This is a genomic window from Nonomuraea sp. CA-218870, from assembly GCF_050936535.1.
Classification (GTDB): domain Bacteria; phylum Actinomycetota; class Actinomycetes; order Streptosporangiales; family Streptosporangiaceae; genus Nonomuraea; species Nonomuraea corallina.
In genome coordinates, this window is record NZ_JBNJMN010000001.1 from 1,383,678 (window position 1) to 1,439,994 (window position 56,317).

Here is a 56,317-nt window from a genome sequence, read left to right on the forward strand (position 1 = left end):
AGCGGCTCCTAGAGTGATCGCCGTGAGTACTCAAGTGATCTTTCTGAATGGTGGTTCCATCATCCGTAGTGGACACACGCGCACCGAGCCCTTGGCGTGCGCCCAGGCCATCGCCGCCCGGGTACGTCCCTAGTCACCGGCCGCGGTCGGCATCGAGCCTTGGGAACGCTATCCGGAGAGCCCGGCCAGACGGTGGGAGAGCCAGGCCAGCGCGAGCGGGTATCGGTACTCGATGGCCATGTGGCCGGCCTCGAACAGCTCGAAGTGCACCCGCTCGTCCGGCACCCCCGCCTCCGCGACCGCCTCGCGGAAGGCCGTCGCGCCCAGGTCGAGGTACCACTCGTCGCGGGTGCCGGCGTCGATCCAGACGGCCCGCATGGAGCGCAGCGCCTCGGCGTGCTCGGGGCGGCGGGCCATCCGGACCGGGTCCACGGCCAGCCAGCGCTCCCACACCTCGGGGACGAGCGCGCCGTTGGCGTCGAACGGGATGCGCACGGTGCCGTCGGCGTCGGCGGAGTAGGCGCTGGCGTACGCGTAGGTCTCCATGAGGGGGAGGTCGCTGTCGCGGGTGCCGGCGACCCGGCCGCGGAAGTCGGCGAGGAACCGGTCGTACGAGCCGTCGTACCGCTCGCGCAGCTCACGGGCGTTTCGCGGGAACCCGGGCTGGTAGCAGGTCTCGAACAGGGCGTCGCCCGCGTGGGTGGCGAGCGCGCCGAACACGTCGGGCCGCAGCATGGCGGTGACCATGGCGCCGTAGCCGCCGCTGGACTTGCCGGTGATGGCCCGCGCGTCGCGGTCGGGGACGGTGCGGTAGCGGGCGTCGACCCACGCGACCACGTCCTCGCACAGGTAGGTGTGGTAGCGGCCGGTGCCGGGGGAGTCCAGATACTGGCTGCCGCCGACGGACGTCCACGCGTCCACGTACACGACGATCGCCGGCGCCGCCTCGCCGCTGGCGAAGACGGCGTCGGCCAGTTCCGGGTACGGTCGGCGGAACGGTGTCCGGTTGGCCCACATCCCGAGGTGACCGGTGTAGCCCTGGATCACGTAGATGGACGGGTAACGCCGGGTGTCGTCCTCGTCGTACCCCGGAGGCAGATAGACCCAGATGGGCCGTTCGTGCGGGTCGCCGAGGGGGTTGCCGCGCAGCGCGGCGCTGTCGATGACGTCGTGGTCCATCCGGCCGGCGAAGTCGGCTGACCAGGGCAGCATGCGTCCTCCTGAGGGTTCGGCGGTGGTCCCGGCTCGCCGTCGTGAGTGCGAGGGCGGCCGGGGAGTAGTGGCAGGCGACGCGATCGAGCGTCACCCGCCTGGTCTCGATCTTGTCACCGATCAGGAATCGGCGGGCGGGCTCACGGCGCCGGGGCCGTGCTGGAGCGGGGGACGAGCGCGGTGGGCAGCTCGACGCTGCTGGGGGCGCCGCCGGGCAGCAGGGTCGCCAGCGCGGCGGCGCCCAGGTGGCGCAGGGGCTGGCGGACCGTGGTGAGCGCGGGGGTGACGCCGCCGGCCTCCGCGGCGTCGTCGAAGCCCACCACGCTGACGTCGCCGGGGACGCTCAGCCCGCGCTCGGCCAGCGCCTCGTAGACGCCGATCGCCATGGTGTCGGAGCAGGCGAAGACGGCTGTGGGCGGGGCGGGCAGCCGGTTGAGCAGGTCGAGTGCGGCCCGGCGGGCGAGGCCGGCCTGGAAGTAGCCGCAGGCCTGCCAGGCCGGGTCGGCGGGCAGCCCGGCCGCGGCCATCGCGTCGCGGTATCCGGCCAGGCGGTCGGCCCCGCAGGGCACGCCGGGGCGGCCGGTGATGACGGCGATCCGCTCGTGGCCGAGCCCGATCAGGTGGGTGACGGCGGCCCTGGCGCCCGCGCGGTTGGCCGAGGTGACGACGGGCGCCCCGGGCGGCGGCCTGCGGCGCGGGTCGACGAGCACGGCGGGGGTGCCGCGGCGGGTGAGCCACGCCCATTCGGCCGCGGTGGGTGCGGCGCGCACGAGCAGCACGCCGGCCGTGTCGTGGTCGCCGACGCGGTCGGGCCAGCCGTTGCCGGGCCGGCCGCCGGCGGCCGAGAGGACCAGGTCGACGCCGAGCCGCCAGGCGGCGTCCTCGATCCCGCAGAGGATCGCCAGCGTGTGCGGGGACACCGGGCCGCGCATGACCACGTCGACCAGGATGTTCTCGCGGGATCCGCGACGTCCGGCCAGGGCGGCGACGAGGCGCCGTGAGGGTTCGCCGGGGAGCGTCGTGACCGGTCGACCGGCGATCACCGGCTGGGACAGCGATGGCCGGGGCTGCTCGGGCGTCACCCTCTCACTTTCTCCCGACGGCGGCCGGGGAAACCAGCCGGGCCGGCGAGATTTTCGGACGCTGCTGCCGGGGGTCGGAACGGGGGGCGGGCGTCAGTGCGCGGGGCAAGCCATGAAAAGTCGGGAAATGTCCTCCTGGCCTGCGCTTTCTTTGGGAGCTCCAGGACGCGAACCCCGCTCGTGGGGCCCGGTGACGTGCCAGAATGTCGGCACTGTGATCCCCTCCCCGTCATTCCCCGTCCAGCTCGTCGGCCTCGCCAACGGCGACGTGCTGATGCTGCCCGCGGTCTGGCCCGTACGGCTCACCCCGGATCAGCGGCGTCAGCTCGTGGAGCGCCTGCAGGAGTCCGCCGACGACGACGGCGTCCCCCGTGTCGAGGCCTGACCGCGCCGGGCGCCCCCTGCTCCAGCTCCCCGGGAGGAATCACCGGGGAGCTGGAGCCCGTTCATGCGGCGGCTAGCCGTAATGTCCTTTTGACGCCCCTCATCCCATAAAGGTTCACGCCTCACAGAAGAATTCGCGTCACGCCGGTGAGCCCGGTGTGCCGGTCGGCCTCCAGCTGCGCCTGGAGGATCTGCTGCCGCTCGGCGGTGATCCGCCGGCAGATGACCATGTACGCGTTCAGGACCTGGCAGTAGGAGCGCCGGGCCTGGTCGAGCTGCGCGGCCAGTTCCGGCGCCCGCTCGGCGTCGCCCTCGCGCTCGGCCTCGGAGAGCAGGGCGCGCGCCTGGTCCACGATCTCCTCCGCCCGCTGCCGGGTGTGGCGGAGCAGCGCGGAGCACTCGTGGAGCTCTGCCAGCCGCGCCGAGGAGACGATGAATTCCGCTGTGTGCACGATCGACCCCTTGCCTGCCATCCGCCTGCGCAGATCCGATCCCATCCCCGCCACCTCCACGTCAGGAATGCCTCACTGTAGACGCGCGCTCGGGCCCTGCCGATCATCCGGGAGGACCTGGGGGTACGGCAGCGCTCCCCTGGGGGAAGTTCTCCCCTCCGGCGGGGGATAACTGCGTTCCTGAAGCCGATTCGGTGCGGGTTGAATGCCGTAATGAATGACTTTACCTGCACAATTCTCAAAAAGCGCAGGAATGAACGCACCCTTGCAAAAGGAGGGCATGAAAGACGGCCGATCCGCTCACCCGCGCCCCACCGGCGTCACATACTGAGACCGGACGCAAGCGCACGGTGATGGAGGGTGTCATGGGGGTCGGCGGAGATCCGGTCGACGTCAGCGTCGTGATCCCCGCCCGCGACTGCCGGCCCTATCTCGACCGGTGCCTGACGGCGGCGCTGGTGCAGCGGGTCGTCAAGGAGATCGTGGTCGTCGACGACGGCTCCACCGACGGCACCGCCGAACTGCTCGGTCTCTACGCCGCCCACCACCGGGGCACGGTGAAGGTGATCCGGGTGGAGGGCTCCGGCGGCGCCGGCCGGCCGCGCAACATCGGCCTGGCCCACGCGACCGGCCGCTACGTGTTCTTCTGCGACGCCGACGACTACCTCGGCCCCGAGGCGCTCGAACACCTGCTGGCCGCGGCCGACAGGAACGACGCCGACATCGTGCTCGGCAAGATCGTCGGGCACGGGCGGCGGGTGCCCGAGTCGATGTTCCACCGCAACGCCGAGCGGGCGGAGCTGGGCGAAAGCGCCGTCTACAACAGCCTGAGCTGCTTCAAGCTGTTCCGCCGCGAACTGCTGGAGCGGCACCGCATCCGGTTCCGCGAGGGCGTGCTCATCGGCGAGGACATCTACTTCACCGTGCACGCCTACTGCCATGCCAGGACCATCTCGGTGGTCGCCGACCGGGACTGCTACCACCTGGTCGCCAGGCCCGACGGCAGCAGCGTCATGCAACGGCCGGACAGCCGCGACCCGCTCGCCTGGCTGTCCATGATCCGCGAGCCGATCGGGCTCATGACCGGCCACGTCCCGCCCGGCCCGCTCCGCGACCACCTGCTGGCCCGTCACTTCAAGCTGGACATCCTGGCCCAGCTCGGCGCGCCCTTCCTGCGGTCCGGCGAGGTCAGGCGCAAGGAGGTCGCCGCGGCGGTGGCCGCGCTGTGCGACCGGTGGCTCACGCCGGGCGTCCGCGACCGGCTCGCCGACGTCGACCGGCGGCGGCTGGACGCGCTCGACGACGTGGACCTGCTGGCGCGGCTGGCCGTGATCGAGGCGGCGCCCGTGACGCGCAGGCTGACCGGGCTGTGCTGGGACGGGCGGACGCTGGTGGTGGCGGGCGAGGCCGCGCTGACGGGGTGCGACGAGCCCGACCGGGTCTCTGTGGTGCTGCGCACCCGTCACGAGCCCCGGCGGGAGCTGATCGTGCCGGCCGGCCGGTCCGGCGGCCGGTTCGTCGCCAGGATCGACCCCGCGCTGCTCACCTCCGGCGTGTGGGACCTGCGGGTGTCGGTCGAGGTCGCCGGGGTCGCCCGCTCGGCCAGGCTGGGCGCGGACCGCGACACCGCCCTGGCCCGCCCGCCGGCCCGGCTGGTCGGCGAGGTGGCCGTGCTGCCGTACTTCACCCGCGACAACGGCAACCTCAGCCTGGACGTCGGCGGGCACGCGATCGGCGTGCCGGGCAGCGCGCGTCTCGTCGGGGCGCGCTGGTCGGTCGGGCGGCGGCTGGTGCTCGACGGCGAGGTCGCGGTGGCCGGGGTCGCGCCGCCGCCGGCCGCGGTGCGGCGGCTGGTGTGGCGCGAGCGGGGCAGCGGGAGCGAGCAGGCCGAACGGGTGGTCGCGCGGGCCGGGGGCGGATTCGTGGCCAGTCCCGCCGTGGGGCGGTTCGGTCCCGGGGTCTGGGACGCCTATCTGGAGCTCGACCTGGGCGGGCCGCCCGCGCGGTTCAGGATCGAGGCCGGCGACGACCCGGTCGCCGGGTCGCGCCGCTGGCTGCTGGGGGCCGGGCCGTGCGTGGCGCGCCCGTACGCGACCTCGCACCGGGGGCGGCTCAGCGCGGTCGTGCGGCGGCTGTCCGCGCGGGCGTTTCTCCGAAAGATCATTCGCTAATGCGACCTATATGCAACTGCACAGCTCTGTCCTAGAGTGGGATGATTGCCGGTACCCCTTGGAGGCGCGTCGTGCACGTACCCGATGGCTTCTTCACCGCCGCGGTGTCCATCTCCGCCGGGGCCGTGGCCGCCGCCGGGGTGGCGGTCTGCCTGCGCGGCGCCCGCCGCGAGCTGGACGACCGGACGGCTCCGATGGCCGGGCTGGTCGCCGCCTTCGTCTTCGCCGTCCAGATGCTCAACTTCCCCGTCGCCGCCGGCACCAGCGGTCACCTGCTGGGCGGGGCGCTGGCGGCGATACTCGTCGGGCCCTATACGGGCGTGCTCGCCATAGCCGTGGTCCTGGTGGTTCAGGCGCTGTTCTTCGCCGACGGCGGGCTGACCGCGCTCGGCGTCAACATCGTGCTGATGGGCCTGGTGACGGTGCTGGTCGGCTGGGCCGTGTTCCGGCTGGTCATGCGGGTGGCGCCGGGCAGGGGCGGGGTGACCGCGGCGTCGTTCGCGGCCGCGCTGCTGTCGGTGCCCGCCTCCGCGCTGGCGTTCACGCTGCTGTTCTGGCTCGGCGGCACCGCGCCCGTCGAGATCGGGACCGTGGCCGCCGCCATGACCGGCGTGCACGTGCTGATCGGCATCGGCGAGGGCCTGATCACCGCGCTGACCGTCGGCGCGGTGCTCGCCGTCCGTCCCGACCTGGTCCACGGGGCGCGCGGGCTGGCCCGGCCGCTGGTGCTGCGCGCCGCCGACGGGACAGGCACGGTGGTCCAGGGGGCGCCCGAGCCCGCCAGGAGCGGCGCGGGGCGGCCTTTCGCGCTCGCCGCGCTCGGGCTGACGCTGCTGCTGGCCGGGGTGGTGTCGTTCTTCGCCTCGCCGGACCCGGACGGGCTGGAGTCCGTCGCCGAGGAGCAGGGCTTCCTGGGCCAGGCGACGGATCATCTGTTCGGCGGGTCGCCGCTGGGCGACTACGGCGAGGTCGGCGGCATCCCGGTGGGCGTCGCCGGGATCATCGGCGTCGCGCTGACCCTGCTGGTCGCCGCCGCCGTCGCCTACGCCGCGCGCAGGCGCGACCGGGCGAAGGTCTGAGCGCGGGCCGATGAGCGCGGGGGGCCCGCTCCACGTGCCCGGAGGCTCGCCGGTCCACCGGCTGCCGCCCCAGTGCAAGCTGCTCGCCGTGCTCGCGTTCGCGATCGTGGTGGTGGCCACGCCGCGCGAGTGGTTCTGGGCCTTCGGGCTGTACGCGGGCCTGCTCGCGGCCGTCGCGGCCGTAGCGCGGATCCGGCCGGGGCACATCCTGCGGCGCATGGTCATCGAGGTGCCGTTCGTGCTGTTCGCCTTCCTCATCCCGGTCGTCGGGACGGGGGAGCGGACCGTGGTGCTCGGGCTGTCGCTGAGCGTCCCCGGGCTCTGGGCGGCCTGGAACATCCTGGCCAAGGCGACGCTCGGCGTCACCGCGTCCATCGTGCTGGCGTCCACCACCGAGCCGCGCGACATACTGGTCGGAGCGCAGCGGCTGCGGGTGCCCGACCTGCTGGTGCAGATCGCCATGTTCATGCTCCGCTACCTGGACGTGATCATGGACGAGATGCGCCGGATGCGCGTCGCCAGGGAGTCGCGGGGGTTCCGGGCGCGCGACGTCCGGCACATCCCGGTGATCGCCCGTTCGGCCGGGGCGCTGTTCATCCGCTCGTACGAGCGCGGCGAACGCGTCCACCTGGCGATGCTCAGCCGCGGGTACGCGGGCCGGATGCCGATGACGCACGCCGGGCCGGCCACGGCGGGACAGTGGGGGACGGCGCTCGCCCTGCCGCTCGCGGCCCTGACCGTGTTCCTGTGGGGGCTGCTGCCCGGGTCTGTGCTGTGATGCGTCGCATGACGGAGAACTCGCTCGAAGTGAGCAGCCTCGCCTACGCCTACCCCGACGGGACGCAGGCGCTGTTCGGCGTCGACCTGACCATCCGGCGCGGCGAGCGGGTGGCGCTGCTCGGGCCCAACGGCGCGGGCAAGACCACGCTCGTCATGCACCTCAACGGCATCCTCACGGCCGGCCACGGCACCGTGACGGTGGCCGGCACCCCCGTGCGCCGCGACACGCTCAAGGAGATCAGGCAGCGCGTCGGCCTGGTGTTCCAGGACCCCGACGACCAGCTCTTCATGCCCACGGTCCGCGACGACGTGGCCTTCGGCCCGGCCAACGCGGGCCTGCGCGGCGAGGAGCTGCGGGCCGTGGTCGACGACGCGCTGGAACGGGTCGGCATGCTCGACGCCGCCGACCGCCCGCCGCACCACCTGTCGTTCGGCCAGCGCCGCCGGGTGGCCGTGGCGACCGTGCTGGCGATGGAGCCGGAGATCCTGGTGCTCGACGAGCCCTCGTCCAACCTGGACCCGGCGGCCCGCAGGGAGCTGGCCGAGATCCTGCGTTCCCTGGACGTGACCGTGCTCATGGTCACCCACGACCTGCCGTACGCGCTGGAGCTGTGCGAGCGCTCGCTGATCCTGTCGGACGGGGTGATCGCGGCCGACGGGCCGACCCGGGAGCTGCTGGCCGACACCGAGCTGCTCGCCCGCCACCGGCTGGAGCTGCCCTACGGGTTCGCTATTCCGGCTTCGCGACGTGGATGACCACCAGCGTGTCGCCCTCGCGCAGCTCGGCGGCGCGCGGGTCGGTGTAGGGGAACATGCGGCCGTCCCTGACGACCGCGACCGGGAGCTCCTCACCCTTGATCGGCGGGCCGCCCACCTCCTCGGGGCGGACCAGGCGCTCGTTCAGGTCGACGCCTCTGCCGTAGGTGAGCAGGTCCTGGATCAGCGCGCTGACGGCGGGGCTCTGCGTGGCCACGCCCATCATCCGCCCGGTCGTCTCGGCCGAGGTGATGACCACGTCGGCGCCGCTCTGGCGGACGAGCGGGTCGTTCTCCGCCTCGCGGACCGCCGCCACGATCGTGGCCTTGCGGTTGAGGCTGCGGGCGGTGAGCGTCACCAGGGCGGTGGTGTCGTCGCGCCGGGTGGCGATGATGATCTGGCCCGCGGTCCTGACGCGGGCCCGGCCCAGGACGTGACTGCGGCTGCCGTCCCCCAGGACGCCGGCGAACCCGTCGGCCGCGGCCTCCTCCACCACGGCCGGGTCCGGGTCCACGACCACGATGGACTCCTTGGCGGTGCCGTTCTCGAGCAGCGTGCGGGCGGCGGCCCGGCCCTTGGTGCCGTACCCGACGATCACGGTGTGGTCCTGCAACCTGCTCCTCCAGCGGTCGATCAGGATGGCGTCCCTGGTGCGCCGGGTGAGCACCTCCAGCGTGGTGCCCACGAGCACCACCAGGAAGGCGATGCGCAGCGGCGTCACGGCCACGATGTTGATGATCCTGGCCCCGGTGGTGACGGGCGTGATGTCGCCGTACCCGGTGGTGGAGATGGACACGGTGACGTAGTAGAGCGCGTCGAGCAGCGACACCTCGCCGTCGGCGTTGTCCCGGTAGCCGTCCAGGTCCAGGGCGACCAGCGCGAACATGGCCAGCAGCATCGCCAGCGCGATCGCCATCCGGCGCAGGACGGCGCGCAGGGGGCTCAGGCGGGCGGACGGCAGGCGGACGCCCAGCGCCGTCTCGTCCTCATTCATACGGCTGATCGTAGTTTGTGGATGCCCTCTATCCGGGCAAGTCGAAGTACAGTGGCTCATCGAGGAGGGCCCATGAAGCTGCGGCTGGCGCGACACTCCCTCGGTGACGCCGTGGTGGTGGCCGTTGCGGGAGAGCTCGACCTGTTCACCGCCCCGGTCCTCCGCGACGAGGTACGTGACGCGATCAAGCAGGACGGCGCCCGGCTCGTCCTCGACCTCCAGCAGCTGTCGTTCATGGATTCGAGCGGTCTGTCGGTGCTGATCGAGGCCTGGCGGCTGGCCACCGGCGAGGGCGGCGGGGTGTCGCTCGCGGCGCCCCAGGCCCCGGTGGCGCGCATCCTGCGGACCACCGGGCTCGACCGGCGGATCAAGGTCTACGCCGACGTCGACAGCGCCGTGGGCGGAATTTGACCCCCCTCCGAGTAGAACTTCATTCGGTAGGGGGTTAGGGTCCGTGCTATGGACGTGAACGGATCCGCAGTCATCATTTCCGGTGGCGCCAGTGGCCTCGGCGAGGCCACGGCCCGCGAGCTGGCCCGCGCCGGCGCCACCGTGGTCATCGCCGACCTCAACGAGGAGCGCGGCAAGGCCGTCGCCGACGAGCTCGGCGGCGTCTTCGCCAAGACGGACGTCTCCGACGACGGCCAGGTGCAGGCCGCCGTGGACACCGCCGTCGCCACCGGCAAGCCGCTCCGGGTGGTCGTCAACAGCGCCGGCATCGGCTGGGCCGAGCGCACCGTCAACCGCAACGGCGAGCCGCACAACCCGGCCACCTACCGCAAGGTCATCGAGGTCAACCTGGTCGGCACGTTCAACCTCATGCGCATCGGCGCGGCGGCCATCGCCAAGACCGACCCGGTCGACGACGACGGGCAGCGCGGCGTGGTGATCAACACCGCGTCCGTGGCCGCGCTGGAGGGCCAGACCGGGCAGCTCGCCTACAGCGCCTCCAAGGGCGGCATCGTCGGCATGACCATCCCGGCCGCCCGCGACCTGGCCGCCATCGGCGTACGGGTGAACACCATCTGCCCGGGCATCATCGACACCCCCATCTACGGCTTCTCGGCCAACGCCGACGAGTTCAAGGCCAAGCTGGTGGCGCCGGTGGTGTTCCCCAAGCGGATGGGCCGCGCCGACGAGTTCGCCCACCTGGTGCACTCGCTGGTCCAGAACGACTACATGAACGCCGAAGTCGTCCGCTTCGACGGCGGCATCCGCTTCCAGCCCAAGTAAGTGAGGTCCCGTGTCTGACGAAGTGCTCGTCGAGGAGTCCGACGGCGTCGCCGTGATCACCATCAACCGCCCCAAGGCCCGCAACGCGGTCAACGGGGCGGTGGCCAGGGGCATCGCCGAGGCGCTGGACGCGCTCGACGCCCGGCCCGAGGTCTCCGCCTACGTGCTGACCGGAGGCGGCGGCACGTTCTGCGCGGGCATGGACCTCAAGGGGTTCCTGTCCGGCGACTTCCCGGTGGTGGAGGGACGCGGGTTCGGCGGCATGACCGAGGCGCCGCCCAAGAAGCCGATCGTGGCCGCCGTCGAGGGGTACGCGCTCGCGGGCGGCTTCGAGCTGGCCCTGTCCTGCGACCTCATCGTGGCCTCGTCGGAGTCGAAGTTCGGGCTGCCCGAGCCCAAGCGGGGCCTGGTGGCCGGCGCGGGCGGGGTCATGCGGCTGCCGCGGCGCATCCCGTACCACGTGGCCATGGAGATCGCGCTCACCGGCGACCACTACCCGGCCGCGCGCCTGTACGAGCTGGGCCTGGTCAACCGGGTCACCGAGCCGGGGCAGGCGCTGGAGGGGGCGGTCGAGCTGGCCCGCAAGATCGCCGCCAACGCGCCGCTCGCGCTGGCCGCGACCAAGCGCGTGATCGTCGAGTCGCAGGACTGGTCGCTGGAGGAGATGTTCCGCAAGCAGGGGGAGATCGTCCAGCCGGTGTTCGGCTCCAAGGACGCCATGGAGGGCGCCGCGGCCTTCGCGGAGAAGCGCGCTCCCCGGTGGAAGGGCGAATAGCCTCGACTCCGTACCCCCTCCCGGACATCGGGAGGGGGTTCTTCATGCGCGTTTGCGGTATTTCATGCGTACGGTTGTAGGGGACGACGTCACCTGGGGAGGGGCATGAGCGACTACTCGCGGCCGCGTTACGAGTCAGCCAAGAGCGGGCTGGCCTCACTGCTCTCGGGCGCCCTGGCTTCGGCGCTGACGATGCTCATGATCCTGTCCGTCATGTGGGCGGTCGAGATCTTCGACTACCTGACACCGGGCACCCCCGACTACGCGTACGGCATCAGGGGCTGGCAGCCCGACGGGCTGGTCGGCATCTTCACCGCGCCGTTCCTGCACGGCGGCTTCGGGCACCTGATGGCCAACTCGCTGCCGCTGCTCGTGCTCGGGTTCCTGGCGGGGCTGCGCGGGATCGGCAGGTTCCTGGCCGCGAGCCTGCTGATCATCGTCATCGGCGGCGTCGGCACCTGGTTCACCAGCCCCGGGACCTACACGGTGGGGGCCAGCGGGCTGGTGTTCGGCTACTTCGGGTACGTGGTGGCGCGCGGCCTGTTCGACCGGCGGGCGCTCGACGTCGTCATCGGCATCGGCGTGGCCGTCGCGTACTGGTCGATCCTGGCCGGCGTGCTGCCGGGCGAGCCGGGCATCTCGTGGCAGGGCCACCTGTTCGGGCTCGTCGGCGGCGTGGTGGCGGCGTGGGTGCTGCGCCGGCCTGCCGGGGCCATCCGCTAGCGGACGGCCCCGGGGGGCGGAGGTCAGAGGCGCTCGACCACGTGGTCGACGCAGGCCGTCAGCGCCTCGACGTCGGCCGGGTCGACGGCCGGGAACATCGCGATGCGCAGCTGGTTGCGGCCCAGCTTGCGGTAGGGCTCGGTGTCGACGATGCCGTTGGCCCGCAGCACCTTGGCCACCGCCGCCGCGTCCACGTCGTCGGAGAAGTCGATCGTGCCGACCACCTGGGAGCGGAACTCCGGAGCGGCGAACGGGCTCGCGAACGACGACTTCTCCGCCCAGGTGTAGAGCCGCTGCGCCGAGTCGGCCGTGCGCGCGGTGGTCCAGGCCAGGCCGCCGTTGCCGTTCATCCAGTCGAGCTGGTCGGCCAGCAGGAACAGCGTCGCCACCGCCGGGGTGTTGTAGGTCTGGTCCTTGGCCGAGTTGTCGATCGCCACCGGCAGGCTGAAGAACTCCGGCACGAACCGGCCGCTCGCCGCGATCTCCTCGACGCGGGCCAGGGCGCGCGGCGACATCAGCGCGATCCACAGGCCGCCGTCGGAGGCGAAGCTCTTCTGCGGGGCGAAGTAGTAGACGTCGGTCTCGGACACGTCGACGGGCAGACCGCCCGCGCCGGACGTGGCGTCGACCAGGACCAGCGCGTCGTCGCCGCCGACCCGCTCGATCGGCATGGCGACGCCGGTCGAGGTCTCGTTGTGGGTGAGCGCGTAGACGTCGACGCCGTCCTCGGCGACCGCCTGAGGATGGGTGCCGACCTCCGACTTGATCACCGAAGGGTCGGAGAGCCACGGCGCCTTCTTGGCGACCGTCGCGAACTTCGAGGAGAACTCGCCGAACGACAGGTGCTGCGACCGGTCGCGGATGAGCCCGAAGGCGGCGATGTCCCAGAACGCGGTGGTGCCGCCGTTGCCGAGCACGACCTGGTAGCCCTCGGGCAGCGAGAACAGGTCGGCGAGGCCGGAGCGGACGCGGCCGACCAGGTTCTTGACCGGCTTCTGGCGGTGGGAGGTGCCCATGAGGCTCGCGCCGGAGGCGGCGAGCGCGGCCAGTTGCTCGGTGCGAACCTTCGAGGGCCCGCAGCCGAAACGGCCGTCGGCGGGCTTGATGTCTGCGGGAATCACGATGTCAGCCACCTCACCAGGTTACTGACGTGCGCCGACTGCCTGGTCCCCGGTCCGCGATCTGAGACGGCGCCCCGGGCCGGACAGGGCGCATCATGGTCACAACGGGACCGAACCCGGCCTGCGCGAGGACGACAACGGCCCGCCGGAGGCCGGCGGGCCGTACTCGTGAGGCCGGTGGATCAGATGGTGCCGACGACCTCGTCGGCGCCTGGGACGTCCGACAGCGGCCGGGACGCCGGGCCGATGTAGTTCGCGCTCGGGCGGACCAGCCTGCCGGTGCGCTTCTGCTCCAGGATGTGGGCGGCCCAGCCGGCCGTGCGGGCGCAGGTGAACATCGAGGTGAACATGTGGGACGGCACCTCGGCGAAGTCCAGCACCACCGCGGCCCAGTACTCGACGTTGGTGGCGAGCACCCGGTCGGGCTTGCGGGCGTGCAGCTCCTCCAGGGCGGCCTTCTCCAGGGCCGCCGCGACCTCGTAGCGGGGCGCGTCCAGCTCCTTGGCCGTGCGGCGCAGCACCCGGGCGCGCGGGTCCTCCGCGCGGTAGACGCGGTGGCCGAAGCCCATGAGACGCTGGCCCTTGTCGAGCTCGCTCTGCACGTACTTCTTCGCGTCGCCCATCTGCTCGACGCCCTCGATCATGTGCAGCACCCGGGCCGGGGCGCCGCCGTGCAGCGGGCCCGACATGGCGCCGACCGCGCCGGAGAGCGCCGCCGCCACGTCGGCGCCGGTGGAGGCGATGACGCGGGCGGTGAACGTGGACGCGTTCATGCCGTGCTCGGCCGCGGAGGTCCAGTAGGCGTCGATGGCCTTGACGTGCCTGGGGTCGGGCTCACCGCGCCAGCGGATCATGAAGCGCTCGACGATGGTCTTGGCCTCGTCGACGCGCTTCTGCGGCACCATCGGCAGGCCGAGGCCGCGCGCCGACTGGGCCACGAAGGACAGCGCCATCACCGAGGCGCGGGCGAGCTGGTCGCGCGCCTCGTCGTCGCCGATGTCGAGCAGCGGCTTGAAGCCGTAGGCGGGAGCCAGCATGGCCAGCGCGCTCTGCACGTCGACGCGGATGTCGCCGGAGTGGACGGGAATGGGGTACGGCTCCGCCGGGGGGAGGCCCGGCTGGAACTTGTTGTCGACCAGCAGCCCCCAGACGTGTCCGAAGGGGACACGGCCGACGAGCTCCTCGATGTCGACGCCCCGGTATCGAAGGGCGCCCCCTTCTTTGTCCGGTTCCGCGATCTCGGTCTCGAAGGCTACGACGCCCTCGAGGCCGGGTTTGAAGTCGGACACGTCGGCCGCCTCCCTTTCCTGCCATGTTCCGGCATTGCTGAGCCAGTGGTCGCGGACGCCGCAGGACTCTTCGGCTCGTCCTGTGAGCGTTCCGCTATGTTGATGTCGAGATACCGGCGGGTCAATTTAACCCCCTCCCTTCCCGTGCCCGGTCGCCGGACCCGCCGATAGGGCAAAACCGCAGGTAGGGGGCCTGGTATGGGGCTCGTCCGCCGGGCGCGCAAGAATACCTTCTCGTGGATGCCACCTCGCGCCCGCCCTCGCTGGCGGGGCTTCGCCGCTCGTACGTGGGCGAACCGCTGCTCGAAACCGCCGTCGCGGCCGATCCGGTCGTCCAGTTCACCACCTGGTTCCAGGAGGCGCTCGACGCCGGCCTGCCGGAGCCGAACGCCATGGTGGTGGCCACCGCCTCCGCCGGCGGCCGGCCCAGCGCCCGCACGGTCCTGCTCAAGGAGTACGACGAGCGCGGGTTCGTCTTCTACACCAACTACGAGTCCCGCAAGGGCCGCGACCTGGCCGAGAACCCGCGGGCGTCGCTGCTGTTCCCCTGGCATCCCATCCGCCGCCAGGTGCGCGTCGAGGGCACGGTGACCCGCCTGTCGCACGAGGAGTCGGCCGCCTACTTCGCCTCCCGGCCGTACGGGTCGCGCATCGGCGCGTGGGCCTCGCGCCAGTCCGCGGTCGTGCGCTCGCGGGAGGTCCTGGACGCCCGCTACGAGGAGCTCTCGGCCCGCTGGCCCGAGGAGCCGCCGGTGCCCGACTTCTGGGGCGGCTACCTGGTGACGCCGCGCGAGGTGGAGTTCTGGCAGGGGCGGATGGACCGGATGCACGACCGGCTCCGCTACCGCCGCGGCCAGGGCGGCTGGGTGCTGGAGAGGCTTGCCCCTTAATCTGACCGCTTGTGTCATTCGGGGAGTTCGTCAAGCGCCATCTGGTCGACACCCGGCCGCTGCGGGTGCCCGCCTACCGGCGCATCTGGATCGGGCAGGCGGTCTCGCACGTCGGGCTCGGCGTCACCGTGGTCGCGGTCAGCCAGCAGGTCTACGAGTTAACGGGCTCCTCGTTCTGGGTCGGCATGCTGGGCCTGGCCAACCTGATCCCGCTGGTGGTGTTCGGGCTCTGGGGCGGGGCCGTGGCCGACGCGGTGGACCGGCGCAAGCTGCTCGTCGCCGGGTCGCTGGTGGCCTGGCTCGGCATCGTGCTCATCCTGGCGCAGGCCGTCGCCGGCGTGCCGAACGTCTACACGCTGCTCGCCGCCGTGGGGCTGAGCGCGGCCGGGTTCGCGATCAGCTCGTCCACCAGAGGCGCGATCATCCCCAGGCTGCTGCCCCCCGAACTGGTGCCGTCGGCCAACGCGCTCAACTCGCTCGTCTACAGCATCGGCGCGGTCGGCGGTCCCATGGTCGGCGGCGTGGTGCTGCAGGAGGGCGGGTTCGCGGCCGCGTACGCGGTGGACGCGGTGCTGTTCACGGCCGGCCTGTACGCCGCCTTCCGGCTGCCCGCGCTGCCCCCGCTCGGCGAGGTGTCCAGGCCCGGCTGGCGGTCGGTGGGGGAGGGGCTGCGGTTCATCGTCACCAGCCCGATCCTGCTGATGTCGTTCGCCGTCGACATCATCGCCATGGTGTTCGCGCTGCCCAGAGCGCTCTTCCCGGAGCTGGCCGACCAGCGCTTCGGCGGGTCGCTGCTGGCGCTGGCCTGGCTCAACTCCGCGATGGCCATCGGCGCGGTGCTCGGCGGGCTGTTCTCCGGCTGGGTCACCCGGGTCAAGCGGCAGGGGCTGGCGCTCGTCCTCGTCATCGCGCTGTGGGGGCTGGCCGTGGCGGCGGCGGGGATGGCCGACCAGCTCTGGCTCGTGGTGGCGTTCATGGCCGTCGGGGGCGCGGCCGACGTGGTGTCGTCGGTGTGGCGGCAGTCGATCCTGCAGCTCTACGCGCCCGACGAGATGCGCGGGCGGCTGCAGGGCGTGTTCATGGTGGTGGTCGCGGGCGGACCGCGGCTGGGCGACGTGCGCGCCGGCGCCACCGCGACGGCGTTCGGGCTCTCGACGGCGTGGATCGGCGGCGGGCTCGCGTGCGCGCTCGCGGTCCTGGTCGCCGGGCTGTCGGTGGCGAGCTTCAGGAACTACCGCTCGCGCTGAGCGCGGGCACCGGCGGAGCGCGGGCCCCGGTGGTCAGCGGGTGCGGTGGACCGCGCCGGCCGCGATCCGCAGGTCCGCGAGGAACCCGGCGTACGCGGCGTCGCGGTCGGGGGCCCGCAGCACCGCGGAAGGATGGACGGTGGCCACAGCGAGCGCCTCGCCCATCGGCATCGGCTCGCCGCGCCGCTCGGTCACCCGGAACGCCCGGCCCAGCAGCGACCGCGCGGCCGTGGCGCCCAGCACCACGACCACCTCCGGCCGTACCGCGGCCAGCTCCGCTTCCAGCCACGGCCGGCACGCGTCGATCTCGGCCGCCGTCGGCTTCTTGTGGATTCGCCGCTTGCCCCGGTCGGTGAAGGAGAAGTGCTTGACCGCGTTCGTGACGTACACCTCGTCGCGGTCGATCCCCGCCTCGTCCAGGCCGCGGTCCAGGACCCGGCCGGCCGGGCCGACGAACGGATGCCCCTGCCGGTCCTCCTGGTCGCCCGGCTGCTCACCGACGAGCATGTAGCGGGCGCGCTCCGCGCCCTCGCCGAACACCGTCCGGGTGGCGTCACGGAACAGGCCGCACCCCTCACAGCCCGCCGCCGCGTCACGCAACGACTCGAGATCGTGACTTTCGGGAAGGAAAGCAGCCGCTGAGTTGTTGCCGTTCTTTGTCATCGCCGGTCGTTCTCCCCCTAGGCTTCGACCTGATCCTGTGCCCGCAGCGGAAGGGCTCAGTCCCGAGACGACCGGCTAGCATGGCATGAGGGAGGAGCCTTGACCGCACACGGCCTGATCGACACCACGGAGATGTATCTCCGTACGATTTACGAGCTCGAGGAGGAGGGCATCATCCCCCTCCGCGCCCGCATCGCCGAGCGCCTGCAGCAGAGCGGCCCGACCGTGAGCCAGACCGTGGGCCGGATGGAGCGCGACGGTCTCGTCCGCGTCGAGGGCGACCGCCACCTGGCGATGACCGAGCTCGGCCGCACCCTCGCCACGCGGGTGATGCGCAAGCACCGCCTCGCCGAGTGCCTGCTGATCGACGTGATCGGCATGCCCTGGGAGGAGGTGCACGTCGAGGCCTGCCGCTGGGAGCACGTGATGTCCGAGTCGGTGGAGCAGCGCCTGGTCAAGCTGCTGGGCAACCCCACGTCCTGCCCGCACGGCAACCCCATCCCCGGCCTGGCCGAACTCGGCGCCGAGGAGGCCGCCGAGGGGGCGGAGTCCCAGCTCACCCCCATGGTCGAGGTCGCCGGCTCCCATGCCGTGCCCGTGACCGTGCGCCGAATTAGCGAACAAGTGCAAAGCGATCCCGCTCTGATGCTTAAACTCAAGCAAGTTGGGATACAACCCGGACGCGAGGTGACGCTCGCGGCGAGCGACGACGGTGTGCGGGTGACAGGTGACGGTGACGCGAACGACTCTCTCGCGGAGATTCCGCGCGACGTGGCGGCACACGTCTTCGTGTCCAGGCGCTGATCTCATCCGGGAGACCCTCCACTCCCCCCCGGCCAAGACTGTTGCAGGAGCGCTCGTGGTCCTTTCCCGCACGCTTCCCCGAGGAGTGGTCTCCGGATGACGCGATGGGGGGATCTGTCCCACGACGCGGCCGATCAGCTGGCCGCCTCGTCGGTCCTCGACCATGCCGAGATGGCCGTGGTGGTGACGGACCGGTTCAGCAACCTCCTCTACTGGAACCCGTTCGCCGAGAAGCTGTTCGGCCGGCCGGGCAAGTCGGCGCGCGACTCCTCCGTGCTCTCCTTCGGCATCATGGAGAAGGACCAGCCGCAGGCGATCGAGCTGGCCAAGCACGTGCTCAAGGGCAACGTCTGGGAGGGCACGTTCGACGTCCGCCGCGGTGACGGCGCCATCGTCTACGTCCGCGCCCAGGCGGTGCCGCTGCGCCACCCGTCGGGCTCGGTGACCGGCATCGTCATCACCGCCCGCGAGGCGCTGCGCAGCAACGAGCGGGAGAAGGACCGCTTCGGGCTGCTGGAGCGCATCGGCGAGCGGCTGGCCGGCTCGCTGTACGTGGAGGAGACGCTCAAGCGGGTGGCCGAGATGCTCGTCCCGCAGTTCGCCGACCACTGCTTCATCGAGCTGATGGAGGGCGACCGGCTGGTGCGCCGGGTCTCCCAGCACGTGCAGGGGTGGGAGCCGCCGCCCGGGACGTGGATGCCCGTCGGGGCGGAGATCCGTTATCCGGCCGGCCACTACGCCGACGCCGCGCTGCGCCGCCAGGAGACCATCCTCGTCGACGACTTCGCCGGCAACGACTTCCCGTCTCCCAGCGAGAGCAGCGCGCGGCTGTGCGGCCAGGTCGGCATGAACTCGGCGATCGTGGCGCCGCTCACCGTGCGCGGCGAGACGCTCGGCCTGATGTACCTCGGGCTGTCCGACCTCACCGAGCGCCGCAGCCCTCACTACGACGCCTTCGACCGCGACTTCGTCGGCGCCATCGCCACCCGCGTCGCGGTCGCCATCGACAACGCGCTGCTGTTCGAGGAGGAGCGCCACACCGCCGAGTCCTTCCAGAAGCACCTGCTGCCGGGGGCGCTGCCCCAGCTCGACGGGCTCCACATCGCGGTCCGCTACTATCCCGCCGCGCCGCTCGCCTCCCACGGGCAGGGCATCCAGACCCAGGTGGGCGGCGACTGGTACGACGTGATCCCGCTCTCGGCGGGCCGGGTCGGCATCGTGATCGGCGACGTGGAGGGCCGGGGCGCCAAGGCGGCCGCCATCATGGGCCAGCTGCGGGCCGCGCTGCGCGCCTTCGCGCAGGACGACAAGTCGCCGGCCGACATCCTGGCCAGGCTCGACGAGTGGACCCGCATCATCGCCACCCCGGAGAAGGACGACTCCGGCGCCGACATCAGCGTCCCGCCCATCGTCACCTGTCAGTACCTCGTCTACGACGCCTGGTCGCGGCAGCTGTCGTTCGCCAACGCGGGCCACGCCCCGCCGCTGCTGCTGAGCGACGGCGAGTGCGTGGAGCTCGACATCGAGGAGGTCGGCCAGCCGCTGGGCGTGCGCGCCAAGGGCATGCACGCCGACCTGGTCTACAAGGAGGAGACCCGCACGCTTCCTCCCGGCGCCGCGCTGCTGCTCTACACCGACGGCCTGGTCGATCGCCGCCCGGCCCGTTCCGGCCCGCGGCCCGACGAGCAGGAGACGCTGGGCGTGCTCTGCGAGAAGCTCGCCACGATGACCAAGGCCGAGGTCGAGCGCATCGCCGAGGCGGCCACGGTGGCCGTGCCCGGTGAGATCGACGACGACATGGCGATCCTGGTCATCCGCTCCAGCGACGAGGACCTCGACGTCGCGGAGCGCACGTTCCCGGCCCAGCCGATCATGGTGGGGGAGGCGCGGCGGATGGCCTCCGACGCCTTCGCCGACTGGAACGTCCCCGAGGAGCGGGCCGAGCTGGCCTGCCTGCTGGTCTCCGAGGTCGTCACCAACGTGGTGCTGCACGCCTCGACCGCCACGGTGCCGCGCAGGGAGCTGGTGGTCGACGGGCCGCCGCTGCCCTTCGAGGAGTCGTGGGACATGCCGGGCTTCGACAGCTTCGACGACGAGGTGGCCGGCGACAAGGAGTTCACGCTCCGGCTGCGCCGCGGCGAGGAGTCCGTCTGGGTGGAGGTCTTCGACCAGGACCTGCGGCTGCCGCGCATCCGCAGCGCGGGCGAGAACGACGAGGGCGGCCGCGGCCTCTACCTCGTCGACCAGTTGGCCAAGCGCTGGGGCTCGCGTCCCACCAGGGAAGGCAAAGCGGTCTGGTTCGAGATTCCCACCAGGGGCCGGTGAGTGGTTCACTGCCTGAATGGAGCTGGCCTTTGACCGCCGGGGCACCGGCGAGCCGCTGATTCTGATCCACGGCATCGGTCACCACTGGCAGGGGTGGCTGCCGGTGCTGGATCGGCTGGCGGCGGCGCGTGACGTGATCGCCATCGACCTGCCCGGGTTCGGGCGTTCGCCCGGGCTGCCGGAGGGCGTCCCCTACACCCCTGAGTCGCTGGCCGACGCGGTCGAGTCGTTCTGCGCGCTGCTGGGCGTCCGCGACCCGCACGTCGCGGGCAACTCGCTCGGCGGCTACCTGGCGCTGGAGCTGGCCGCGCGCGGCACCGTACGCACGGCGACGGCGCTGTCGCCCGCCGGGTTCTGGTCCCGCTCCGAGCTGCTCTACTGCCAGGCGATGCTCAGGGCGACCCGGAGGACGGCGCGTTCGCTGCCGCCGGAGCGGGCCGCCGAGCTGGCGGAGAACCCGGTAGGCCGGGCGCTGTCGGTCGGCCTGATGGTCGCGCACCCGTCCCGCATGACGCCGACCGCGCTGCTCGCCGCGACGCAGGCGCTCGCCTCGGCGAGCGGGTTCGACGAGACGCTGGAGTCGTTCACGAACGTGATGCCGCCCGCGCCGCCCAAGTCGCCGATCACCATCGCCTGGGGCGAGCGCGACCGGCTGCTGCCGCGCCGCCAGGCGGTCCGCGCCGCCAAATGGTCGGGTCAGCGGGTCAGGCTGCTCAAGGGCTGCGGCCACCTGCCGATGACCGACGACCCGGCGCTGGTGACGCGGGTGCTGCTGGAGGGCAGCGGCGGCTAACGCATCGTCTGGCCCCACAGCAGGAGCATGACGATGATGAAGACGATCATCACTCCGGCGTAGCCGAGGGGTCCGAGCCGGATCGCCCGGCGCACCCGGTTCAGGCCCCAGGCGAACAGCAGGGCCAGGAAGACCAGGAGGATCAGGCCGCTGTCCATGCTGTCCAGTATGCGCCGCCGGCTCGGATCCGCGCGCGTCAAAAGCCGAAGGACCGGCCGATGATCTCCTTCATGATCTCGGTGGTGCCGCCGTAGATGGTCTGCACCCGGCTGTCGAGCCAGGCCTTGGCCACCGGGTACTCCATCATGTAGCCGTAGCCGCCGTGCAGCTGGAGGCACCGGTCGATGACCTTCGTCTGCAGCTCGGTCGTCCACCACTTGGCCTTGGCCGCGTCGACCGCGGTGAGCGTGCCGGCGTTGAGCGCCAGGATGCACTTGTCCACGTAGTGGCGGGCGATCTCGGTCTCGGTGGCCAGCTCGGCGAGCACGAACCGGGTGTTCTGGAACGAGCCGAGGTTGCGGCCGAACGCCTGACGGTTCCTGCAGTACTCGATCGTCTCGGCCAGCACCGTCTCAGCCGCCGCCACGGCCGCCACGGCGATCGACATCCGTTCCTGCGGCAGGTTGTTCATCAGCTGGAAGAAGCCCTGGCCGTCCTCGGCGCCCAGGCGGTTGGCGACCGGCACCCGCACGTTCTCGAAGAACAGCTCGGCGGTGTCCTGAGCCTTCATCCCGATCTTGTCGAGGTTGCGGCCGCGGCCGAAGCCCTCCATGCCCCGCTCCACGACCAGCAGCGTCACGCCCCTGGCGCCGGCCGACGGGTCGGTCTTGGCGACGACCACGACGAGGTCGGCGTTGATGCCGTTGGTGATGAACGTCTTCTGCCCGTTGACCACGTAGTGATCGCCTTCGCGGACCGCGGTCGTCCTGATGCCCTGCAGGTCGCTGCCGGCGCCCGGCTCGGTCATCGCGATGGCGGTGATCAGCTCGCCGCTGACGAACCCGGGCAGCCAGCGCTCCTTCTGCCCGTCGTCCGTCAGATCCACGAGGTACGGGGCCATGACGTCGTTGTGCAGCGAGAAGCCCAGGCCGGAGGCGCCCTTGCCGATGAGCTCCTCGACGATGACCGCGTTGTAGCGGAAGTCCTTGATGCCGGCGCCGCCGTACTCCTCGGGCACCGAGAACCCGAACATGCCGACCTCTCCGGCCTTCTTCCAGATGTCCCGGGGGACGATGCCGTCCTTCTCCCACTGGTCGTGGTGGGGGGCGACCTCGCGGGTCATGAACTCGCGGACGGTCTCCCGGAAGAGCAGGTGTTCCTCGTCGAAGAGGTCTCGCTCCATGACGCCTCCAAGGTGGGTTCGATGCGACCAGAATACGATTCTGGCGTCTGGACACGGGTTCATCACAAGTGCCGGGAGTTGTACCTGTTGCTCCGGTTGTCGACCCTAAGATCTACCTTCGGTTCCGTGTGCGTGATCGGAGAACTGCCGTGAGTCGGTGGCGTAAGGCGTGGATCGCCGCATCGGTCGGCTTGGTGGCCTCGGCCGGCCTTCTGACCATGCCCGCTGAGGCCCAGACCTTCAACCTGGTCGTGGACTACAGCTGCACCGACGGCGTGGCCGGGAACGCGCCGGTGACGCTCACGGCCCGGGTGAAGATCCCGACCAGTGTGCAGACGGGCAGCATGCTCTCGCTCGGCTGGGCGGTCGAGTACACCGGCACCCGCCGGTTCATGTCACCCGGCTACTTCCCGCCCGGAGCCCAGGTCTCGCTCGTCGGCAACGTCAAGCTGGAAGGCGCCTGGAACGGCGTCCTGCAGCCGCGCGGGGTCGAGGAGCAGGGCGCGCTCCAGCCCAACCAGCGCCTCGAAGCGCCCGAAGGCATGTCGTCCGAGGCGCACATGACCGAGGAAGGCGTGATCAGGCTCACGCCGCAGAACCTCACCGTCGACTTCGTCCCGCCCGCCGGCGAGGAGGTCGTCAACGACGACGCGCTGGACCGGATCACGTACAAGGGTCCCGGCTGGGCCTACCAGGGCTCCCTCCCGATGCAGTACGGCGACCACGGGCGTGACCTGCACACCACCAGCAACCGCACGGATGAGGCGGTCATCAAGTTCCACGGCACCGGGTTCGAGGTCCTCGGCCGCCGGATGCCCGACGTCGGCCGGATCCGCGTGATCATCGACGACGACGAGTCCGCGATCGTGGACACGTCCAGGACCGAGACCGGCGAGCCCACGAACGTCATCCAGGGCAACTCCACCCTGTGGCGGCGCGACGATCTGCCGTACGGGTTCCACCGGCTGGCCGTGCGGGCCCTGGACGACGGCAAGAACATCCATCTCGACGCGTTCAAGCTGCTCACCGCGGAGATGATCAACCCGCCGACGCTGCACCGGGCCACCTGCACGATCACCAACAACCCGGGCACGGTCGAGATCAACGTCGGTGGATCGAGCCCCGGCCCGACGGACACGGTCACCCCGACCTCGACCCCCACGGACACCGACCAGCCGACCGACGACCCGACGGACACCACGTCGCCGACGCCGAGCACCAGCACCAGCACCACCCCGCCCGGCCGGCACCCCTTCCCCACGTCGAGCGGGCACGTGAGCGTCGTGGTGCCGGGAGGCACCGCGACGCCCACCGCGACGCCCACCGTCAACCCCACCGTCACGAACTACAAGGCGCAGGTCCTCGCGACCCCGACGGGCGGGGTGGACACCGGTGAGGCGCCCGAACGGGAGACCGGCTCACCCGGCCTGCTGCTGGGCGGAAGCCTGCTGCTGATGGGCAGCGTCACCGGCGGCCTGCTGATGCGCCGCCGCCGGGCCGAGCACGCCGGAGGGATGGACCGATGACCCAGCCGCAGAAGTCCCCGACGAGCCGCGCCACGCCGGCGCTGCTGATCGCCGGCTCGCTCGGCGGCGTCGGCGTCATCATGGTCGGCCTGCTGTCGTTCATCCCGCCGGTGGACGACGGATCAGGGCCGGTCCCTCAGGCCCAGCAGGGCGAGCCGACGGCGGTGCAGTTCCAGAACGCGGGCGCCTTCCAGCTCGCTCCCACCGTGGGCCCCGGCGGCAAGGACGTGCCGCTCACCCCCGCCCGCCTGGAGGCGCCGCCGCCTCTGGCCGCCGTGCCGACCGTGGCGGCGATCCCGCCGGTCAAGTCCAAGGCCGCCAAGGCCAGGACCAGGCCGACCCGGATCAAGATCCCCGAGATCAAGGTCAACGCGAGGATCGGCGCCGTCAAGCTTTCCAAGACGGGCGTCCTCGGCACCCCGCCGCTCAGCAAGCCGAACCTGACGGGCTGGTACAACAAGAGCCCGCTCCCCGGCGAGCTCGGCCCCTCGATCATCAACGGCCACGTCAGCACCAAGAAGGGCGCGGCCGTCTTCAAGCGCCTCGGTGAGCTGGCCAAGGGCGACCACATCTACGTGTACAGGTCGGACGGCAAGGTCGCCCGCTACACCGTGAGCGGGATCGAGCAGGTCAGCAAGAAGACGTTCCCGACGAACCGGGTCTACGGCAACACCAACGACGCCCAGCTCCGCCTGATCACCTGTGGAGGCGTCTACAACAAGAAGGCGCACAGCTATACCGACAACATCGTGGTGTACGCGACGCTGTCGAAGAAGAAGGGCTGACGGACGGGGTTTTGGCGGTTTACAGAAGCCTGACAGGATGAGTCCGTATGCTCTTGGCTCGACGTGACCATGAAGACTGTGCTGAATTGGAGTAGGACAGTGCTGACGTCCCAGGCGCGGCGCCGCCTCGCCCAGAAGACCTCCTCGGCCTTAGTGCTGGTGGGCACCTCCGTCCTTCTCGCTGGTTCGCTGCTCGTCGGCTCGGCCCCCGCCAGTGCGGCGACGCTCGTGGCCGAGAAGAGCTTCACCTACGCCTGCAGCGGCGGCCCTTTCAGCAACACGTCCATCACGGTCAAGCTGAGCGCCCCTGATTCGGCGGCGGCGGGATCGCCGGTCAACGTCACCGTCGGCATCCCCGCTCTGACCCTCCGCCAGGCGGCGACGACCGCGACGACCGTGTCGGCCAACGCCACGCTGACGGTCACGAACGGCACGGTCACCCCGGGCCCGAAGACGGGGGCCGAGGTCGCGGCCAACCAGACCGCTGTCCCTGCGGGTGACGTGATCTATCCCGTCGCGGTCACCGCGGCGGCGACCGGCAACGTGACCGTCAAGCCCGCGAACCTCACGCTGGCCCTCGCCTCGGCCGCAACCACCGTGACGACCTGCACCACCACATCCACCGAGGTGCTGGAGGTGCCCATCGGCGCCGGCGGTGGCGGCGACAACGTGGTCTCCTACCAGTGCACGCTCGCCACCACCAGCGGCACCGACCCCGCCTACCCCGCCACCGTGGACGTCAAGATCACGGCGACCATGCCGACCGGGGCCAAGACCAACCAGGACGCCTCCATCACCTGGGCGAGCGCCGTGCAGACGACCGGTGACGAGCTGAAGGTGCCGACGGGCGGCTTCCCGGCCGGCAGCAAGTTCTTCGCCACGGTCAAGGCCAGCGGCGCCGGAGCCGCCGCCACCGCGACGGGCGAGGCCGCCGCCACCGGGACGGCCGGGCAGAGCCTGACGACCCTGCCCACCGTGACCATCAAGGTGCGACCCACGACCGCCGGCACCGTCACCATCACGCCCGGAGACCTGGCCTTCGGCACGACCGCGGCCGCCGCGGCCGTCAAGTGCGCGGCTCCGGCGACCGGCCTGCCGACCTTCACGTTCCAGGTCACCGCGGGCAGCGCGTCGCCGAGCCCCAGCCCGAGTCCCAGTCCCAGTCCCAGTCCCAGCCCGAGCAACACCACCCCGACGCCGACCAGGACCACCACGGTGATCGTCACCGAGACGCCCGACGAGGAGACCAGCCCGACGAGGCGGTCGTCGCGGACGCCCAAGGACGGGGTGGCCACCGGGGCCGGCGGAGAGGCCGGGCCTGACGGGCGGATGTTCATCCTCGCCGGGTCGATGCTGGTCCTGGCCGCCGGGGGCGGCGGGCTGCTGATGCGCCGGCGCGCCACCAGGGGGTGATCGGCCATGGTCAACCAGTATCCGTACGGCTCACCCGTACCGCCGCCTCAGCCGCAGGACGACGGCGGGAGGGCGTTGCGGACGACGTTGCTGGTCGCGGCGATCGCCGGAGTGGTGACCGTGGTCGCCGGGATGTTCATCGTGCTCGGCTCTCCGGAGGAGTACGGGCTGGCGAGCGACCGCGACTCGCTGGGCCTGACCGCGCAGCCTGACGGGAAGGCGGAGCAGGCGCTGTGGCAGGCGGACCCGGACGCGCCGCCGCCGCTGCCGCAGATCCAGCCGGCGGCGGCGATGCTGCCGTCGACGCCGGTACGGCTGAAGATCAAGCGGCTCGGCGTCGACGCCCCGGTCAGGTCCGTGGGCCTGGCCAGGGACGGCACGATCCAGGTGCCGCCGGCGGACAACCCCAACCTGGTGGGCTGGTACCGCAACATGTCGACCCCGGGCGAGGCCGGCCCGGCGGTGCTGCTCGGCCACAAGGACACCCGGACGCGCAGTGCCGTGTTCAGCCGCCTGCCCGAGCTGCGCAACGGCGACACGATCGAGGTCAAGCGGCAGGACGGCGTCACGGCCGTGTTCACGGTCGGCGGCGTCGAACAGGCGGACAAGAAGACGTTCCCGACGGAGCGGGTGTACGGGCCGCAGCAGAACGCGCAGCTCCACCTGATCACCTGCGGTGGCGCCTACAACCGCAACACCGGCCACTACACCGACAATGTCATCGTGTACGCCACGATGACGAGCTCCTATCGAAGCTGACCGCGGAGGCGCGCAATGGGCTGGATGGCGAAGCGGAGACTGCGTACTGGCCCCACGGCGGCGCTGCCCGCCAGGCCGGACCGCGCGGAGTTGCTGCGGCTGGTACGCCTGGCCGATCCGGGGGCGCGGGAGGACGGCGACGACATCGTCGCGGTGGACGTGCGGGTGCACGCGCCCGTGGAGGCGGAGCCCGACCTGGTCGGCGGCGAGCTGGAGCAGGTGTGGGCGTGCCGGGTGACGGCTGAGGGCCCGCTGCCCGTCGACTTCTTCGACCGTCACCTGGCGGAGGGGCTGGCGTTCCGGCTGGGCGGGCTGGCCGTGTGCCGGGGCGTGGTGGACGACCCGGCCGACGAGAGCCGGCCGGGCGGCCCCGCGGTCATCCTGCCGGCCCCGCCCGCCGCCGAGGAGCTGATCGAGCTGTTGGAGGGCGAGGTCGAGCAGGAGGAGGAGTTCGTCTTCGTCGCCGGCGGTGTCCGCGTCCTGGTCGTGCCGGAGAAGGGCCGCCCGCCCGCCGCCGGGGAGCTGCTGCCGTTCGCGGCCGAGCTGACCGCCGTCGAGCTGCGCGGTGACGACCAGGCCAAACTGGGCACCCTGGCACTGGCGCTGTCGGAGGCGCTGAACGGGCTGGTCGTGGACAGATGGCGGTTCCGCGTCGACCGGCCGGAGGATCTTCTGCCGCCTTCGTGATAGGCAACCGATCATAGTTCTGCTGTACTCTCGGGGAGAGAACCGAATATTGCTCGGTTTACAGGAGGCACAGTGGCAGAGGCGTACATCGTCGGGGCCGTCCGGACCCCGGTCGGGAAGAAGAAGGGCGGCCTTTCCACCGTCCACCCCACGGACCTGGCGGCGCACACGCTCAAGGCGCTGATCGACCGCACCGGGGTCGATCCCGCGGCGGTGGAAGACGTGATCATGGGCTGCGTCATGCAGTTCGGCCCCCAGAGCATGGACATCGCCCGCAACGCCTGGCTGTCGGCCGGGCTGCCGGAGACGACCCCCGGCGTGACCATCGACCGCCAGTGCGGCTCCTCGCAGCAGTCGATCCACTTCGCCGCGCAGGGCGTCCTCTCGGGCACGCAGGACCTGGTGGTGGCGGCCGGCGTCGAGTCGATGAGCATCGTGCCGATGGGCTCGTCGATCTCCGCCGCCCTGGAGAAGGGCATGCCGTTCCCGTTCGGCGAGACCTGGGTCGAGCGGTACGGCAAGCAGGAGATCTCCCAGTTCCGCGGCGCGGAGCTGATGTGCGAGAAGTGGGGCCTCAAGCGCGAGGAGCTGGAGCGCTTCGCCCTGGAGTCCCACCAGCGGGCGGCCAAGGCCATCGCCAACGGCTACTTCAAGGAGCAGATCGCGCCGATCAACGGCGTCGAGGACGACGAGGGCCCGCGTGCCGACACGACGCTGGAGAAGATGGCGTCGCTGAAGACGCTGAAGGAGGGCGGCCAGATCACCGCCGCCACCTCCTCCCAGATCTCCGACGGCTCCGGCGCCCTGCTCATCGCCTCGGAACAGGCCGTCAGGGACCACAACCTGACCCCGCGGGCGCGCATCACCCAGCTCACGATCGTCGGCGACGACCCGGTCTACATGCTGACCGCGCCGATCCCGGCCACGCAGAAGGCGCTGAGCAAGGCCGGGCTGTCGATCGACGACATCGACGTGGTGGAGATCAACGAGGCGTTCGCGCCGGTGCCGCTCGCCTGGATCAAGGAGCTCGGCGCCGACCCGGCCCGGGTCAACCCCAACGGCGGCGCCATCGCCCTGGGCCACCCGCTGGGCGCGACGGGCACAGTCCTCATGACGAAGCTGCTGAACGAGCTGGAGCGCACCGGCGGCAGGTACGGCCTGCAGACGATGTGCGAGGGCGGCGGCCAGGCCAACGTCACCATCATCGAGCGCCTCTGAGGCTCGTCGGGGCCGGCGGCGGGGACCTTGGCGGGCGACCCCGCCCCCGGCCTCCGACGCGAACGGCGCCCCGCCCCCCTTCGTGGGGGCGGGGCGCCGTCCGCTTCTACCACCATCCTGGTAGTGGCTTGGGGATCAGCGGCCCTTGGGCGGGATGCGGCGGGGCGGCGCGATGGGGCGCTGCGGCAGCCGAGGCATCTGCACGGGCGGGCGCTTGACTGACTTACCGGACTTGCCGGAAATATGGGCACGCATAAGAAGGCTCCTTTACGCAATGACAGGGAACGGGTGTCGGCTTCGCGGCCGGGCTTCAAGGCCCCGGCTCATCACTGGTAAAGGCGCATGCCCTTGACGGTAGATGTCCCCTAAGGCGCTGCACAACCGATTTATCCGTCACCGTCGGCCTCGGCCCCTCCGGTTCCCCTGCTGACGAGGGTCCTTTCTCGCCGTGAGGATAAGGCGTACTGTCGGCGGGAGGATGCTATGAGCGAGTACGCCAAGGCAAGGGAGCTCGGCGAGCAGGCCCGTGAGCGAGAGTGGACCCGCCCGAGCTTCGCCAAGCAGCTGTTTCTCGGAGATCTCCGGCTGGATCTGGTGCATCCGGTCCCCGCGCCGCCCGACGAGGCCGCCAAGCGCGGGGAGGAGTTCGTCCGGGCGGTCCGGCGCTTCCTCGACACGCACGTCGATCCGGCCGCGATCGAGCGTGACGGGCGCATCCCGGACGAGGTGGTCAAGGGCCTGGCCGGGCTGGGCGCCTTCGGGATCACGATCGGCGAGGAGTACGGCGGGCTCGGCCTGCCCTACCTGTACTACTGCCGCGCGCTCATGCTGGTCGGCTCGTACTGCCCGGCGCTGGCGACGCTGCTGTCGGCGCACCAGTCGATCGGGGTGCCGCAGCCGCTGAAGCTGTTCGGCACCGAGGAGCAGAAGCGCGCGTTCCTGCCCCGGTGCGCGCGCGGGGAGATCTCCGCGTTCCTGCTCACCGAGCCCGACGTGGGCTCCGACCCGGCCCGGCTGTCGACCACGGCGGTGCGCGACGGCGACGAGTACGTGCTCGACGGGGTCAAGTTGTGGACCACCAACGGGGTGGTCGCCGATCTGCTCGTGGTGATGGCCCGTACCGGGAAGAAGATCAGCGCTTTCGTGGTCGAGGGCGACTCGCCGGGCATCACGGTCAGGCGGCGCAACGCGTTCATGGGGTTGCGTGGCATCGAGAACGGGGTGACGGAGTTCTCCCAGGTCAGGGTGCCGGCGGCGAACCTGATCGGCCGTGAGGGGGAGGGGCTCAAGATCGCCCTGACCACCCTCAACACCGGCCGGCTGTCGCTGCCCGCCTCCTGCGCCGGGCACGCCAAGTGGGCGGTGAAGATCGCCCGTGAGTGGGGCAACGCCCGCGTCCAGTGGGGGCGCAAGGTGGGCGAGCACGAGGCCGTCGCCACCAAGGTCGCCTTCATCGCCGCGACCGCGTACGCCCTGGAGGCCGTCTCGGACCTGACCGCCAGGCTGGCCGACGGGAAGGGCAGCGACATCCGCATCGAGGCGGCGCTGGCCAAGCTGTACGCGACCGAGCTGTCCTACCAGGTGCTCGACGAGCTGGTCCAGATCAGGGGCGGGCGCGGCTACGAGACCGCCGAGTCGCTGGCGGCGCGCGGCGAGCGTGGCGTGCCGGCCGAGCAGATGCTGCGCGACACCCGGATCAACCGCATCTTCGAGGGCTCCTCCGAGATCATGAGGCTGCTCATCACGCGCGAGGCCGTCGACGCCCACCTGAGCGCCGCGGGCGAGCTGATCGACCCGGAGGCCTCACGGCAGGCGCGTGCCCAGGCGCTCAGGCGGGCCGCCCGCTTCTACGCCCGCTGGCTGCCGTCGCTGGTCACCGGCGCGGGTCAGGTGCCGACCTCCTACGCGGGGTTCGGCCCGCTGTCGACCCACCTGCGCTTCGTGGAGCGGACCAGCCGCAAGCTGGCCCGATCCCTCTTCTACGGCATGTCCCGCTGGCAGGGGAGGCTGGAGCACAGGCAGGCGTTCCTCGGCCGGATCGTCGACATCGGCGCCGAGCTGTTCGCCATGACCGCGGCCTGCGTCAAGGCCGCCGAGGACGCCGGTGACCTCGGACGCCGCCCGCAGGAGCTCGCCGACACGTTCTGCAGGCAGGCCAGGGGGCGGGTGGACGCGCTGTTCGACCGGCTCTGGGACAACAGCGACGACCACGACGTGCGGCTGGCCCGCTACGTGCTCGACGGCCGCTACTCCTTCCTGGAGGAGGGCATCCTCGACCCGTCGATCGAGGGGCCGTGGATCGGCGAGCCGGAGGGCGGGGAGAACGTGCGCCGGAAGACCCGCTGACTCTGGTCTAGACCAGACGGCGAAAGTTGTTGTCGTTCCGCAACTCTCCGGTATAGACCGGCTGGCGAGCCCGCGCTTACGCTTGCGCAAACGCGTGGCGTCGCGGCGGTCGCGGCGCGATACACCTGGGCAGCGTCTGGCGGCTGGTACGGACCAGCATGACCTGTCCGATGAGAAGGCGGTACTTACGGTGAGAATGAGACTTGTGGGCGGCGCCGCTCTCGGCCTGGCTACCGTGCTGGTCCTGACCAGCTGTGGCTCCAGCACGCCCGACAGCGGTGGCGGCGGCGGTGACCAGGCCGACGGCGGCCAGGTCACGCTCAAGATGGTCGCCGCCGACTACGGCGACGGCCCCGGCAAGCCCAACTCCGGCGACACGTTCTGGAAGGGCGTGGTCGACGAGTTCCAGGCGGCCAACCCGAACATCAAGGTCGACGTCCAGGTCATCAACTGGAACGACATCGACAAGCAGGTCGCCACCATGATCCAGAACGGTCAGGTGCCCGACATCCTGCAGACCGGCGACTACTCCGGGTTCGTCGCCGACGACCTGCTCCACAAGGTCGACGAGGTCCTGTCCCCGAACGTGTCCGGCGACCTGCTGCAGAAGTTCGCCGAGTACGGCAAGGTCGACGGCACGGCCTACGGCATCCCGTTCGTGTCCTCCGCCCGCGCCCTGTTCTACAACAAGGACCTGTTCGACAAGGCCGGCGTCGCCGAGCCGCCCAAGACGTGGGACGAGCTCAAGGCCGCGGCCGAGAAGCTCAAGGCGGCCGGCGTCAGCCAGCCGTTCGGCCTCCCCCTCGGCCAGGAGGAGGCGCAGGGCGAGTCGTTCCTGTGGATGCTCGGCAACGGCGGCGGCTACAAGGACGCCTCCGGCAAGTGGGCGATCGACTCCCCGCAGAACGTCGAGACCTTCACCTACATGAAGGGCCTGGTCGACGCCGGGCTGACCACCCCCAACCCCGGCACCAAGGACCGCAAGACGGTCTGGGAGGACTTCGGCGCGGGCAAGGTCGGCATGGTCAACGGCGGCCCCATGTCCATCCCGATCTTCGACGCGGCCGGCCTGAAGAACTACGGCGTCGCGCCCATCCCCGGCAAGACCGGCCCGCTCGACACCACCCTCGGCGTCATGGACTGGATCATGGCGTTCAACAAGAACGGCCACGCCGAGGAGATCAAGAAGTTCCTCGACTTCTTCTACACCGGCTCCGCCGCGCAGAAGATCAGCGACACCTACAAGCTGCTGCCCGTCACCAACGGCGGCATCGAGAAGCTGTCGGGCGACGAGAAGCTCAAGCCGTTCCTGGACGCGCTGCCCAACGCCAGCTTCTACCCGTTCCAGGACCCGAAGTGGGCCGAGCTGAACCCGGCGATCAAGCAGACCATCGGCGGCGCCGTCAAGGACGACCCCGCCGCGGTCCTCGGCGAACTGCAGAAGACCGCCGAGGCCGGCTGAGCGACGGGGGCCCGTACGGCCGGCGCCTCGCCCCGGGGCGCCGGCCGTACTCCCTCCACGGAGGAGCTTTATGAGAAGGTTGCGCGCCCTGGAGCCGCTGGCCTGGATCGGGCCCGCGGTGGTGCTGATCGTGGTCGTGGTGCTCTGGCCGGTCGTCGAGATGATCCGGTCCTCGTTCCTGAAGATCAGCCGGGTGGGCGTGGTCCGCGGCTATAACGGCTTCGACAACTACGAGAAGCTGTTCGCCGAGAAGGACTTCGCCGACATCATGGTCCGCAGCGTGATCTGGGTGGTGGCCGTCGTCGTCCTCACCGTGGTGATCTCGCTCGCCCTCGCCCAGCTGTTCAACCAGCGCTTCCCCGGCCGCAAGATCGCCCGGTGGGCGCTGATCGCACCCTGGGCCGCGTCCGTGCTGATGACCGCCATCGTCTTCCGGTGGATGCTCGATCCCGAGGTCGGCGTCATCAACCAGATCAGGCTGAGGCTCGGGCTCATCGACGCGCTCGGCGGCGCCTCAGCCGACCAGCTCGGCGACGCCTCCACCGCCATGCCGTGGCTGGTGTTCGTGGCGGTGTTCGTGTCCATCCCGTTCACCACGTACGCGCTGCTCGCCGGCCTCGCCACCATCCCCGCCGACGTGTACGAGGCGGCCAAGATGGACGGCGCCTCCAGGCTGCGCACCTACTGGTCGATCACGCTGCCGCTGCTGCGGCCCGCGCTGACCGTCGCCGTGCTGATCAACATGATGAACGTCTTCAACAGCTTCCCGATCATCTGGGCGATGACGCACGGCCAGCCGGGCTACTCGACGGCGACCTCGACCATCTTCATGTTCATCCTCAAGAGCTCCGACATCGGCGAGTCCGCCGCCATGTCGGTGGTCAACTTCGGAATGGTGCTCGTGATCACCGCGGTCTTCCTCAAGATCTCGCGCTGGAACAGGGCGGTGGCGTGATGGCAGTGGGAACGGCCCCGAAGGCGCCCGCGCGCCCCTCCCGCACCCGGCCCTCGCCGGTCAGGCACCGCGCGATGCCCAGGCTCAAGACCACGGTGACCGCGGCCGTCGCGTACGTGGTCGCGTTCATCTTCCTGTTCCCGTACCTGGTGATGCTGCTGACCTCGCTGCGTCCCCAGGAGAACCTCCGCGACGCCACCCTCCTGCCGGCCCAGTGGGAATGGTCCAACCTGGTCAACTTCTGGAGCAGCGGCCTGGCGGGCAACCTCGTCGTCACCCTCCAGGTGGCGGCGGGCTCCACGGTCCTGGTGCTGCTGGTGGCCCTGCCGGCCGCCTACTACTCCGCCCGCCACGACTTCCGGGGCCGGACGTTCTTCCTGATCCTCGTGCTGATCACCCAGATGTTCCAGCCGACGTCGATGCTGGTGGGCATCTACCGGGAGTTCTCCCAGTTCGGGCTGGTGGACTCGATCTGGTCGCTGATCCTGGTCAACGGCGGGTTCAACCTGGCGTTCGCGGTGTGGATCCTCAACGCGTACTTCTCCTCGATCCCGCGCGAGCTGGAGGAGGCCGCGTTCATCGACGGCAACGGACGTTTCGGCGCGCTGTTCCGCATCACGCTCCCGCTGGCCATGCCGGGGGTGATCACCGCGTTGATCTTCACGTTCATCGCGGCCTGGAACGAGTTCGTCGTCGCCCTGACGCTGACCACCACCCCGGAGAACCAGCCGCTGACCGTGGCGCTCAACTCGTTCATCGGCCAGTACCAGGTCGACTGGCAGAACCTGTTCGCCGGCTCGGTGATCGCGACGATCCCGGTCATCATCCTGTTCGCCCTGATCGAACGGAAGGTCGTCGGCGGCCTGACGGCCGGCTCCATCAAGTGACGGCGGGTCTCAGCCGGGGACGCGGGCGACGCAGAAGACCGTCTGCCCGAACGGCGGCCGGACGAAGCGCTCGATGAGCCGGGTCATCGGCACCACCGTCCGGTCGTAGATCTTGACCAGGCGCGGGTCCGGATAGCCCACGCCGCCCCGGCGCACCGCCGCCCACCAGGCGATGCCGCCCAGGAAGTTGATCGGCTTGAGCACCTCGATGTCCAGCCCGGCCCGGCCCACGGTCGCGGCCAGGGTCTTGGGCGTGTAACGCTGCACGTGGCCGACCTTGCGGTCGAAGTCGCCGTACAGCTGCATGTAGCCCGGCACCCAGATGACGATCCGTCCGCCCGGCAGGGTGACGCGCGCCAGCGAGCGCAGCGCCTCGGCGTCGTCCTCGATGTGCTCCAGGACGTTCATCATCACGACGGTGTCGACCTTGTCCTCGAGCGGGATCTCGGTCGGCAGGCCGAACTGCAGCACGTCGATGTCGTCACGGCCGGCGAAGCGCTTCTTGAGCTGCTCGACGCAGTAGGGATCGAAGTCGCTGACCACGAGCCGGTCGAGCCGCGGCAGGAACTGCTCGGCGAAATGGCCCAGCCCGGAGCCGATCTCCAGCAGGGAGCGGCCGACGTGCGGGGCGACCATGTCGAACTCGTACTTCCGGTAGTTCTTCGCCTCGTCGCCGCCGAGGTGGTTCTCCAGAGCCTCGTCACCGGCCGCCGGCTGCACCACACGGTCATAACCAGAAGACATAGTCGTCGATCCTTACGGGGTCGCGGGAATGGCCAGAGTCTAGTGCCCGTCCGGCCGCCGAGGTCACCCGAACGCTCTTCCGTCCCGGCCGCTCATGCGATGGAATCGGTCACGCCCATGGACGACGCCGAGGCCATCGCCCGCTCGCTGGAGGGCGACCTGAGCGCCTACGAGGTGCTGGTCGCCCGCTACAGCGCGCTCGCGCACCGCACCGCGGTCCTGTTCGGCGCGCGCGACGAGGCCGAGGACGTGGTGCAGGAGGCGTTCGTCAAGGCGTTCCGGCATCTGGCGTCGTTCCGCCGCGAGTCGGAGTTCCGCCCGTGGCTGCTGCGCATCGTGGCCAACGAGACGCACAACCTGACCCGGGCGCGCGGCCGCAGGTCGGAGCTCACGGTACGGCTGAGCGCCACGGCAGAGGTGAAGGCCCCCGACGACCCGGAGGGCGCGGCCGTGGCCACCGACCGGCGCGCGCGGCTGCTGGAGGCGGTCCGTGCGCTGCCGGAGCGGGAACGCCGGGCCGTGCTCTGCCGGTACTTCTTACAGCTGTCGGAGGCCGAGACCGCCCAGGTGCTCGGCTGGCCGGTGGGCACCGTCAAGTCCAGGACGCACCGCGGCCTGGCCAGGCTCAGGGAGGAGGCGGGGCATGAGCTCGGATGAGCGTTTCGACGACCTGGAGGCCGAACTGCGCGCCCTGGCCGGCTCCCTCGACGTGCCGGCCCCGCCGTCCGAGCAGGTGGCGGCGGCCGTACGGGCCAGGCTGGAGACCGAACGGGCCGGGCTGGAGACCGAACGGGCCGGGCTGGAGACCGAACGGGCCGGGCTGGAGACCGAACGGGCCGGCGCGCGGGGCCGCCGGCCGGCCAGGAGGTGGCGCACGCGCCGGCGGGTGGTCGCGGCGGTGCTGGTGGCGCTGGTCGCGGTCACGGCGGCGACCCCGCAAGGCAGGCAGGCGGTGACGGCGGTCCTCCGGTACGCCGGGATCGAGCTGCGCCTGGGCGGCGAGACCCCGGCCCCGGTGCCCACGCCGGCCCCGCTGCCGGGGGAGCGGGAGGTCCCGGCGGAGGAGGTCGCCGGGCAGGTCGCGTTCCCCGTCAGGACGCTGACCGCGCTGCGCGAGCCCGAGCGCGTCACCGTCGGCGACGGCGGCCGGGTGGTGTCGATGTTCTGGCCGGACGGCATCCGGCTGGACCAGTTCGACGGCCGGATGGAGCCGTTCTTCTTCAAGCGGCTCGGCGCGCCGTTCCCCGAGGAGACCGAGGTCGACGGCGTCGGCGGCTTCTGGCTGCGGGGCTCGCACCCGCTCGGCTACATCACCCGGGTGAACGGGGAGTCGGTGCCGCTGCGCCAGGCCGGGCCCACGCTCATCTGGCAGTCGGGCGAGGTCGGCCACCGGCTGGAAGGGGCCCCGTCGATGGCGCGGGCGGTCGAGCTGGCCGGCTCACTCCGGTGAGGCCAGCCAGTCGTCGACGCCCTTCAGCAGCTCCTTGCGGACCGACTCCGGCGCGGCCGACGCCCTGATCGACTGACGCGCCAGCTCGGCGATCTGCGCGTCGCCGAACCCGTACACCTCCCGGGCCAGCTCGTACTGGCGCAGCAGCCGCGCCCCGAACAGCAGCGGGTCGTCGGAGCCGAGCGCGATCGGCACCCCCGCCTCGAACAGCCGGCGCAGCGGCACGTCCGCCGCCCTCTCGGCCACCCCCAGGCCGACGTTGGAGGTGGGGCACACCTCGCAGCAGATCCCCCGCTCGGCCAGCCGTTCCATCAACCGGCGGTCCTCGGCCGCGCGGACCCCGTGGCCGACCCGGTCGGCGCCGAGGTCGTCCACGCACTGCGCCACGCTCCGCGGACCCAGCAGCTCCCCGCCGTGCGGCACCGCCAGCAGCCCGGCCCGCTTGGCGATGCGGAACGCGCGGTCGAAGTCGCGGGCCTGCCCGCGCCGCTCGTCGTTGGACAGCCCGAACCCGACCACGCCCTTGCCGGCGTACTGGGCGGCCAGCCGGGCCAGGGTGTTGGCGTCGAGCGGGTGGCGCGTCCGGTTGGCCGCCACCACCACCGCGATCCCGGCGCCCGTCTCCTGCGACGCCTGCTCGGCCGCGTCCAGCACCAGCTCAAGCGTGGCCGTCAGCCCGCCGAACAGCTGCTGGTAGCCCGACGGGTCCACCTGGATCTCCAGCCATCGCGACCCGGCCGCCATCTCGTCCTCGGCGGTCTCGCGCAGCAGCCGGTGGACGTGCTCCGGCCGGCGCAGCACCGACCTGGCGATGTCGTACAGCCGCTGGAACCGGAACCAGCCGCGCTCGTCGGTCGCCCGCAGTCTCGGCGGCCAGTCGTCCTCCAGCGCGTCGGGCAGGTGGAGGCCCTGCTCCCTGGCCAGCTCGATCAGCGTCGAGTGGCGCATGGAGCCGGTGAAGTGAAGATGCAGGTGGGCCTTGGGAAGTGAGAGCAGGGACCTTGCCATCGCCACATTTTGCCACTGGACCGGGCTGCGACTTGCCGCGACGGCGCCGCTCCTGTAGGAGACTAGGGACCTTTCCCGCCTTCCGGTCATGGAGTGGTGATGCGGCGCCTGGCTTCGGTGTTCCTGACACTGAGCCTTGCCGCGTGCGGTCCGTCCGCCCCCGCCCCGCAGATCGCCAGGCCCAGCCCGGTCGCCGCCGTGACGGGGCCCGCGCTGTCGTGCGGCGCCGCCTTCGTGGAGATCGCCGCCATGCCCCCCGGCACGACCAGGTCCGGTACGTTCCGGCAGCTCAGGTCCCTCACCCGCAAGCTCAAGGTCAGGGGCGAGATCTGGAGCCGGGGCGCCGAGCGGCTGCACGTCGGCGTCGTCTGCGGGGTCAGGACCGCCGAGGAGTTCGCCACCCTCGTCACGCGCGCCACGCTCGGGATGCACCACGGCAAGCCCGCGCTCAGCTGGGAGACCGGCGGCGGGGTGCACCACTTCATGTGGCTGGAGCGCCCCGGCACCGCCGTCTACGTCTCCGCCACCCCCGGCCTGTCGACCGAGATCGACCGCATCGCCGACGCGGTCACCGGGTAGTCCCCAGATGACGCTGCGTGCGCACATCGGGGGAGAGTCATGGGCCGCGACGAGGACTACGCTGCGGGCGTGCCGGCCCTTGAGGTGCTGGACCCCGCGCCGGTGGGCGTCGCCGTCACGCTCGGCCCGGACCACCGGCTGATCTACGCCAATCACGCGTACCGGTCGATGTTCGGCGACGTGCCGCTCGGCGTCCCCATCAGGGAGGCGTTCGGCGACGCCGGTGACCGCGAGAGCTTCCACCGGTTCGATCAGGTGCGGGAGACCGGCGAGCCGGTCGTCGTGGTCGAGTCGCCGGCCGGGCCGCTGACGACGACGGCCGGGCAGGAGCGGTTCTTCACCTTCAGCCTGTCGCGGGCCGCCTTCCCCCACGTCGAGCACGGCGTGATGGTGATGTGCCTGGAGGTCACCGAGGAGGTCACCACGGCGCGGCGGATCCGCGCCCTGGCCGAGGACCGCACCCGCATCCTGCGCCGCTACGCGAGCCTGGTCCGGGTGAGCGGGCAGCTCATCTGGGTCAACTCCGTCGACGGCAGCCTCGTCGAGCCCATCCCCGAGTGGGAGGGACTGACGGGCCAGACCTGGGAGGAGTACCGCGGCGACGGGTGGCTGGCGGCCATCCACCCGGACGACCGTCAGGGGTTCGAGGAGTCGTTCGCGCGCGCCCGCCGGGAGGTTCCCGCCGTGTGGGAGCACGTCTATCGCCTGCGCACGATCGACGACGGCTACCGCCACTTCGTGTCCAGGGGCGTGCCCGTCATGGAGAACGACCGGGTCGTGGAGTGGGTGGGCACCTGCACCGACATCGAGGACTGGTGGCAGCGCCAGCGCCGCCGGGAGCTGCTCACCCGCGCCGCCCAGGCCATGGGCAGCCGGGAAAGCCTCGAAGAGACGATGACCGCGCTGGCCGAGCTGATCGTGCCCGACCTGGCCGACGGATGCGGCGTCCACCTGGTCAGCGACCTGGTCCAAGGGCCGGTCGGGGAGCCGTCGCTGGTCGTCCAGCGCGTCGCCTCGGCCGCCGGCCCGACCCTGCCGCGCATGCCGCCGGTCGACGCCGAGCGCCTGCCGTCGCCGACGGGCGCCTTCGTCGAGGCCATCAGGCACGCCCGGCCCGTCCTGCGGACGTTCCCGCCGGGCTCGCCGCCGGAGGACGTCGGCCCCGCGGGCACCCTGGCCTGGCTGCGGGCGTGCGACGCCAACGGCCTGGCGATCCTGCCGGTGACGATCGACGGCACGGTCACCGCCGTGGTCACCGCCGCCACCTGCGGCGAGCGCCCGCCCGTCGGGCGAAGCGACGTCGACCTGCTGCTGGAGACCTTCGAACAGGCCCAGGACATGCTGCGCAACGTGATGGCCCTGCAGCGGGCCCGCCGGTTCGCCGTCGCCGTCCAGCACAGCCTGCTCGCCGAGCCGCCGCACGTCCCCGGCCTGGAGCTCGCGGTCCGCTACCGGCCCAGCCCGTCAGCGGCCGAGGTGGGCGGCGACTGGTACGACGCCTTCGTGCTCCCCGACGGCGCCGTCGTGCTGGTCATCGGCGACGTGGCCGGTCACGACCTGCGCGCGGCCGTAGCCATGGGCCGGCTGCGCAACATGCTCCGCGGCCTGGCCGTCGACCGGTGGGAGCCGCCTGGGGAGATCCTGGACCGGCTCAACAAGGCGACCCGGACGCTCTACGGCGACGACACCGCCACGTGCGTCCTGGCCAGGGTCGAGCGCCACGGCGACGGTCACGAGCTCCACTACGCGGTGGCGGGCCATCCGCCGCCGCTGCTGGTCACCGAGGACGCCCGCTGCCGGTTCCTCGACTCGGCCGCCGGCCCGCTGCTGGGCCTGCCGTATCCGGGCCCGTACGTCTCGGCGCGCGAACCGCTGCCCCCGCACAGCACCCTGCTGCTCTACACCGACGGCCTGGTCGAGCGGCGGGGCGAGGACTTCGGCGACGGCCAGGCCCGCCTGTGCGGCACCGCCGCCGCACAGGCCCGCGCGCCCCTGGACGAGTTCTGCGACCGCCTGCTGAGCGGCATGCCACTCTCCGAGGCCGACGACGTCGCCCTGATCGCCCTGCGCCTCCCCGGCGGCTGAACGGTCAGCGGGCCTCGGCCAGCAGCTTGCCGAGGCGGCTGACGCCCTCCGCCAGGTCGTCGTCGCCCAGGGCGTACGACAGCCGGAAGTAGCCGGGGGTGCCGAACGCCTCGCCCGGCACCACGGCCACCTCCGCCTCCTCCAGGATCAGCTCCGCCAGCTCGGCCGACGACCGGGGACGGCGGCCGCGCAGCTCCTTGCCGATGAGGTCCTTGACCGACGGGTAGGCGTAGAAGGCGCCCTTGGGCTCGGGGCAGAGCACGCCCGGGATGTCGTTGAGCATCCGCACCATCGTCTGCCGCCGCCGGTCGAACGCCTCGCGCATCCGGGCCACCGCCGACAGGTCGCCGGAGACCGCCGCCAGCGCGGCCATCTGCGAGACGTTGGCGACGTTGGACGTGGCGTGCGACTGCAGGTTGGCCGCCGCCTTGACCACGTCGGACGGGCCGATCAGCCAGCCGACCCGCCAGCCCGTCATCGCGTACGTCTTGGCCACGCCGTTGAGGATCACGACCCGGTCGCCCAGCTCGGGGACGGCCGTGGCGATGCTGGTGAACTCGGCTCCGCCGTACGTCAGGTGCTCGTAGATCTCGTCGGTGATCACCCACAGGCCGTGCCCGGCCGCCCAGCGGCCGATCTCGGCCGTCTGCTCGGGCGAGTGGACGGCGCCCGTCGGGTTGGACGGCGAGACGAACAGCAGCGCCTTCGTGCGGTCGGTGCGGGCCGCCTCCAGCTGCTCGACGCCCGCCAGGTAGCCCGTGGTCTCGTCGGTGACGACGTCGACCTGCACGCCCCCGGCCAGCTTGATCGCCTCGGGGTAGGTCGTCCAGTAGGGGGCCACGACCAGGACCTCGTCGCCCGGGTCGAGCAGAGTGGCGAACGCCTCGTAGACGGCCTGCTTGCCGCCGTTGGTCACCAGCACCCGCGACGCGTTGACCTCGTAGCCGGAGTCGCGCCGCGTCTTGTCGGCGATCGCCTGCCTCAGCTCGGGCAGTCCGGCGGCCGGGGTGTACTTGTGGAAGCGGGGCTCACGCGCCGCCGCCACGGCGGCCTCGACGATGTAGTCGGGCGTCGGGAAGTCGGGCTCGCCCGCGCCGAAGCCGATGACCGGACGGCCGGCCGCCTTCATCGCCTTGGCCTTGGCGTCCACGGCGAGGGTCGCGGACTCGGAAATCGCGGAAACACGTGTGGAGACACGGCGTCGGGTGGACATGTTTCCATCGTCCCACGCGCGTGTGACCTGGGCGATCAGGTTCGGGTTCGACGTGGCGGGCAATCTTCCGTACACTTTCGCCAGGTCCTGAGCCGCATGTCGATGCGGCGTTCGGTCCAGGCAGTGAGTCGATCAGGGTAATGTGGTTGACGACATAGGGCACTGGCGCAATTGGTAGCGCACCGGTCTCCAAAACCGGCGGTTGGGGGTTCGAGTCCCTCGTGCCCTGCGAGTGCGGTCCGCGCAATAATGGCGTGTAGGCGCCGCAAAGCTGCGTTGGATACGACGGATTCAGGTGAGGACTGTGGCGATCGACACGCGCGGCGAGACCGCAGGCAAGCCCAGTGGCGAAAAGAAGAAGCGGACTTCTCCGGCTCTTTTCTACCGTCAGGTCGTCGGTGAGCTCCGTAAGGTCATCTGGCCGACCCGCAAGGATCTGGTCACCTACACCACGGTGGTCCTGGTGTTCGTGGTGATCATGGTCGGCATCATCTACGGCCTCGACGCCGCGTTCGGCTGGGCCGTCCTGCAGATCTTCGGCGGCTGATCCTGATCGCATACGGCGCCCGCCCGGCGGAGTCGCCGTTCGATACGACGAAAGAGGAAGAGTCACCGTGTCCGAGTCTTCAGTGCCGGCCGGCGATCCCCGCGAGGAGCGGGACGCCGAGCTGGAAGAGGCCTTCTCCGAGGCCGCTGAGGAGACCGTCGAGGACGTCGCCGGCGGCGACGAGGGCGACGAGACCGCCGAGGCGGCCGTGGCCGAGGACGACGGTGACGTCGAGCCCGACGTCGACCCGGTCGAGGAGTTCAAGCGCTCGCTCCGCGGCCTTCCCGGCGAGTGGTACGTGATTCACTCCTACGCCGGCTACGAGAACCGCGTGAAGTCCAACATCGAGAGCCGCAACGTGTCGCTCAACATGGAGGACTACATCTACCAGGTCGAGGTGCCGACGCACACCGTCCAGGAGTTCAAGAGCGGCAAGAAGGTGCCGGTCAAGGAGCGCGTGCTGCCCGGTTACGTCCTGGTGCGCATGGAGCTGACCGACGAGTCCTGGGCCGCGGTGCGCAACACGCCCGGCGTGACCGGCTTCGTCGGCCTGTCCAACAAGCCCAGCCCGCTCAGCCTCGACGAGGTCGCCAAGCTGCTCGCTCCCGAGCCGACCGAGGAGAGCAAGAAGGCCGCCGCCAAGACGCCCTCCGGCCCGGCCGTCGAGTTCGAGATCGGCGAGTCGGTCACCGTCATGGACGGCCCGTTCGCCACTCTGCCCGCCTCGGTCAGCGAGATCAGCCCCGAGTCGCAGAAGCTCAAGGTGCTGGTCTCGATCTTCGGTCGTGAGACCCCGGTCGAGCTGTCGTTCAACCAGGTCTCGAAGATCTGAGGCGGTCGCCTACAATTAAACGTTCGGTCGGCCGCCTGTCGCGAAGGGCGGCCTTCCGACATGTCCGGGCGCACCCGCGTTCCGGAGACGCATCACCCCATCAGGACCCGGAGAAGGACACATGCCTCCGAAGAAGAAGATCGCGGCTCTGGTCAAGGTCCAGCTTCCCGCTGGCCAGGCCACGCCCGCCCCGCCGGTCGGTACCGCCCTCGGTCCCCACGGCGTCAACATCATGGACTTCGTCAAGCAGTACAACGCCGCGACGGAGGCCCAGCGGGGCAACATCATCCCCGTTGAGATCACCATTTTCGAGGACCGCAGCTTCACCTTCGTCACGAAGACGCCCCCGGCGCCGGAGCTGATCAAGAAGGCGCTCGGCCTCGACAAGGGCAGCGCGACCCCGCACAAGGACAAGGTGGGCAAGCTCAGCCGCGAGCAGCTGCGCAGCATCGCCGAGACGAAGATGCCCGACCTCAACGCCAACAGCATCGAGCAGGCCGAGAAGATCATCGCCGGTACCGCCCGGTCGATGGGCATCACCGTCGCCGACTGACCCCCTTCCCACCCGTGGGAGGGCCGCCCGCCGGCCCGCACACCACTAGGAGACAGACATGCAGCGCAGCAAGGCGCACAAGGACGCGGCCGCCAAGATCGACCGCGACAAGCTTTACAGCCCGGCCGACGCGGCCAGGCTCGCCAAGGAGACGTCCACCACCAAGTTCGACGCCACCGTGGAGGTGGCGCTGCGGCTGGGCGTCGACCCTCGCAAGGCCGACCAGATCGTGCGCGGCACGGTCAACCTCCCGCACGGCACCGGTAAGACCGCCCGGGTCCTGGTCTTCGCGACCGGTGACCGTGCCGAGGCGGCCCGCGAGGCGGGCGCCGACATCGTCGGCGCCGACGAGCTGATCGACGAGATCTCCAAGGGCAACCGGCTCAACGAGTTCGACGCCGTGGTGGCCACGCCCGATCTGATGGGCAAGGTCGGCCGCCTGGGCCGCGTCCTCGGCCCGCGTGGTCTCATGCCCAACCCGAAGACCGGCACCGTGACGCCCGACGTCGCCAAGGCCGTGACGGAGATCAAGGGCGGCAAGATCGAGTTCCGCACCGACCGGCAGGCCAACCTGCACTTCATCATCGGCAAGACGTCGTTCGGCGAGCGCCAGCTCCTGGAGAACTACGCGGCCGCGCTGGAAGAGGTGCTGCGGCTCAAGCCGTCGGCGGCCAAGGGCCGTTACGTCAAGAAGGTGACGTTCTCCACGACCATGGGCCCCGGTGTCCCGGTCGACCCCAACGTCACCCGCGGCATCGTCGCCGAGCTCGACACGGTCTGACGCGTTCGCACGGAACGGCCCCGGCGCGCACCGCGCCGGGGCTTTTCCCTGTCCGCAGCCGTCCGGCCCGTTTGGTCTGATTCGCGTGGAGCCGTCTCAGGGACATCCCTGGGTTTTCCATGAGAACGTCGGGGAAAGCGCTACGACGAGTTCCCCGACACGTAGGGTCCAAATATGCTCAAGCGCAGGTTTTCTCTCGCCATCGCCGCGACCGCGGCCGCCCTGGCCGCCACCGCGGTCACCGGCTGTGGAACGAACGCGCAGCCCATCAACGTGAACTTGGCCGCCTCCGAGGTCCTGGCCCAGACGGCGCAGAAGACGACCGAGGTCAGCTCCTACACGGTCGACGCCGTCGTGGACGTCTCGCACCCGCAGGATGGCAGCGGCAAGGTCCAGGGCCGCATGCTCTACCAGAGCCGGCCCCAGCTCGCCCTCGACCTCACGGTCGACGCGGCCGACATGGGCGGCCGCGAGCTGCCCGGCGGCGCGCGGGTGGTCCTCCACGGCGACTCGGTGTACGTCAAGGTGGAGACGCTCAACAAGATGCTCGGCGCCACCAAGCCGTGGATCAGGGTGCCGCTCACCGAGGCGGGCGACCGCGACCAGGTCAACCAGGTGCTCGGCCAGGTGCAGCAGTTCGACCTGGCCAGCGTGACCACCATGATCACGACGTCTCAGGACGTCCGGTCGGTCGGCACCGAGAGCGTGGGCGGCACGGACACCACCCACTACAGCGGCACGTTCCCCGTCGAGGCCGCCGTGCGGCAGCTCCCGGCCGACAAGCAGGAGCACGCGCGGCAGAACCTCGCCGAACTGAAGGACGTCACGTTCGACATCTGGGTCGCCGCCGACGGTCTGCCCCGCAAGCTCTCCATGAGCGGTGCCAAGGAGGGCGGCAAGCTCGACGCCACGCTGATGTTCAAGGGCTACAACGAGCCCGTCGACATCAAGGCCCCGGCCGCCGACCAGGTCGGCGAGCTGCCGGAGGGCACCGTCAACTGAGAACGATTTGGAAACTCGGCGGCCAGCACGTAGGCTGGTCGTTGCCGAAGACCGCCGGTCGTCGCCAGGTGCCTCAAAGCCTGGCGACCGAAGGCTCCACGTCAGGTGGACGACCCGCGCAGGTGTGATGCGAGTTTCCCATATGGTCACCTTCCATATGTGCGAGCCCCGTGCGCCCTGCGCCCGGGGCTGTTCTCATGTCTGGGCCTTCACCGGTGGCACCACTGGAAGGAGGCCCATGGCGAGGGCGGATAAGGCGACAGCGGTTGCCGAGCTCAAGAGCGAGTTCGAAGGCAGCGCCGCCGCCGTTCTGACCGAGTACCGCGGTCTCACCGTCGCCCAGCTCAAGGAGCTGCGCACCTCTCTCGGTGAGAATGCGAAGTTCGCCGTGGCGAAGAACACCCTGACCAAGATCGCGGCCAACGAGGCCGGTTTCGCGGGTCTCGACGACCTGCTCACCGGGCCGACCGCGATCGCCTTCGTCAACGGCGACGTTGTCGAGGCGGCCAAGGGTCTGCGTGACTTCGCCAAGGCCAATCCCCTTCTGGTGATCAAGGGCGGCGTCCTCGACGGCAAGACGATGGACGCCACCGAGATCACCAAGCTCGCCGACCTCGAGTCCCGCGAGGTCCTCCTCGCGAAGCTTGCTGGCGCGATGAAGGCGAAGCAGAGCGCCGCTGCCGCGATGCTCGCCGCGCTGCCCACCAACATGGCTCAGCTGGCCGACGCCCTTCGCGCCAAGCGCGAAGAGGCGGGCGAGTAGCTCAGGGGATTGCCGCAACACCCGCGGTCCCGTTCCTAAATTTCGCAAGTTCCATACGGAGGAAACATCATGGCGAAGCTCAGCACCGACGAGCTGCTCGACGCGTTCAAGGAGATGACCCTCCTCGAGCTTTCCGAGTTCGTGAAGCAGTTCGAGGAGACCTTCGACGTCAAGGCCGCCGCCCCGGTCGCGGTCGCCGCCGCTGCCCCGGCCGCCGGTGGTGGCGAGGCCGCCGCTGTTGAGGAGCAGGACGAGTTCGACGTCATCCTCGAGGCCGCCGGCGACAAGAAGATCCAGGTCATCAAGGAGATCCGCGCCCTCACGTCCCTCGGCCTGAAGGAGGCCAAGGACCTGGTGGACGGCGCTCCGAAGCCGGTCTTCGACGCCAAGGTCAACAAGGAGCAGGCGGAGAAGGCCAAGGCCGCCCTGGAGGGCGCCGGCGCCACCGTCACGGTCAAGTAAGACCGACGCGCTTCCGAAAGGGGCGGACACACCCTGGTGCCGGGTGTGCCGCCCCTTTCGCATGCCCGGACGTGTCTCGCGCCGCGGGGGCCGCCCATACCTTTTCGGTCCGGTTCGTACGGTGTGGGGTCGAATGGCGGGTCCAGCGGAAGAGCCGCGGGTTATGATCCCGGCGACCGGTCGGGAGGGGTGAGGGGATGGCGCGGGTGTGGCGCGTGGCGGTCCCCGTGCTCGCCGTCCTGGCGGCGCTGTTCGCGGCGGCGGCGCTCTGGCTCGGCGCTCAGGGGCGCGAGGCGCAGGCCCGGGCCGACGACCGGCAGGACGCGCTGCGCGCCGCGAGCACGCACGCGATGAACCTGCTCTCGCTCCACTACGAGACCGTCGACTCCGACGTCCACCGCATCCTGACCAGTTCCACCGGCGCCGCGAGGACCGCGTACGAGGCCGCGGCCGGCGAGCTGGTGCGGACCACGCGCAAGAACAAGGTCATCCAGGAGGGCGTGGTCCGGGCCGCCGGGCTGGAGTCGATCTCCGGGAACACGGCCAGGGCGCTCGTGGTGGCGGACGTGGTGATCCGCTGGGACGGTTCCGACGACGCCCCCCAGGAGCGCTTCTACCGGTGGCGGATGGACCTGGCCAAGACCGGGGGCGTCTGGCTGGTGTCGAAGGCGGAGCAGGTCACGTGAGGGCGGTGCGGGTGGTGCTGGGCGTCCTGGTGCTCGCCCTGGGCGTCGCGGCGGGCGTGCTCTGGCTCGACTGGCGGGCGCTGCGCGGCGGCGAGGCGGCGGGGACCGAGGCCCTGGCGGCCGCCAAGGCGGTCGCGCCGGAGTTGCTCTCGTACGACTACCGCACGGTCGAGCGGGACCTGGCGCGCGCGGGGCAGCACACCACGGGCGCGCTCACCCGCCAGTACGCGGAGCTGTCGGGCTCGCTGTCGGCCCGGGCCAAGGAGCGCAAGATGGTGCAGACGGCCACCGTGGTGGCCGCGGCGGTGGAGCGGGCCGAGCCCGGGAGAGTGGAGGTTCTGCTGTTCGTGAACACGGGTACGATCACTGAGGCCGAGGGCGGCGCCGGGCCGCGTCAGCAGGTGAGCCGGACCCGGGCCAGGTTCGTCATGATCGAGAAGGGCGACAGGTGGCTCGTCTCGGACCTGTCGACCCTGATCGGGACCGCATGAGCCGCTCGGGCGCGTCGCGTCCTTCAATTGTTACCAAAATTCAGGTTTAGTGAGTCCTTTGCCACGGGTACTTCCGTCACAGCTACACCGGTTGTCGGCCTGAGTTCGAGCCCCGGTGTGACAGAGCGTTAACCGCCCCCGTTCGCGGGTATCGTCTTGGGCCTGGCGGTAGGCGATCAGTCACACGGGGGAGAAAACCCAGCGTCTGAGCCCCTAGACGGCTAAAAGTCGGGCTTGCGGGCTTGACGGATTCGTTCGAACGAGCGATGCTGCGACCAACGTGAAGCATGCAGCGAGAGCGAAGTGGACAGGCGTGTGCCGTTCGGCTACACTGCCCCTTTGCGCTGCCCTTTGACGACCCGCTCCGCTTGCTCACGTTGCGAGGTTGTCTGGCGTGCGTGTAGTCAGTCCGCCGCGAGCCCTCGGAAGGACATCTGTTGGCAGCCTCGCGCAACGCCTCCGCCGTACCCGCCGGTCCCCGTCGCGTCTCTTTTTCGCGTATCCAGGAGCCGCTCGAAGTTCCTGACCTTCTCGCCCTGCAGACCGAGTCGTTCGACTGGTTGCTGGGCAACGAGAAGTGGAAGGCCCGGGTCGAGGCGGCTCGCCAGGCCGGGCGCAAGGACGTCCCGACCCAGTCGGGCCTCGAAGAGATCTTCGAAGAGATCAGTCCCATCGAGGACTTCTCGGGGACCATGTCCTTGTCGTTCCGCGATCACCGGTTCGAGCCGCCCAAGTACTCAGTCGATGAGTGCAAAGACAAGGACATGACCTTCTCCGCCCCGATGTTCGTGACGGCGGAGTTCATCAATAACACCACGGGTGAGATCAAGAGCCAGACGGTGTTCATGGGGGACTTCCCGCTCATGACGCCGAAGGGCACGTTCATCATCAACGGCACCGAGCGGGTCGTGGTCTCGCAGCTGGTGCGTTCGCCGGGGGTGTACTTCGACCGCAGTGTCGACAAGACCTCCGACAAGGATCTGTTCGGCTGCAAGGTGATCCCGTCGCGGGGCGCCTGGCTGGAGTTCGAGATCGACAAGCGCGACAGCGTCGGTGTGCGCATCGACCGTAAGCGCAAGCAGGCCGTCACCGTGCTGCTGAAGGCGCTGGGGTGGACCAGCGAGCAGATTCTGGAGCGGTTCGGCCAGTACGAGTCGATGCGCGCCACGCTGGAGAAGGACCACACCGCCGGTCAGGATGACGCGCTGCTGGACATCTACCGCAAGCTGCGGCCGGGTGAGCCGCCGACCAAGGAGTCGGCGCAGACCCTGCTGGAGAACCTGTACTTCAACCCCAAGCGGTACGACCTGGCGAAGGTCGGCCGTTACAAGATCAACAAGAAGCTCGGCGTCGGCGCCGACATCACCCAGGGCACGCTGACCGAAGAGGACATCGTCGCCACCATCGAGTACATCGTCCGGTTGCACGCCGGCGAGGATTCGATGCCGGCCGCCCCCGAGGCGCCGGTCGACACGGTGATCGTCGAGACCGACGACATCGACCACTTCGGCAACCGCCGCCTGCGCAGCGTCGGCGAGCTCATCCAGAACCAGGTCCGCCTGGGCCTGGCCCGCATGGAGCGCGTCGTCCGCGAGCGGATGACCACGCAGGACGTCGAGGCGATCACGCCGCAGACCCTGATCAACATCCGCCCGGTGGTGGCGTCGATCAAGGAGTTCTTCGGCACCTCGCAGCTGTCGCAGTTCATGGACCAGACCAACCCGCTGGCCGGCCTGACGCACAAGCGGCGTCTTTCCGCGCTGGGCCCCGGTGGTCTGTCCCGTGAGCGGGCCGGGTTCGAGGTCCGTGACGTGCACCCGTCCCACTACGGCCGGATGTGCCCGATCGAGACCCCTGAAGGCCCGAACATCGGCCTCATCGGCTCGCTCGCCTCGTACGGCCGGATCAACGCGTTCGGCTTCGTCGAGACTCCTTACCGCAAGGTCGTCGACGGCAAGGTGACCGACCAGATCGACTACCTCACCGCCGACGAGGAAGACCGCTACGTCAAGGCGCAGGCCAACACCGCGCTCAACCCCGACGGCTCGTTCGCCGAGTCCCGGGTGCTCGTCCGCACCAAGGGCGGCGAGACCGAGCTGGCCAGGGCCGAAGAGGTCGACTACATCGACGTGTCGCCGCGCCAGATGGTGTCGGTGGCCACCGCGATGATCCCGTTCCTGGAGCACGACGACGCCAACCGCGCGCTCATGGGCTCCAACATGCAGCGCCAGTCGGTGCCGCTGCTCAAGAGCGAGGCGCCGCTGGTCGGCACCGGCATGGAGTACCGCGCCGCGACCGACGCCGGCGACGTCATCAGCGCCGAGAAGGCCGGGGTGGTCGAGGAGGTCTCCGCCGACTACATCACCGTGGCCAACGACGACGGCACCCGGACCACCTACCGGGTGGCCAAGTTCAAGCGCTCCAACCAGGGCACCTCGTTCAACCAGAAGCCCATCGTGGCCGAGGGCGACCGCGTCGAGGTCAACCAGGTCATCGCCGACGGTCCCTGCACCGAGGACGGCGAGATGGCGCTGGGCAAGAACCTGCTGGTGGCGTTCATGCCGTGGGAGGGCCACAACTACGAGGACGCGATCATCCTGTCCCAGCGGCTGGTGCAGGACGACGTGCTCTCCTCGATCCACATCGAGGAGCACGAGGTCGACGCCCGCGACACCAAGCTGGGCCCCGAGGAGATCACCCGGGACATCCCGAACGTGTCCGAGGAGGTCCTGGCCGACCTCGACGAGCGCGGCATCATCCGCATCGGCGCCGAGGTCGTGCCCGGCGACATCCTGGTCGGCAAGGTCACCCCGAAGGGCGAGACCGAGCTGACCCCGGAGGAGCGGCTGCTGCGCGCGATCTTCGGTGAGAAGGCGCGCGAGGTGCGCGACACCTCGCTGAAGGTGCCGCACGGTGAGCAGGGCAAGGTCATCGGCGTTCGGGTGTTCTCCCGTGAGGAGGGCGACGAGCTGCCGCCGGGTGTCAACGAGCTGGTCCGCGTGTACGTGGCGCAGAAGCGTAAGATCACCGACGGTGACAAGCTGGCCGGCCGTCACGGCAACAAGGGCGTCATCTCCAAGATCCTGCCGGTGGAGGACATGCCGTTCCTGGAGGACGGCACGCCGGTCGACATCATCCTCAACCCGCTGGGCGTGCCCGGCCGGATGAACGTCGGCCAGGTGCTGGAGACCCATCTGGGCTGGATCGCCGCCCGTGGCTGGGACATCTCGGGCGTCGAGGAGGCCTGGGCCGAGCGGCTGCGCGAGAAGGGCTTCGAGAAGGTCGAGGCGCGCACCAACGTCGCGACCCCGGTCTTCGACGGCTCCACCGAGGAGGAGATCGTCGGCCTGCTGCAGAACACCGTGCCCAACCGCGACGGTGACCGCATGGTGCAGGAGACCGGCAAGGCCCGGCTGTTCGACGGACGCTCCGGCGAGCCGTTCCCGTATCCGATCTCGGTCGGCTACATCTACATCCTCAAGCTGCTCCACCTGGTCGACGACAAGATCCACGCGCGGTCGACCGGCCCGTACTCCATGATCACCCAGCAGCCGCTGGGCGGCAAGGCGCAGTTCGGTGGCCAGCGCTTCGGCGAGATGGAGGTGTGGGCGCTGGAGGCGTACGGCGCCGCCTACGCCCTGCAGGAGCTCCTGACCATCAAGTCCGACGACGTTCTCGGCCGGGTGAAGGTCTACGAGGCCATCGTCAAGGGCGAGAACATCCCCGAGCCCGGCATCCCGGAGTCCTTCAAGGTCCTCATCAAGGAGATGCAGTCGCTCTGCCTCAACGTCGAGGTGCTGTCCAGCGACGGCATGTCGATCGAGATGCGCGACACCGACGAGGACGTCTTCCGCGCGGCGGAGGAGCTCGGCATCGATCTGTCCCGGCGTGAGCCGAGCAGCGTGGAAGAAGTCTGAGGGGGAGATCGCACATAATGCTGGACGTCAACTTCTTCGACGAGCTTCGGATCGGGCTGGCGACGGCCGACGACATCCGTCAGTGGTCGCACGGCGAGGTCAAGAAGCCCGAGACCATCAACTACCGCACCCTCAAGCCGGAAAAGGACGGGCTCTTCTGCGAGAAGATCTTCGGCCCGACCCGCGACTGGGAGTGCTACTGCGGCAAGTACAAGCGGGTCCGGTTCAAGGGCATCATCTGTGAGCGCTGCGGCGTCGAGGTGACCCGGGCCAAGGTGCGCCGTGAGCGGATGGGCCACATCGAGCTGGCCGCGCCCGTCACGCACATCTGGTACTTCAAGGGCGTCCCGTCGCGTCTGGGCTACCTGCTCGACCTGGCCCCGAAGGACCTGGAGAAGGTCATCTACTTCGCGGCCTACATGATCACGCAGGTCGACACCGAGATGCGTGAGCGTGACCTGCCCTCGCTGGAGGCGAAGATCTCCGTCGAGCGGCAGCACATCGAGCAGCGCCGCGACGCCGACGTCGAGGCCAGGCAGAAGAAGCTCGAGGGCGACCTGGCCGAGCTGGAGGCCGCCGGCGCCAAGGGCGACCAGCGCCGCAAGGTCCGCGAGGGCGCCGAGCGCGAGATGCGCCAGCTCCGCGACCGGGCCCAGCGTGAGCTGGACCGGCTCGAGGAGGTCTGGAGCAGGTTCAAGAACCTCAAGGTCCAGGACCTCGAGGGCGACGAGCTGCTCTACCGCGAGATGCGCGACCGTTTCGGCCGCTACTTCAAGGGCGGCATGGGCGCGCAGGCCATCCAGGACCGGCTCGTCAGCTTCGACCTCGACGCCGAGGCCGAGAACCTCCGCGAGACGATCCGCAGCGGCAAGGGCCAGAAGAAGGCCCGCGCCCTCAAGCGGCTCAAGGTGGTGTCGGCGTTCCTCAGCACCACCAACTCGCCGCGCGGGATGGTCCTCGACTGCATCCCGGTCATCCCGCCGGACCTGCGCCCGATGGTGCAGCTCGACGGTGGCCGGTTCGCGACCTCCGACCTGAACGACCTCTACCGTCGGGTCATCAACCGCAACAACCGCCTCAAGAGGCTTCTCGACCTCGGCGCGCCCGAGATCATCGTGAACAACGAGAAGCGGATGCTGCAGGAGGCCGTCGACGCGCTGTTCGACAACGGCCGTCGTGGCCGCCCGGTCACCGGTCCCGGCAACCGCCCGCTCAAGTCGCTCAGCGACATGCTCAAGGGCAAGCAGGGTCGTTTCCGTCAGAACCTCCTGGGCAAGCGCGTCGACTACTCGGGCCGTTCGGTCATCGTCGTCGGCCCGCAGCTCAAGCTCCACCAGTGCGGCCTGCCCAAGCAGATGGCGCTGGAGCTGTTCAAGCCGTTCGTGATGAAGAGGCTCGTGGACCTCAACCACGCGCAGAACATCAAGTCGGCCAAGCGGATGGTCGAGCGCGCCCGCCCCGTGGTGTGGGACGTGCTCGAAGAGGTCATCACCGAGCACCCTGTGCTGCTCAACCGCGCGCCCACGCTCCACCGTCTGGGCATCCAGGCGTTCGAGCCGCAGCTCGTGGAGGGCAAGGCCATCCAGATCCACCCGCTCGTCTGCACCGCGTTCAACGCGGACTTCGACGGCGACCAGATGGCCGTGCACCTGCCGCTGTCGGCTGAGGCCCAGGCCGAGGCACGCATCCTGATGCTCTCGACCAACAACATCCTCAAGCCGGCCGACGGCAAGCCCGTCACGATGCCCACCCAGGACATGGTCATCGGCCTCTACTGGCTGACCACCATGAAGGAGGGGGCGCGGGGCGAGGGCCGCGTGTTCGGTTCCGTGGCCGAGGCGCAGATGGCCTTCGACCGCCACGAGCTGGATATCCAGGCCAAGATCCAGATCCGGCTCAAGGACGTCCTGCCGCCGCGTGACTGGGTCGCGCCCGAAGGCTGGGAGCAGGGCGACCCGCTCCGCCTGGAGACGACGTTCGGCCGCTGCCTGTTCAACCAGACGCTGCCGATGAGCTACCCGTTCGTCAACTTCCAGGTGGGCAAGAAGCAGCTGTCCACGATCGTGAACGAGCTGGCCGAGACGTACCCCAAGATCGAGGTCGCCAACTCGCTCGACGCGCTCAAGGACGCCGGCTTCCGCTGGGCGACCCGTTCCGGCGTCACGATCTCGATCGAGGACGTCGTCGCGCCGCCGAACAAGACCGAGATCATGGAGAACTACGAGCGCCGCGCCGACAAGGTGCAGCGCGAGTACGAGCGCGGTCTGATCACCGACGAGGAGCGCCGTCAGGAGCTCATCGAGATCTGGACCCACGCCACGGCCGACGTCGAGACCGACATGGTCAACGCCTTCCCGGCGACCAACCCGGTCTGGATGATGGTCAACTCCGGCGCCCGCGGCAACAAGATGCAGGTGCGTCAGATCGCCGGCATCCGCGGACTGGTCTCCAACACCAAGGGTGAGACGATCCCGCGGCCGATCAAGGCCTCGTTCCGCGAGGGCCTGTCGGTGCTGGAGTACTTCATCTCCACCCACGGACAGCGGAAGGGTCTGGCCGACACCGCCCTGCGCACCGCCGACTCGGGTTACCTGACCCGTCGTCTGGTGGACGTGGCGCAGGACGTCATCGTCCGCGAGATCGACTGCGGCACCGACCGCGCCGTCCCGCTGGCCGTCGGCGACCGTGACATGTCGGGCAACCTGGTCAAGGCCGAGAACGCCGAGTCCAACGTGCACGGCCGCATCCTGGCCGAGGACGTCGAGGTCGACGGCAAGGTCATCGTGGCCGCCGGCGTCGACATCAACGACACCCACGTCACCAAGCTGGTCGAGGCCGGCGTGGAGACGGTCCGCACCCGCAGCGCGCTCGTCTGCGAGGCGAAGATCGGTGTCTGCGCCACCTGCTACGGCCGCTCGCTGGCGACCGGCAAGCTGGTGGACGTCGGCGAGGCGGTCGGCATCATCGCCGCCCAGTCGATCGGTGAGCCCGGCACGCAGCTGACGATGCGTACCTTCCACACCGGTGGTGTGGCGGGCGCCGACATCACCCACGGTCTGCCCCGAGTCCAGGAGCTGTTCGAGGCGCGCATCCCCAAGGGTGTCGCCCCGATCTCCGAGGCGGAGGGCCGGGTCCGCATGGACGAGACGGACAAGGCGCGCAAGGTCGTCATCGTCCCGGACGACGGCTCCGAGGAGATCGCCTACCCGGTGTCGATGCGTTCGCGGCTGCTCGTCTCCGAGGGCGAGCGGGTGAAGGTCGGCCAGCAGCTGGTGGCCGGCGCGGTCAACCCGAACGAGGTGCTGCGCATTCTCGGCCCGCGGGCCGTGCAGCTCCACCTGGTGGCCGAGGTCCAGCAGGTGTACCGCTCGCAGGGTGTGTCGATCCACGACAAGCACATCGAGATCATCGTGCGGCAGATGCTCAAGCGCGTGAACGTGCTCGAGTCCGGTGACACCGACCTGCTGCCCGGCGAGCTCGTCGAGCGGCCGCGGTTCGAGCAGCTCAACCGCGAGACCGTCGCCGAGGGCGGCGGCCCGGCGGCCGGACGCCCGGTGCTCATGGGCATCACCAAGGCGTCGCTGGCCACCGAGTCCTGGCTGTCGGCGGCCTCCTTCCAGGAGACCACCAGGGTCCTGACGGACGCGGCGATCCACGCCAAGTCCGACTCGCTCCTGGGCCTGAAGGAGAACGTCATCATCGGCAAGCTCATCCCGGCCGGCACGGGCATGCCCCAGTACCGCAACATCCGGGTCGAGCCGACCGAGGAGGCCAAGGCCGCCATGTACACCGTGGGCGGTTACGACGGCTCCGCGGCCGACTACACGTTCGGCACCGGCAGCGGCGAGGCCGTTCCGCTGGAGGAGTACGACTTCGGTCAGTACAACCGGTAGACAGTGCGAGTGCGGGCGCCCGGGTTCCTCGAAGGAGGGCCCGGGCGCTCGCTCGTCCCGGCCCGCCTTCTCCGCGCCGGGAGAGCTCCGCGTACGGGGGCGGCGCGGAGACGCCGTTCCTCGCCGGGCGATGTTCTTGGTATGTCGGCGGCGGTGCGGATCTGGCTATATCATGAGGCGCGAGCAGTAGCCGGGCCTTCGGTGGGAGGGGCCGCGCGACACCCGGAGCGAGAAGGCTTACGTAGCCTTGTCGCGCCGTTTTGACGTGTCGCGGGGTCCTGGTAACCTAGACCATCGTGCCCGTAGTTTGCGGGCTCTCGATCGTGCGCTCTTTTCACGGTAGCGCAGGTCGGCTTCCTCGCTCGTGGTCCTCGCGGACGTGTCAGTGCGAACAGCGCGCGACACGCCCGAGCGCGGGGGCGCGGAGACAAGGACAATGCGCAGGTCATGACACCGGCAGAACCTGCGAATTGCACAACTGACGTAACACCGGCCAGGCACGAAACGGAGTGGCAGTGCCCACTATTCAGCAGTTGGTCCGCAAGGGCCGGCAGGACAAGGTCTCCAAGACCAAGACTCCTGCCCTCAAGGGGAGTCCGCAGCGGCGCGGCGTCTGCCAGCGCGTCTACACCACGACTCCGAAGAAGCCCAACTCGGCACTGCGCAAGGTGGCCCGTGTGCGGCTCACCAACGGCATCGAGGTCACGGCCTACATCCCCGGTGTGGGTCACAACCTGCAGGAGCACTCCATCGTGCTCGTGCGTGGCGGTCGTGTGAAGGACCTGCCGGGTGTTCGCTACAAGATCATCCGTGGTTCGCTGGACACCCAGGGTGTCCGCAACCGCAAGCAGGCCCGTAGCCGTTACGGCGCGAAGAAGGAGAAGAGCTAACTATGCCTCGCAAGGGTTCTCCTGGCCGTCGTCAGCTCATGGCTGACCCGGTTTACAGTTCGCCGCTGGTCACCGCTCTGATCAACAAGGTGCTCCTGGACGGCAAGCGCTCCATCGCGCAGTCGATCGTCTACGGCGCCCTTGAGGGCTGCAGGGACAAGACGGGCAACGACCCGGTCGTCACCCTCAAGCGCGCGCTCGACAACGTCAAGCCGACCCTCGAGGTCCGCAGCCGCCGCGTCGGTGGCGCGACCTACCAGGTGCCGGT

At 70.4% G+C, this 56,317-nt stretch carries 53 protein-coding genes and 1 tRNA gene (1 of these 54 running past the window's edge); 42 read left to right on the forward strand and 12 right to left on the reverse strand.

Annotated features, from left to right (window positions below):
- Positions 1-168: 168 nt before the first annotated feature.
- Complete coding sequence (locus ACQEUU_RS07060; protein WP_433061905.1) at positions 169-1,212, reverse strand: alpha/beta hydrolase; 1,044 nt, start codon at positions 1,210-1,212, stop codon at positions 169-171.
- Positions 1,213-1,352: 140 nt separating this feature from the next.
- A complete protein-coding gene (locus ACQEUU_RS07065) occupies positions 1,353-2,294 on the reverse strand; it encodes a substrate-binding domain-containing protein (protein WP_433061907.1) in 942 nt (313 codons plus the stop codon).
- A gap of 214 nt (positions 2,295-2,508) precedes the next feature.
- Here ACQEUU_RS07065 and ACQEUU_RS07070 point away from each other — a divergent pair, with 214 nt between their 5' ends.
- On the forward strand, positions 2,509-2,679 hold the full coding sequence (locus tag ACQEUU_RS07070) for a hypothetical protein (RefSeq protein ID WP_433061910.1): 171 nt from the start codon (positions 2,509-2,511) through the stop codon (positions 2,677-2,679).
- Positions 2,680-2,800: 121 nt separating this feature from the next.
- Here the strand turns inward: ACQEUU_RS07070 and ACQEUU_RS07075 are convergent, their stop codons facing one another.
- Positions 2,801-3,130 (reverse strand): hypothetical protein, encoded by a 330-nt coding sequence (locus ACQEUU_RS07075; protein WP_433061913.1) that lies wholly within the window; start codon positions 3,128-3,130, stop codon positions 2,801-2,803.
- Positions 3,131-3,495: 365 nt separating this feature from the next.
- Here ACQEUU_RS07075 and ACQEUU_RS07080 point away from each other — a divergent pair, with 365 nt between their 5' ends.
- The 4 genes from ACQEUU_RS07080 (at position 3,496) to ACQEUU_RS07095 (ending at position 7,916) form a co-directional block, all read left to right on the forward strand.
- Complete coding sequence (locus ACQEUU_RS07080) at positions 3,496-5,301, forward strand: glycosyltransferase family 2 protein (RefSeq protein WP_433061916.1); 1,806 nt, start codon at positions 3,496-3,498, stop codon at positions 5,299-5,301.
- A 71-nt stretch (positions 5,302-5,372) separates the two neighbouring features.
- Positions 5,373-6,380 (forward strand): energy-coupling factor ABC transporter permease, encoded by a 1,008-nt coding sequence (locus ACQEUU_RS07085; protein WP_433061919.1) that lies wholly within the window; start codon positions 5,373-5,375, stop codon positions 6,378-6,380.
- Positions 6,381-6,390: 10 nt separating this feature from the next.
- Positions 6,391-7,158 (forward strand): cobalt ECF transporter T component CbiQ, encoded by a 768-nt coding sequence (gene cbiQ, locus ACQEUU_RS07090; protein WP_433061922.1) that lies wholly within the window; start codon positions 6,391-6,393, stop codon positions 7,156-7,158.
- An 8-nt stretch (positions 7,159-7,166) separates the two neighbouring features.
- A complete protein-coding gene (locus ACQEUU_RS07095) occupies positions 7,167-7,916 on the forward strand; it encodes an energy-coupling factor ABC transporter ATP-binding protein (protein ID WP_433061925.1) in 750 nt (249 codons plus the stop codon).
- On the opposite strand, the gene ACQEUU_RS07100 is transcribed toward ACQEUU_RS07095, so the two are convergent.
- Positions 7,891-8,910 (reverse strand): potassium channel family protein, encoded by a 1,020-nt coding sequence (locus ACQEUU_RS07100; RefSeq protein WP_433061928.1) that lies wholly within the window; start codon positions 8,908-8,910, stop codon positions 7,891-7,893. The genes ACQEUU_RS07095 and ACQEUU_RS07100 overlap by 26 nt on opposite strands.
- Before the next feature lie 72 nt (positions 8,911-8,982).
- On the opposite strand from ACQEUU_RS07100, the gene ACQEUU_RS07105 reads away from it, so the two are divergent.
- The 4 genes from ACQEUU_RS07105 to ACQEUU_RS07120 all read left to right on the forward strand — a co-directional run bounded on the left by ACQEUU_RS07105 (position 8,983) and on the right by ACQEUU_RS07120 (position 11,641).
- The gene (locus ACQEUU_RS07105) at positions 8,983-9,321 is read left to right on the forward strand and encodes an STAS domain-containing protein (RefSeq protein ID WP_270159305.1); all 339 of its coding nucleotides are present in this window, start codon (positions 8,983-8,985) and stop codon (positions 9,319-9,321) included.
- 48 nt (positions 9,322-9,369) lie between these two features.
- Positions 9,370-10,143, forward strand: a complete 774-nt coding sequence (locus ACQEUU_RS07110) for an SDR family NAD(P)-dependent oxidoreductase (protein WP_433061932.1) — start codon at positions 9,370-9,372, stop codon at positions 10,141-10,143.
- Between the two features lie 10 nt (positions 10,144-10,153).
- Positions 10,154-10,918, forward strand: coding sequence for a crotonase/enoyl-CoA hydratase family protein (locus ACQEUU_RS07115; protein WP_433061935.1), 765 nt, complete (start codon positions 10,154-10,156; stop codon positions 10,916-10,918).
- 105 nt (positions 10,919-11,023) lie between these two features.
- Positions 11,024-11,641, forward strand: coding sequence for a rhomboid family intramembrane serine protease (locus ACQEUU_RS07120; RefSeq protein WP_433061938.1), 618 nt, complete (start codon positions 11,024-11,026; stop codon positions 11,639-11,641).
- Positions 11,642-11,664: 23 nt separating this feature from the next.
- On the opposite strand, the gene serC is transcribed toward ACQEUU_RS07120, so the two are convergent.
- Together serC and ACQEUU_RS07130 are read right to left on the reverse strand one after the other, a co-directional pair.
- The gene (serC, locus tag ACQEUU_RS07125; protein ID WP_433061941.1) at positions 11,665-12,774 is read right to left on the reverse strand and encodes a phosphoserine transaminase; all 1,110 of its coding nucleotides are present in this window, start codon (positions 12,772-12,774) and stop codon (positions 11,665-11,667) included.
- A gap of 170 nt (positions 12,775-12,944) precedes the next feature.
- On the reverse strand, positions 12,945-14,051 hold the full coding sequence (locus tag ACQEUU_RS07130) for a citrate synthase 2 (protein ID WP_270155878.1): 1,107 nt from the start codon (positions 14,049-14,051) through the stop codon (positions 12,945-12,947).
- Between the two features lie 236 nt (positions 14,052-14,287).
- On the opposite strand from ACQEUU_RS07130, the gene pdxH reads away from it, so the two are divergent.
- Positions 14,288-14,941, forward strand: a complete 654-nt coding sequence (gene pdxH, locus ACQEUU_RS07135; RefSeq protein ID WP_433061944.1) for a pyridoxamine 5'-phosphate oxidase — start codon at positions 14,288-14,290, stop codon at positions 14,939-14,941.
- Positions 14,942-14,952: 11 nt separating this feature from the next.
- Entirely contained in the window at positions 14,953-16,188 is a 1,236-nt protein-coding gene (locus ACQEUU_RS07140) for an MFS transporter (protein WP_433061946.1), read from the forward strand.
- Between the two features lie 33 nt (positions 16,189-16,221).
- Here the strand turns inward: ACQEUU_RS07140 and ACQEUU_RS07145 are convergent, their stop codons facing one another.
- On the reverse strand, positions 16,222-16,851 hold the full coding sequence (locus ACQEUU_RS07145; RefSeq protein ID WP_433061949.1) for a UdgX family uracil-DNA binding protein: 630 nt from the start codon (positions 16,849-16,851) through the stop codon (positions 16,222-16,224).
- Between the two features lie 99 nt (positions 16,852-16,950).
- On the opposite strand from ACQEUU_RS07145, the gene ACQEUU_RS07150 reads away from it, so the two are divergent.
- From ACQEUU_RS07150 to ACQEUU_RS07160, 3 genes are all read left to right on the forward strand, one after another.
- Entirely contained in the window at positions 16,951-17,655 is a 705-nt protein-coding gene (locus tag ACQEUU_RS07150) for a metal-dependent transcriptional regulator (RefSeq protein WP_433061951.1), read from the forward strand.
- 96 nt (positions 17,656-17,751) lie between these two features.
- Positions 17,752-19,980, forward strand: a complete 2,229-nt coding sequence (locus ACQEUU_RS07155; RefSeq protein ID WP_433061954.1) for a SpoIIE family protein phosphatase — start codon at positions 17,752-17,754, stop codon at positions 19,978-19,980.
- Positions 19,981-19,996: 16 nt separating this feature from the next.
- The gene (locus ACQEUU_RS07160) at positions 19,997-20,773 is read left to right on the forward strand and encodes an alpha/beta fold hydrolase (protein ID WP_433061957.1); all 777 of its coding nucleotides are present in this window, start codon (positions 19,997-19,999) and stop codon (positions 20,771-20,773) included.
- On the opposite strand, the gene ACQEUU_RS07165 is transcribed toward ACQEUU_RS07160, so the two are convergent.
- Positions 20,770-20,931: a hypothetical protein gene (locus ACQEUU_RS07165; protein ID WP_270155872.1), complete on the reverse strand. Its 162-nt coding sequence runs from the start codon at positions 20,929-20,931 to the stop codon at positions 20,770-20,772. The genes ACQEUU_RS07160 and ACQEUU_RS07165 overlap by 4 nt on opposite strands.
- Positions 20,932-20,969: 38 nt before the next feature.
- Entirely contained in the window at positions 20,970-22,115 is a 1,146-nt protein-coding gene (locus ACQEUU_RS07170) for an acyl-CoA dehydrogenase family protein (protein WP_433061960.1), read from the reverse strand.
- Positions 22,116-22,333: 218 nt separating this feature from the next.
- Here ACQEUU_RS07170 and ACQEUU_RS07175 point away from each other — a divergent pair, with 218 nt between their 5' ends.
- The 10 genes from ACQEUU_RS07175 to ACQEUU_RS07220 all read left to right on the forward strand — a co-directional run bounded on the left by ACQEUU_RS07175 (position 22,334) and on the right by ACQEUU_RS07220 (position 34,153).
- Complete coding sequence (locus ACQEUU_RS07175; RefSeq protein ID WP_433061963.1) at positions 22,334-23,641, forward strand: hypothetical protein; 1,308 nt, start codon at positions 22,334-22,336, stop codon at positions 23,639-23,641.
- The gene (locus ACQEUU_RS07180) at positions 23,638-24,426 is read left to right on the forward strand and encodes a class F sortase (protein ID WP_433061966.1); all 789 of its coding nucleotides are present in this window, start codon (positions 23,638-23,640) and stop codon (positions 24,424-24,426) included. The genes ACQEUU_RS07175 and ACQEUU_RS07180 overlap by 4 nt, the downstream gene beginning before the upstream one ends.
- A gap of 99 nt (positions 24,427-24,525) precedes the next feature.
- Entirely contained in the window at positions 24,526-25,839 is a 1,314-nt protein-coding gene (locus tag ACQEUU_RS07185; RefSeq protein ID WP_433061969.1) for a hypothetical protein, read from the forward strand.
- A 6-nt stretch (positions 25,840-25,845) separates the two neighbouring features.
- Entirely contained in the window at positions 25,846-26,598 is a 753-nt protein-coding gene (locus ACQEUU_RS07190) for a class F sortase (RefSeq protein WP_433061972.1), read from the forward strand.
- A 24-nt stretch (positions 26,599-26,622) separates the two neighbouring features.
- Entirely contained in the window at positions 26,623-27,285 is a 663-nt protein-coding gene (locus ACQEUU_RS07195) for a hypothetical protein (protein WP_433061975.1), read from the forward strand.
- 72 nt (positions 27,286-27,357) lie between these two features.
- Positions 27,358-28,503 carry an acetyl-CoA C-acetyltransferase gene (locus tag ACQEUU_RS07200; protein ID WP_433061978.1) on the forward strand — a complete coding sequence of 382 codons (1,146 nt, stop codon included), beginning with the start codon at positions 27,358-27,360 and terminating at the stop codon, positions 28,501-28,503.
- Between the two features lie 483 nt (positions 28,504-28,986).
- A complete protein-coding gene (locus ACQEUU_RS07205) occupies positions 28,987-30,849 on the forward strand; it encodes an acyl-CoA dehydrogenase family protein (RefSeq protein WP_433061981.1) in 1,863 nt (620 codons plus the stop codon).
- A gap of 196 nt (positions 30,850-31,045) precedes the next feature.
- On the forward strand, positions 31,046-32,311 hold the full coding sequence (locus ACQEUU_RS07210; protein ID WP_433061983.1) for an extracellular solute-binding protein: 1,266 nt from the start codon (positions 31,046-31,048) through the stop codon (positions 32,309-32,311).
- A gap of 70 nt (positions 32,312-32,381) precedes the next feature.
- Positions 32,382-33,266 (forward strand): carbohydrate ABC transporter permease, encoded by an 885-nt coding sequence (locus tag ACQEUU_RS07215; RefSeq protein WP_433061986.1) that lies wholly within the window; start codon positions 32,382-32,384, stop codon positions 33,264-33,266.
- Entirely contained in the window at positions 33,266-34,153 is an 888-nt protein-coding gene (locus tag ACQEUU_RS07220; protein WP_433061989.1) for a carbohydrate ABC transporter permease, read from the forward strand. The genes ACQEUU_RS07215 and ACQEUU_RS07220 overlap by 1 nt, the downstream gene beginning before the upstream one ends.
- A 9-nt stretch (positions 34,154-34,162) precedes the next feature.
- Here ACQEUU_RS07220 and ACQEUU_RS07225 read toward each other — a convergent pair whose 3' ends face one another.
- Positions 34,163-34,897 carry a class I SAM-dependent methyltransferase gene (locus ACQEUU_RS07225; protein ID WP_433061992.1) on the reverse strand — a complete coding sequence of 245 codons (735 nt, stop codon included), beginning with the start codon at positions 34,895-34,897 and terminating at the stop codon, positions 34,163-34,165.
- Between the two features lie 99 nt (positions 34,898-34,996).
- On the opposite strand from ACQEUU_RS07225, the gene ACQEUU_RS07230 reads away from it, so the two are divergent.
- Both ACQEUU_RS07230 and ACQEUU_RS07235 read left to right on the forward strand, forming a co-directional pair.
- Complete coding sequence (locus ACQEUU_RS07230; RefSeq protein ID WP_433061995.1) at positions 34,997-35,554, forward strand: RNA polymerase sigma factor; 558 nt, start codon at positions 34,997-34,999, stop codon at positions 35,552-35,554.
- Entirely contained in the window at positions 35,541-36,347 is an 807-nt protein-coding gene (locus tag ACQEUU_RS07235) for a hypothetical protein (RefSeq protein WP_433061998.1), read from the forward strand. The genes ACQEUU_RS07230 and ACQEUU_RS07235 overlap by 14 nt, the downstream gene beginning before the upstream one ends.
- On the opposite strand, the gene ACQEUU_RS07240 is transcribed toward ACQEUU_RS07235, so the two are convergent.
- The gene (locus ACQEUU_RS07240) at positions 36,336-37,355 is read right to left on the reverse strand and encodes an adenosine deaminase (RefSeq protein WP_433062001.1); all 1,020 of its coding nucleotides are present in this window, start codon (positions 37,353-37,355) and stop codon (positions 36,336-36,338) included. The genes ACQEUU_RS07235 and ACQEUU_RS07240 overlap by 12 nt on opposite strands.
- 99 nt (positions 37,356-37,454) lie before the next feature.
- Between ACQEUU_RS07240 and ACQEUU_RS07245 the strand changes: the two genes are divergently transcribed.
- Positions 37,455-37,934, forward strand: a complete 480-nt coding sequence (locus tag ACQEUU_RS07245) for a hypothetical protein (RefSeq protein WP_433062004.1) — start codon at positions 37,455-37,457, stop codon at positions 37,932-37,934.
- 39 nt (positions 37,935-37,973) lie between these two features.
- Positions 37,974-40,019, forward strand: coding sequence for a SpoIIE family protein phosphatase (locus ACQEUU_RS07250; RefSeq protein WP_433062006.1), 2,046 nt, complete (start codon positions 37,974-37,976; stop codon positions 40,017-40,019).
- A gap of 4 nt (positions 40,020-40,023) precedes the next feature.
- Here ACQEUU_RS07250 and ACQEUU_RS07255 read toward each other — a convergent pair whose 3' ends face one another.
- On the reverse strand, positions 40,024-41,232 hold the full coding sequence (locus tag ACQEUU_RS07255) for a pyridoxal phosphate-dependent aminotransferase (RefSeq protein ID WP_433062009.1): 1,209 nt from the start codon (positions 41,230-41,232) through the stop codon (positions 40,024-40,026).
- A 156-nt stretch (positions 41,233-41,388) separates the two neighbouring features.
- Here ACQEUU_RS07255 and ACQEUU_RS07260 point away from each other — a divergent pair.
- The 14 genes from ACQEUU_RS07260 to rpsG form a co-directional block, all read left to right on the forward strand.
- Positions 41,389-41,461, forward strand: a tRNA-Trp gene (locus ACQEUU_RS07260).
- Positions 41,462-41,536: 75 nt separating this feature from the next.
- Positions 41,537-41,779: a preprotein translocase subunit SecE gene (gene secE, locus ACQEUU_RS07265; RefSeq protein ID WP_433062011.1), complete on the forward strand. Its 243-nt coding sequence runs from the start codon at positions 41,537-41,539 to the stop codon at positions 41,777-41,779.
- A gap of 67 nt (positions 41,780-41,846) precedes the next feature.
- Positions 41,847-42,611 (forward strand): transcription termination/antitermination protein NusG, encoded by a 765-nt coding sequence (nusG, locus tag ACQEUU_RS07270; protein ID WP_433062014.1) that lies wholly within the window; start codon positions 41,847-41,849, stop codon positions 42,609-42,611.
- Positions 42,612-42,732: 121 nt separating this feature from the next.
- On the forward strand, positions 42,733-43,164 hold the full coding sequence (rplK, locus tag ACQEUU_RS07275; protein WP_270155849.1) for a 50S ribosomal protein L11: 432 nt from the start codon (positions 42,733-42,735) through the stop codon (positions 43,162-43,164).
- A gap of 58 nt (positions 43,165-43,222) precedes the next feature.
- On the forward strand, positions 43,223-43,945 hold the full coding sequence (gene rplA / locus ACQEUU_RS07280) for a 50S ribosomal protein L1 (RefSeq protein ID WP_433062017.1): 723 nt from the start codon (positions 43,223-43,225) through the stop codon (positions 43,943-43,945).
- 174 nt (positions 43,946-44,119) lie between these two features.
- Complete coding sequence (locus tag ACQEUU_RS07285) at positions 44,120-44,947, forward strand: LppX_LprAFG lipoprotein (RefSeq protein ID WP_433062020.1); 828 nt, start codon at positions 44,120-44,122, stop codon at positions 44,945-44,947.
- A gap of 238 nt (positions 44,948-45,185) precedes the next feature.
- Positions 45,186-45,710 carry a 50S ribosomal protein L10 gene (rplJ, locus tag ACQEUU_RS07290; RefSeq protein WP_433062023.1) on the forward strand — a complete coding sequence of 175 codons (525 nt, stop codon included), beginning with the start codon at positions 45,186-45,188 and terminating at the stop codon, positions 45,708-45,710.
- 69 nt (positions 45,711-45,779) lie between these two features.
- Positions 45,780-46,172, forward strand: coding sequence for a 50S ribosomal protein L7/L12 (gene rplL / locus ACQEUU_RS07295; protein ID WP_433062026.1), 393 nt, complete (start codon positions 45,780-45,782; stop codon positions 46,170-46,172).
- Positions 46,173-46,369: 197 nt separating this feature from the next.
- A complete protein-coding gene (locus ACQEUU_RS07300; RefSeq protein ID WP_433062029.1) occupies positions 46,370-46,858 on the forward strand; it encodes a hypothetical protein in 489 nt (162 codons plus the stop codon).
- A complete protein-coding gene (locus tag ACQEUU_RS07305; RefSeq protein ID WP_433062031.1) occupies positions 46,855-47,349 on the forward strand; it encodes a hypothetical protein in 495 nt (164 codons plus the stop codon). The genes ACQEUU_RS07300 and ACQEUU_RS07305 overlap by 4 nt, the downstream gene beginning before the upstream one ends.
- A 437-nt stretch (positions 47,350-47,786) precedes the next feature.
- Positions 47,787-51,266, forward strand: a complete 3,480-nt coding sequence (gene rpoB / locus ACQEUU_RS07310) for a DNA-directed RNA polymerase subunit beta (RefSeq protein ID WP_433062033.1) — start codon at positions 47,787-47,789, stop codon at positions 51,264-51,266.
- 17 nt (positions 51,267-51,283) lie between these two features.
- Complete coding sequence (locus ACQEUU_RS07315; protein ID WP_433062035.1) at positions 51,284-55,159, forward strand: DNA-directed RNA polymerase subunit beta'; 3,876 nt, start codon at positions 51,284-51,286, stop codon at positions 55,157-55,159.
- A 515-nt stretch (positions 55,160-55,674) separates the two neighbouring features.
- Entirely contained in the window at positions 55,675-56,049 is a 375-nt protein-coding gene (gene rpsL / locus ACQEUU_RS07320; protein WP_020542315.1) for a 30S ribosomal protein S12, read from the forward strand.
- Positions 56,050-56,051: 2 nt separating this feature from the next.
- Positions 56,052-56,317 carry the 5' portion of a 30S ribosomal protein S7 gene (rpsG, locus tag ACQEUU_RS07325; RefSeq protein WP_055505082.1) on the forward strand. It continues 205 nt past the right edge of the window, so only the first 266 of its 471 coding nucleotides appear in the window; it begins with the start codon at positions 56,052-56,054; its stop codon lies beyond the right edge, outside the window.

Excerpts from the sequence above, each read along its gene's own strand:
- ACQEUU_RS07060 (WP_433061905.1), bottom strand. The coding sequence starts at position 1,212 with ATGCTGCCCTGGTCAGCCGACTTCGCCGGCCGGATGGACCACGACGTC.
- ACQEUU_RS07080 (WP_433061916.1), top strand. The coding sequence starts at position 3,496 with ATGGGGGTCGGCGGAGATCCGGTCGACGTCAGCGTCGTGATCCCCGCC.
- cbiQ (WP_433061922.1), top strand. The coding sequence starts at position 6,391 with ATGAGCGCGGGGGGCCCGCTCCACGTGCCCGGAGGCTCGCCGGTCCAC.
- ACQEUU_RS07095 (WP_433061925.1), top strand. The coding sequence starts at position 7,167 with ATGACGGAGAACTCGCTCGAAGTGAGCAGCCTCGCCTACGCCTACCCC.
- ACQEUU_RS07100 (WP_433061928.1), bottom strand. The coding sequence starts at position 8,910 with ATGAATGAGGACGAGACGGCGCTGGGCGTCCGCCTGCCGTCCGCCCGC.
- ACQEUU_RS07105 (WP_270159305.1), top strand. The coding sequence starts at position 8,983 with ATGAAGCTGCGGCTGGCGCGACACTCCCTCGGTGACGCCGTGGTGGTG.
- ACQEUU_RS07110 (WP_433061932.1), top strand. The coding sequence starts at position 9,370 with ATGGACGTGAACGGATCCGCAGTCATCATTTCCGGTGGCGCCAGTGGC.
- ACQEUU_RS07120 (WP_433061938.1), top strand. The coding sequence starts at position 11,024 with ATGAGCGACTACTCGCGGCCGCGTTACGAGTCAGCCAAGAGCGGGCTG.
- ACQEUU_RS07145 (WP_433061949.1), bottom strand. The coding sequence starts at position 16,851 with ATGACAAAGAACGGCAACAACTCAGCGGCTGCTTTCCTTCCCGAAAGT.
- ACQEUU_RS07155 (WP_433061954.1), top strand. The coding sequence starts at position 17,752 with ATGACGCGATGGGGGGATCTGTCCCACGACGCGGCCGATCAGCTGGCC.
- ACQEUU_RS07160 (WP_433061957.1), top strand. The coding sequence starts at position 19,997 with ATGGAGCTGGCCTTTGACCGCCGGGGCACCGGCGAGCCGCTGATTCTG.
- ACQEUU_RS07165 (WP_270155872.1), bottom strand. The coding sequence starts at position 20,931 with ATGGACAGCGGCCTGATCCTCCTGGTCTTCCTGGCCCTGCTGTTCGCC.
- ACQEUU_RS07170 (WP_433061960.1), bottom strand. The coding sequence starts at position 22,115 with ATGGAGCGAGACCTCTTCGACGAGGAACACCTGCTCTTCCGGGAGACC.
- ACQEUU_RS07175 (WP_433061963.1), top strand. The coding sequence starts at position 22,334 with ATGCCCGCTGAGGCCCAGACCTTCAACCTGGTCGTGGACTACAGCTGC.
- ACQEUU_RS07180 (WP_433061966.1), top strand. The coding sequence starts at position 23,638 with ATGACCCAGCCGCAGAAGTCCCCGACGAGCCGCGCCACGCCGGCGCTG.
- ACQEUU_RS07190 (WP_433061972.1), top strand. The coding sequence starts at position 25,846 with ATGGTCAACCAGTATCCGTACGGCTCACCCGTACCGCCGCCTCAGCCG.
- ACQEUU_RS07195 (WP_433061975.1), top strand. The coding sequence starts at position 26,623 with ATGGCGAAGCGGAGACTGCGTACTGGCCCCACGGCGGCGCTGCCCGCC.
- ACQEUU_RS07205 (WP_433061981.1), top strand. The coding sequence starts at position 28,987 with ATGAGCGAGTACGCCAAGGCAAGGGAGCTCGGCGAGCAGGCCCGTGAG.
- ACQEUU_RS07210 (WP_433061983.1), top strand. The coding sequence starts at position 31,046 with ATGAGACTTGTGGGCGGCGCCGCTCTCGGCCTGGCTACCGTGCTGGTC.
- ACQEUU_RS07215 (WP_433061986.1), top strand. The coding sequence starts at position 32,382 with ATGAGAAGGTTGCGCGCCCTGGAGCCGCTGGCCTGGATCGGGCCCGCG.
- ACQEUU_RS07220 (WP_433061989.1), top strand. The coding sequence starts at position 33,266 with ATGGCAGTGGGAACGGCCCCGAAGGCGCCCGCGCGCCCCTCCCGCACC.
- ACQEUU_RS07225 (WP_433061992.1), bottom strand. The coding sequence starts at position 34,897 with ATGTCTTCTGGTTATGACCGTGTGGTGCAGCCGGCGGCCGGTGACGAG.
- ACQEUU_RS07230 (WP_433061995.1), top strand. The coding sequence starts at position 34,997 with ATGGAATCGGTCACGCCCATGGACGACGCCGAGGCCATCGCCCGCTCG.
- ACQEUU_RS07235 (WP_433061998.1), top strand. The coding sequence starts at position 35,541 with ATGAGCTCGGATGAGCGTTTCGACGACCTGGAGGCCGAACTGCGCGCC.
- ACQEUU_RS07240 (WP_433062001.1), bottom strand. The coding sequence starts at position 37,355 with ATGGCAAGGTCCCTGCTCTCACTTCCCAAGGCCCACCTGCATCTTCAC.
- ACQEUU_RS07245 (WP_433062004.1), top strand. The coding sequence starts at position 37,455 with ATGCGGCGCCTGGCTTCGGTGTTCCTGACACTGAGCCTTGCCGCGTGC.
- ACQEUU_RS07250 (WP_433062006.1), top strand. The coding sequence starts at position 37,974 with ATGGGCCGCGACGAGGACTACGCTGCGGGCGTGCCGGCCCTTGAGGTG.
- ACQEUU_RS07255 (WP_433062009.1), bottom strand. The coding sequence starts at position 41,232 with ATGTCCACCCGACGCCGTGTCTCCACACGTGTTTCCGCGATTTCCGAG.
- rplK (WP_270155849.1), top strand. The coding sequence starts at position 42,733 with ATGCCTCCGAAGAAGAAGATCGCGGCTCTGGTCAAGGTCCAGCTTCCC.
- rplA (WP_433062017.1), top strand. The coding sequence starts at position 43,223 with ATGCAGCGCAGCAAGGCGCACAAGGACGCGGCCGCCAAGATCGACCGC.
- ACQEUU_RS07285 (WP_433062020.1), top strand. The coding sequence starts at position 44,120 with ATGCTCAAGCGCAGGTTTTCTCTCGCCATCGCCGCGACCGCGGCCGCC.
- rplJ (WP_433062023.1), top strand. The coding sequence starts at position 45,186 with ATGGCGAGGGCGGATAAGGCGACAGCGGTTGCCGAGCTCAAGAGCGAG.
- rplL (WP_433062026.1), top strand. The coding sequence starts at position 45,780 with ATGGCGAAGCTCAGCACCGACGAGCTGCTCGACGCGTTCAAGGAGATG.
- ACQEUU_RS07300 (WP_433062029.1), top strand. The coding sequence starts at position 46,370 with ATGGCGCGGGTGTGGCGCGTGGCGGTCCCCGTGCTCGCCGTCCTGGCG.
- ACQEUU_RS07315 (WP_433062035.1), top strand. The coding sequence starts at position 51,284 with ATGCTGGACGTCAACTTCTTCGACGAGCTTCGGATCGGGCTGGCGACG.